We start from the raw sequence: 57,671 nt of genomic DNA, 5'->3' as shown, positions 1-57,671 counted from the left end.
CAAGCCGCAGCGGTGTGACTCAAGGCACGTTCACGATAAAATATTTTACATTATCGTTGATCCCGTCGATAGTGACAGGCATGGCAGCAGTCAGTTCTGAGGACTTCGAACCAATCCTGGCTCTGGTGCGCGACTTCGTGCGATCGAAGGTCGTACCGCGCGAGCAGGAGATCATGGAAGCCGACGCCATCCCCTCCGACCTGCGCAAGCAGGCCGAGGAGATGGGGCTGTTCGGGTACGCGATCCCGCAGGAGTGGGGCGGGCTCGGCCTGGACCTCACGCAGGACGTCGAGCTCGCGTTCGAGTTCGGCTACACCTCATTGGCTCTGCGGTCGATGTTCGGGACCAACAACGGGATCGCCGGCCAGGTCTTGGTCAATTTCGGAACCGACGAGCAGAAGGCCACCTGGCTCGAGCGAATCGCATCCGGCGAGGTGGTGGCCTCCTTCGCACTGACCGAACCGGGCGCCGGATCGAACCCCGCGGGATTGCGCACCAGCGCGGTCCGCGATGGTGACGACTGGGTGATCGAGGGGCAGAAGCGGTTCATCACCAATGCCCCGATCGCCGACCTGTTCGTGGTCTTCGCACGTACGCGGCCGGCCGACGACTCCGGAACAGGGATCGCGGTCTTCCTCGTGCCCGCGAACACTCCCGGTGTCGAAGTGGGAACCAAGGACCAGAAGATGGGTCAGGAAGGCGCTTGGACCGCGGACGTGCACTTCTCCGGTGTGCGGGTGCCCGGCTCAGCGCTGGTGGGCGGCTCGGAAGACGCCGGGTACCGCGCTGCCATGACCTCCCTCGCCCGCGGCCGCGTGCACATCGCCGCCCTTGCCGTCGGCAGCGCCCAACGCGCCCTGGACGAATCCGTCGCCTACGCTGCCTCGGCCACCCAAGGTGGAAACGCGATCGGCGAGTTCCAGCTCGTGCAGGCAATGCTCGCCGACCAGCAGACCGGTGTCCTGGCCGGCCGCTCCCTGGTGCGCGAGACCGCGCGCAACTACGTCAGCGGTGCCGACACCCGCATCGGACCGTCGGCCGCCAAGCTCTACTGCACCGAAATGCTCGCCAAGGTCGCCGACCTGGCGGTCCAGGTCCACGGTGGCACCGGGTACATGCGCGAGGTCCCGGTCGAGCGCATCTACCGCGACGCGCGGCTGCTCCGGCTCTACGAAGGCACCAGCGAGGTCCAGAGGCTCATCATCGGCGGCGGGCTCGTGCGCAACGCACAGCGACGCGCAGCAGGCTGAACACTCGACAGGCGAAAGTAGGAAACCGATGAGACTCAGTTCCGACGAGCAGCAGATGGTTGCCCTGGTTCGGGAATTCGTCGACGAGCGGGTGCGCCCGCGGGTCCGTGAGTTCGAAGAAGACGACATCTATCCCGCGGAGTTCATCGAGGAGATGAAACAGCTCGGGTTCTTCGGTCTGCTAGCACCCGCTGACAGCGGCGGAGTCGACGTCAGCACCGCTTGCTTCTCGCAGATCACCGAAGAGCTCGCGCGCGGTTGGATGAGCCTGGCCGGTGCGATCGGCGGGCACTCGGTGATCACGTACCTGATCAAGACCTTCGGCACGCCGGAGCAACGCGAGCGCTACCTGCCCAAGATGGCCGACGGAACGATCCGGGCGACCATGGCCCTCACCGAGCCCGGTGGCGGAAGTGACCTGCAGGCGATGCGCACGCACGCCGTACCGGACGGGGACGGCTGGTCGATCACCGGTTCGAAGACGTGGATTTCCAACGCCGCGCACTCCGGCCTGATCGGCCTCCTCTGCATCACCGACAGCACGGCCAAGCCCGCGCACAAGGGCATGAGCGTGCTGCTCGTCGAACCCGGCGATGGGCTCGTCATCTCCAAGAAGTTGTCCAAGCTCGGCTACCGCGGCGTCGAGGCATGCGAGCTCGTCTTCGACGAGATGCACGTGCCAGGCGACGCAGTGCTCGGCGGCACGGCCCACCAAGGCTGGTCCCAGATGATGCGCGGCCTGGAGGTCGGGCGCATCCAGGTCGCCTCCCGCGCCCTGGGTGTCGGGCAGGCCGCTCTCGACGCCGCCGTCCGCTACTCCCAGGAACGCGAGTCGTTCGGCAAGCCGATCTGGAAGCACCAGTCGGTCGGCAACCAGCTGGCCGACATGGCCACCAAGATGCGCGCCGCCAGGCTGCTCACCCTCGACGCGGCCGAACGCCTCGATGCAGGTGAGCGCTCCGACATGGAGGCCGGAATGGCCAAGCTGTACGCCTCGGAGGCCGCCATGGAAGTGGCGCTCGACGCGATTCGAGTCCACGGCGGGTACGGCTACTCCAAGGAGTACGACGTCGAACGCTACTTCCGCGACGCACCGCTGATGATCGTCGGTGAAGGGACCAACGAGATCCAGCGCAACGTGATCGCCGCACAGCTGATCAACCGGAACAAGATCTGACGGACGACCACAGCAAAGGAACTGACATGGCACAGCCACTGCTCGAGGGCCGCACCGCGGTGATCACCGGAGGCGCGCAGGGCATCGGACTCGCCATCGCACAGCGCTTCACCGCCGAGGGCGCCCGCGTCGTGCTCGCCGACCTCAACGGCGACGCCGCCGAACTCGCTGCTCAGCAGCTGGGCGGACCCGACGTCGCCAGGGGCATCCGCTGCGACGTCACCGCCGAGTCAGACGTGGACGCGCTTCTCGCGGCCGCTGAAGAGAGCTTCGGCCCGACGGACGTCATGGTCAACAACGCCGGCATCACTCGCGACGCCACGATGCGCACGATGACCGAGGAGCAGTTCGACCAGGTCGTCAACGTCCACCTGAAGGGCACCTGGAACGGTACCCGCAAGGCCTCGGCCCTGATGCGCGAGTGCAAGCGCGGCACCATCGTCAACCTCTCCTCGCTGTCCGGCAAGGTCGGAATGGTCGGCCAGACCAACTACTCCGCAGCCAAAGCAGGGATTGTCGGCCTCACCAAGGCTGCGGCCAAGGAGATGGCCCACCACGGCGTCCGGGTCAACGCGATCCAGCCCGGTCTCATCCGCACGGCGATGACCGAGGCGATGCCTCAGAAGGCCTGGGACCAGAAGATGGACGAGATCCCGATGAAGCGAGCCGGCGAGGTCGCCGAGGTCGCCTCCGTCGCGCTCTTCCTCGCCTCCGACCTCTCCTCCTACATGACCGGCACGGTGCTGGAAGTCACCGGCGGCCGCTTCATGTGAGCGCGTGGTGCCCGGACGCAGCAGAAACCGAATCGCGAGGTTCCCGCTCCGGGCACCACGGCGCCCTCAACTTGAAAGGGCAACAGAATGACCCGCACCTTCACCTCGCTGAACGAGGTCAAAGCCGCGCTCGGTGTCGAGCTCGGACCCACAGCACCACTGGTGGTCACCCAGGAACGGATCACAGCCTTCGCCGACGCGACCGGTGACCACCAGTGGATCCACGTCGATCCCGAACGAGCCGCCGCTGGCCCGTTCGGCACGACCATCGCCCACGGCTACTTGACCCTCTCGCTGCTCCCCCACTTCGGCCAGCAGCTCTTCCACCTCGATTTCGGTACCGCCAGGATCAACTACGGGCTCAACAAGGCCCGGTTCCCTTCTCCGGTCCCCTCGGGATCGACGGTGCGTGCCAAGGCCACGTTCATCGACCTTCAGGAGGGGCCCGCCGGCGCCACCCTGACGACCCGGTATGTCATCGAGCTCGACGGGGCGAGCAAACCGGCTTGCGTGGCCGAGTCCTTGGTCCTCCTGTCCTGAACCCGACTCACCCTCCTGCTGAGTCCGGTCGTTGAACGGCCTGCTTGAGCCTGAACGACCGTTCCTCATCGAAAAGCGGAGATGGGGCGTGAGCACTGTGTGCCTCACGCCCCATCTCCGCTTTTCGATGAGCCCTTGGTTACAACCCGAGCGATTCTGCCAGCTCGATGATGCCCTCAGCCGTCTTCACGTGCGCGATGTCGATGTGCTGCCCCTCGAAGTCGACCGCCGAGCTGCCCTGCTTCTCCGCATCCCGGTAAGCCGCGATCATGCGGCGGTAGAAGTCGACGGTCTCGGGTGAAGGTGTGAAGACCTCGTTGGCGATGGCGACGTGCGACGGGTGGATGCAGACCATGCCCCGGTAGCCCAGGCGACGACCATCCTCGATGAAGCGCCGGCACCCGTCGAGGTCCTTGATGTCCTGCCAGACGCCCGTGACCGGGTGGTGAATGCCCGCGGCTCGGGCCGCGAGGATGATCCGGCTGCGCAGGTACAGGGTCTCCAGGCCTTCCGCAGTGAACTCGAAGCCCAGCTCGCGCCCGACGTCGGCGTTCGGACCGGTCGCGCCCAGCAGGCTCGACACCCGCGGGCTCGCCGCTGCGATCTCCTCGCAGTGCGCCATCGAGACCGCGGTCTCGAAGCTGACGATCAAGCCGATCGATCCCGGTGCCAACCCGTCGCGCTCCTCGATGTGGGAGACGACGGCATCGATCCGCACGATCTCCTCCGAGGTGAACACCTTGGGCAGGAACAAGCCGGCAAGTCCAGGAACCACGACGTTCTCGACATCCGCACCGAACAGTCCGCTGTCGAAGCTGTTCGGCCGCACCCAAACGTCGCTGCCCACACCTGCCTCGTCCAGGCGCCCGATCGTCTCCTGAACGGTCTTGCGCGCCTCTTCCTTGTGCGTGGGCGGCACGGAGTCCTCGAGGTCGAGGATCACCGCGTCCGCCCCGGCGGACACGGCCTTCTCAGCCCAGGTCGGTTTGTGTCCCGGGACGAAGAGCATTGATCGATACGGCTTCAACGGTGGTCCTCCTTGCGTGGAGTACGGCGGGTGTCTCCGCCCGTCGCACGGTGCCGTCTTCTGCCTCGGCCAAAGACGCCAGGTTCTCTATATTATATATTCGATTGTATTCTTGCTGCCCTATGAGCCGACGAGGACTACGTCAGCGTCTTGAGACAGCGGGCGCGCCCGTCCAGGATTCGATCAGCTCCTGCACATCGACGACCTGCGCGCTGGGAGGGGCCGGTTCCCTCGCTGGAGTCCGGCTGAAGCGCGGCGCCGGCGAGGGGTGCAGCACGCCGTCGATGCTCTGGAAGACCTGCCGCTCCGCGTTGTGCGGATCTGCGGCTGCTTCCTCGAACGTCAACACCGGGGTGACGCATGCGTCGGTGCCGCCGTAGATGGCGGCCCACTCGGCCTGCGTCTTGGACGCCACCGCTCCCGCGATCAGCTTCCTCAACCGAGGCCAGGAATCCCGGTCTTGCTGGTCCGGCCAGTTGCGGGTGTCGACGCCCAGCCGCGAGATGAACGCCTGGTAGAAGTCTGATTCCAGAGCGCCTACCGCGATGTAGCGGCCGTCCGCGCAGAGGTACGTGTCGTAGTACGGCGCTCCCGAGTCCAGCCAGTTCGTACCGGGCTCGTCGCTGAACAGACCGGCAGCTCGCAGGCCCTGGAGCTTGGCCGTCAGGAGCGCGACGCCGTCGACCATCGCGGCGTCCACGACCTGTCCTCGTCCGGATCCGCGCGCCTCCAACACAGCGCACACGATGCCGAAGGCCGCGACCGTTCCACCACCGGCGTAGTCGCCCAACAAGTTGATCGGAGGGCGCGGCGCCTCACCGGCCCGAGCCATGGCGTGCAGCGCCCCGGACTGCGCGACGTAGTTGATGTCGTGACCGGCCTGCCTCGACAGCGGCCCGCTCTGTCCGTAGCCCGTGAGCCGAGCGTAGACGGCAGTCGGGTTGCGCTCCAGCACGACGTCGGGCCCGAGGCCCAACCGTTCCGCAACGCCGGGGCGATACCCCTCCACGAACACGTCCGCCGACTCCACGAGCGTGAGGACTGCTTCCACGCCGTCGGGGTCTTTGAGGTCGACCGCGACGGCATCCACTCCCCTATCGGCCAGGTCGTGTTCGGGGCGCAGCCCCTCGGTGTTGGCCAGCGCACGCTGCCTCCGGTTGGCCGGGCGAACCACTCGGACGACCTCCGCCCCCATGTCGGCCAGGAGCATGCCGGCGAAGGGCACCGGGCCCATACCCGCGAGCACCACGACCCGAACACCTTCCAAAGGCCCGCTCATGCCACGCCCTCCCCAATCCGCCGACGTAGGGCACTGCCCATCAGGATTTTGCTCGTTCACTGCACGACGCGGACACGCACGCGCTCCGTCACCGTCACACATCTCGTTCGATCAGCGCGACCTTGACGTGGTCGGGCCGCTTGAGGGTCCCGTCCGGGACCATCTCGACATTCGTCTTCACGTTGAGCGCCGAGCGGATGCGCTGTTCGAGCTTCGAACGGAGCTCATCCCGCTGGTGCTCATCCATGCCCCGCGCGTGCTCGACGACGACGGGAAGCGGGCGCTGAGTCGAATGCCCTTCGAAGTCCGGCCGAATCCGCATTTCGCCGGTCGTGTCCGGGGCGAGTTCGACGACAAGTTGCTTGATCGCCGACGGGAACACGTTGATACCGCGGACGATCAGCATGTCGTCGGTGCGTCCGATGCAACGAACCTTGAAACCCGTTCTCCCACAAGAGCAATCAGTCCCGGTGACGACGACGTGATCTCTGGTCCGGAATCGAAGAACCGGTGACGCCTGGCGGCGCAGTGCCGTGTAGACGAGCTCACCTTGCACACCCTCGACGGGGTCGAGTCGATCACCCGTGTCCGGGTCGATCAGTTCCGCGACCATGAGGTCGGGAGACAGGAAGTGCATCCCGTCGTTGGCCTCGCACTCACCCCAATAGGTGCACGCGATGTCCGTTCCGCCGAGCATCTCCCGCGACGTCGCGCCCCACAAGTTCTCGAGGTTCTCGCGCACGGCGGGAAGACCACCTCCGGGCTCGCCACCGACGCTGATGGCCCGGACACCGAGATCACGAGCGGAAAGGCCGACGATCTTCGGCGCCTGTTCAGCGAGATGGGCCAAGAAGTGCGGCGTTCCGATCATCGCGTTCGGGCGTTGATCGGCCTGCACCCGCAGCAATCGCTCCGCGCCCGCTTCGGCGCCGATGGGGATGTCGACGATGCCCATGTACTGCATGATCTGGATCACCGGTAGCCCACCGACGAAGCCCTTGCTCATGCCGAACGCGTGCAGCAGTCGATCTCCCGGGCGGAACCCGTTCGCGTACAGCGCGCGGGCGCCCAACTCGCACCAGGTCTCGATATCGCTGCTGGTCAGCCCCACGTACGACGGGCTGCCCGTGGTACCGGACGACGCCTGCACCTGCACGATGTCGGCCGCGTCAGCGGCCACATGCGCGCCGAGAGGCGGCGAGGAGGCCAGGCTGTCGCGCAGTTCCTGCTTTTCGGTGAACGGCAACTCGGCCAGATCATCGACCGTCCTGATCTTGGCCGCGTCGACCTTGTGCTCGGCGAATTTGTCCTGGTAGAAGGCGCTGTTCGCCGCCAGGTACGCCAGCTGTTCACGCAGGCGTTCGTCCTGAATCGCGCGGGCCTGCGCAGGGGAAAAGGTCTCGACCTCGCTCCAGTACTGGGCCGAGAAAGGAGCGGCTGCCATTGACGCCTCCAGCGTATCTTTCGTGCTCCGACAAATGAGTTCCTGCGGCGGTGCTCACGCCGTTTCGAAGGTCGCGGCCAGCCCCTGCCCACCTCCGACGCACATCGTGGCGAGTCCAGTACCACCACCGCGCCGGGTGAGCTCGTGCAGCAGCGTGGTGACCATCCGCATGCCGGTGGCACCAATGGGATGGCCGAGCGAGATTCCGGATCCGTTGACGTTGAGCCGATCGTGGTCGTGCCACCCCCAGCCCTCCAGAACTGCCAGCACCTGCACGGCGAACGCCTCGTTGAGCTCCACGAGATCCAGACCGTCCAGGAACCCACGTGTGTCGGTGCCGGCCCGGGCGGCGAGCTTTCCGACGGCGGGCACGGGACCGATGCCCATTCGGGCCGGGTCGCAGCCAGCCGCGGCCCAGCCGCCGAGGTAGCCGAGCGGCTCCAATCCGAGTTCGCTCAACCGGTCCTCGGCGACGATCAGGCAGGCTGCTGCGGCATCGTTCTGCTGAGCGGCGTTCCCCGCCGTGACGGTCCCGTCGGGCACGATGGTCCGCAAGCGGGCCAGCGTGTCCGGAGTCGAGTCGGGGCGGACTCCTTCGTCGGTGCCGACGATCGGGTCGCCCTTGCGCTGCGGGACCTCGATGGGGACCACCTCGGCGTCGAACCGGCCATCCCGCCACGCCGCGCCAGCCCGTTGCTGGCTGCGCGCTGCGTAGGCGTCCGCCTGCGCCCGGCTGATGCCGCAATCGGTGGCGAGGTTCTCGGCCGTCTCGATCATCCCCGAGATCCGTCCGAAGCGGGCTTCCGGCTGCGATCGCTCACGCCCCCGGTCGAGCCGGTCGTAGAGCGAAACGGTGCCGGCGCGAGCGCCCCACCTCGTCGCTGTCGAGTAGTACTCGATCCGGCTCATCGATTCGACGCCGCCCACCAGGACCACGTCGGCGGCACCGGTCTGAACCATCATGGCGCCTGTGACCAGGGCTTGGAGCCCACCACCGCACCGGCGGTCCAGCTGCATTCCCGGAACCTGGATCGGCAACCCGGCGTGCAACGCCACCCAGCGCCCTACGCAGGGAACCTCGGAATTGGCGTAGGACTGGGCGAAGACGACGTCGTCGATGCGCTCAGCATCCACACCAGACCTCGCCACCACCTCCCGGACGACCGCGGCCGCCAGGTCCTCCACCGGCACATCGCGAAGGGCTCCGCCAAAAGCGCCGACGGGCGTGCGCATGGGGCTGACGATCGCGGCGCGTCGCAAAGAATTCGAAGCGGACACGGTTCACTCTCCTAGACTGGGGCTGCTCGGCAGCTCTTCCTCTTGCTATGCCGCGACTTCGCGCCCACCGAGGCGGGTGCAAGACGTCTTCATCGATCAGCCCGTCCTGCTTCGGCGACCTCCGCGCGGATCGCCTCGGTGTCCGCGCCCAGCGCGGGAACACGGCCGTCGGGGACCTTCCACTCCGTGCCGAGCGCGGGCGGGAGGAGGGCCGGCACCGGACCAACGGGAGTGCCCACCTGCCTCCAACGACCGCGCTCGGCCAGTTGCGGGTGGTTCGCGAGATCGCGAACGCTGTTCAGCCGGGCGTTTCCGATTCCTGCTTCATCGGCGAGCAGCTGGATCTCAGCCAGATCGCGCTGAGCGCACCATTGTTCGAGGATCTCGTCGAGCTCCTCACGCAGCGCCACCCGATCCGCGTTGTGGGCATAACGGGAGTCGTCCGCCAGCTCAGGGCGTTGCAGGAGGTCCCGCGCCAACCGTTGCCATTCGCGGTCGCTGGTCGTACCGAGCACAGCCGTTTGGCCGTCCTTGGTGGCATAAGCACCATAAGGCGCGATCATCGGCGACCCCATGCCCACTGGCTCGGGCTCCGGCCCACCGTGCAGCACACCGTTGAGCGCGAAGCCCATCATCTCGGCCACGACATCGAGCATCGCGATCGGAATCACGGTGCCGCGCCCACTGTGCTGACGCTCGTACAGCGCGGCCAGAACCGCGGATTTGGCGTAGAGCGCCGTCCCGATGTCGGCGATGGGCACGCCTGGTTTGGCGGGAGCACCGGGCAAGCCGGTGATCGAGCAAGAACCGCCTTCGGCCTGGATGAGCAGGTCGTAGGCCCGCTTGTGGTCGAGCGAACCACCGGTCCCGTAGCCGGAGATGTCCACGACGATCAGCCGCGGATGGCGCGCCACCAGATCAGCCGGATCCAGGCCCAGCCGCCGCAGGGCACCGGGAGCCAGGTTGCTGACCAGCACATCGGCCTTCGCCAGCAATCGCCCGAAGACCTCCATGTCGGAGGAGTCGGTCAAGTTCAGCGCCGCTGATTCCTTGCCGTGGTTGAGCCAGACGAAGTGCGCCGCCATACCGCGCACCACGTCGTCGTAATGCCGCGTCGAGTCACCTCCGGCGGGGTTCTCGATCTTGACCACCCGGGCCCCCAGGTCTGCGAGGTGGCGAGTGCACAGCGGGGCCGAGATCGCCTGTTCGATCGACAGGACCGTGACCCCCTCCAGGGGAGCGCTCACGCAGCGGCTCCTTCCACATCAACGACAATGAAAATATATTATGCTTTCTATTTGGTTAGGTCAATGGCAAGAAATCAAACGGCCAACCCGCTTGCGCCTGGGACCAAGCACGCGGACTGCGGCGAACTCTCTGATTCCCGTGCCTGCTTGCCGTGGGACGGCCGAGATCAGGCCCTCAGCAGTGCCGCGAACTCGGACGCCGGCGTGTCCAGGTCCTCCGTTGTAATAGCGCTCAGAAGCGCCTCACTGCGTTCGGCACCGATCACCGAAACGGTCAGCTCGTGGAACTTCGCGTCCAGATCCTCCTGCGACATCGGGTTCTCGGCGGTCCCGGTGGGGTTGTCGACGAACACGCTCTCGCTGGTGCCGTCCTGGTAGCGCACCGCGATGTCGCCTACCCAACGGCCCCGGTAGGACGTGTCCAACTCCGGCTTGACCTCGATCCGGACCTTGCTCGCCAAGATCGCCACGTCGCTGCCCTCACCGATGTCGAGCCGACCGGCCATGTAGTCGTGGTGGCTTTGGAAGCCGTTGCCCTTGCCCAGCATCGACAGGGAGAACTGGTAAGGGAGGCTGTACTGGAGGTGTTCGATGATCTTCGGCGCTCTCGCGTTCGCGTTCTTGTTGCCGATCACCACGTCACCGCCGGTCTGAATTCCCAACAGCACCGATTCGACCTCGGCCGGGCGCCCGGCCAACCGACGTGCCCCGTCGATGTACGCGTGGTTGATTCCGCAGCAGCAGTAGGGCTTGACCCACACACGGGTGATCTCGAAGGTCTTGTCCAGGCCGAACGTGGCGGCGGCTTCATCGGGGACGGGCCGGCCAACGAACGCGTGGAAGAAACCCTTCGCGCCGGACAGGAAGGTGGTCGGGCCGGTGATACCGGCGGCGGCCATCTCTGCCGCACGGATCCCGTTGCGAGTGCCGATCCCCGAGTGAACGCGCTTGATCGAACCTCCAGACGAGGTGTACTCGGTGGTTCCCGACGCGTGGCTGAGGCCGATGGCGAGCGCGTGCACCGTGGTCTCGAAGTCGAAGCCGCGCATCTTGGCGACCACGGCGGCAGCGCCGAAGTTCGACAGCAGCCCGTGCGGGTGGAAGCCGCGTTCGAGCAATTCGGGTGCGGCCAGGTTCCCGATCCGGGTGTAGACCTCGTACCCCGCGACGATGCCTGTCACAACCTCCCGCATCGAGGACCCGAGTTCCTCACCGATGGCGAGCGCGGCCGACACCACACAACTCCCGGGATGTGATGAGCTCGCGCGGTGGGCGTCGTCGTACTCGAAACCGTGTCCGAACGTCGAGTTGACGAACGCGGCGTCCGCAGCGCTCATCGCATCACCGCTGGTAGTCACGTGCGAGCTACCTGGAGCATGGGCCGAGCGGGTCAGGTCGAGAACTGCTCGGCTCCACGGCAGTACCGCACTGCCGATCTGGACGGCCAGCTGGTCCTGCATCAAGCGCCGAGCCCCGGCGAGCGCGTCGGCGGGGATCGAGTCGAAGGTAAGCTCGGTGACGAGCTTCGCCGCAGCCTCTTCGACCGGGGGGATGGTTTCCATGGTGGTCGCCTTTCGCGTGCAGGGTCCGGACAGCGGCATGTTCACCGCGGCAAGCCGTACGACTTGAGTTCGACGTAGGCGTCGAAGCCCTCGAGGCCTGCTTCGCGTCCGATCCCGCTGTTCTTGAAACCGCCGATCGGTGCGGTGAAGCCGACCGGATTGCCGTTGACCTCAACAGTGCCGGTGCGGATTTGCCGCGCCACCGACAAGGCGCGGTCGGTGTCGTCTGAGAACACCGAACCGTTGAGTCCGTACTCAGAGTTGTTGGCGATCTCGACGGCCTCTTCCTCACCCTCGAACGTGTGCACCGTGAGCACCGGGCCGAAGATCTCCTCTTTAGCGATCTTCGCGTTCGGATCCACGTCGGCGAACACCGTCGGAGCGACGTACCAGCCGCGGTCGAGGTGACCGGGACGATCCCCGCCAACGAGCAGCGACGCTCCCGACTTCGTGCCATCGGCGATGTAGCCCTCCACCCGGGCGCGCTGGTTCGCGCTCACCAAGGGGCCGATTTCGGTCTCCGGGTCGAACGGGTCGCCCACCGGCATCGACTTGATCAGCTCAACCAAGCGATCGTGCAGTTCGTCCCGCCGCGACCGCGCCACCACGATCCGTGTCTTGTTGCTGCACACCTGACCGCTGTTGCGCAAGGAAGCCGCTCGAATGGCGGGAATGACAGCGTCGAGATCGGCGTCTTCGAGCACCACTGCCGCCGACTTGCCACCAAGCTCGAGCGTCACCCTGCGCAGATCCTGGCCGCACAGAGAGGCGATCCGCCGCCCAGCCGCAGTCGAACCGGTGAACGAGACCTTGTCCACGCCGCTGTGGCGCACGAGGTGCTCGCTGGCCTCGCGCTGAGCGGGGACGATGTTCACGACCCCTTCCGGGAGCCCGGCCTTCTCGAGCAGGTGACCGAGCAGGTACGAGTCGAGCGGTGTCTCGGGCGAGGGTTTGATGACCATCGTGCATCCTGCGAGCAATGCAGGAGCGAGTTTGATCATCGTGATGAGCAGCGGTGCATTCCACGGCACGATTGCAGCGACGACACCGACCGGTTCGCGTATGACCAGCGCACTACCGGTCGCGGACTTGCGGGTATCGGCCCACGGGTAGCTGGGTGCGAGTTCCAGGAAGGCGTCCAGCAGCAGACGCGGGGCGATGGACTGCATCTTCGTCGAGAGAGTGATCGGACAACCCATTTCGGCGCTGACCAGCTTGGCCACGTCGTCCTCGTGGGCGGCGAGCTCAGCGCTGAGCTCGCGCAACACCGCGATCCGCTGCTCGAGCGGCATGCGAGGCCAAGGCCCCTTGTCGAACGCGTGGCGCGCCGAGCTCACCGCGGCGTCGATATCGGCTTCAACGCCTTCCGGGACACGTGCCACCGGCTGCTCGGTGGCGGGTGAAATCACCTCGAAGATCCGATCGGACGCCGGCGGCACCCACCGACCTCCGACGAACAACTTGTCGTACTGACCTTGCCAGAGATCCGTCTGTCGGTTCATCGGGTCGTTCCTCTGTCTTTCACCCCGGCTCACGGAAGATCCGAACCGGTGGTCGCAGTCGCGGTGCAGGAGAGGCGAGTCACCAATGTAAACTACATAATATTTTTTCTTGACGGAAGTGCTGCCGTCCGCAGGAGTAAACTCCCAGCGCAGACCCGCATCAAGGGCACAACTTGGGCCGCTGGATACCGCCACGGCTTCACCCCGTGCCCAACGGACGCCACCCTCACGGTCGACGCCCAGGGCCCCGCGCAACCGGGCCGAGTCCGCGGCGCCCGGAGGTTGACCGACCGAGCGCGCTCATATTATATAAAATATGACAGTAACCTGGCAGTGAAGGCGGGCACCATGCAGCACAAGCCGCTCGACGGCATCCGAATCCTCGAGATCGGGGGCTACATCGCCCTCCCCTTCGGGACATCGTTCCTCTGCGCGCTGGGCGCCGAAGTCGTGAAGGTGGAGCGCCCCGTCACCGGCGAGGACTTCCGCCGTCACCAGAACGATCGGAGCCCGTACTTCCGCCAGTACAACACCGGAAAGCGCAGCATCTCGGTAGACCTCAAGACGCGTGAAGGAATCGCGGTCGTCAAGGCATTGGTTCCCTTCTTCGACGTCGTGCTCGAAAATCTCCGGCCGGGCAAGGTCGCGGCGATGGGACTCGGACCCGAGGACTGTCGCGCGTTGCGCCCGGACATCGTCTACGGCTCGGTCACCGGTTTCGGCACCACCGGTCCTTTGGCAGACCGCCCTGCCTACGACACCATCGGGCACGCTTTCGGTGGTCTGTACTCGCTGTTCAGCGACAGCGGGCGCCCGCAGCTCGCAGGCGGCTTGAGCGCGGATCTCGTCACCGGCCTCAGCACGGCGACCGGCGTGCTTGCCGCACTCGTCGGCCGCCTCAAGACCGGACAACCGCAGCGCATGGAGACCTCGATCATGGAGGCCGTTAGCGTGCTCACCACTGACGGGATCACCCAGGCCTTCGAGCTGGGCGAGGATCCGACCCGCACCAGTCGCCACCCGCAAGCCCAGAACTTCTGCGTGCCGACGTCCTCCGGTGAGTACCTGGCCGTCCACCTGTCGTCCTCTCAGAAGTTCTGGACATCGCTGTGCCGGGCGATGGATCGGATGGATCTCGCCGAGGACCCGCGGTTCGCCGAGTACAGGCCTCGCGAGGCGAACTACTTCGAGCTGACGCCGATCGTCGAAGCGGAGTTCGCCACGAAGTCGAAAGAGCACTGGGAGAAGGTGCTCACCGAGAACGACGTCCCGTTCGCTCCGGTCCTCTCGATGAACGGGTATCTCGATCACGAACAAGTCCAGCACCTCGAGCTCGTCGAACGTCAGGACGACGGCCTGGCCTTGCTCCGACCCCCGTGGAAGTTCGACGGTCAGCGCCCCGACCGCGCCGGCCGAGCTCCCAAGGTCGGAGCCGACACCCGCGAAGTGGCCTCCGAAGTCTTGACCGCTCATGAGATCGATGAGCTACTCGCCTCCGGAGTGCTGTACGCCGACGAATCGTGACCGCCCGAACGGAGGTCGTCAGGGAAATCCGCGCCTCAGGAAATGTCCTGGTTCCGCTGCTCGGACAGCCAGGCCGCGATCTGGCCGCGGGAGGTGAACCCGAGCTTGACCAGGATGTGCTCCACGTGAGCCTCTGCAGTGCGACGCGAGATCACCAGGGAGTTCGCGATCTCCTTGTTGCTCATCCCCTGCGCGACGAGCCCGGCGATCTCCTGCTCCCGGCGACTCAGCGGTTTCACGCTCTCCGCCTTCGGCGTCGGCTCGGCACGACGCTTCTGTCCTAGCGCGTATCCGAGGGCCTCGTCGACTCGGACGGCCGCGCCCTGCTCGAACGACATCGCGTAGGCACGCTCACCCAACGCTCCCCTGACCTGCCGTTCGCACTGGTCGTGGTACTCCTCGAACAACGGCAGCAGGGGACCACCTTCCTCGCCGCGGATGGTGTGGGCCAGCCCGAGCAAGCAGGCGGCTCGCTCGGGCTGGCCCTCACTACTGGTGATCCACGCCAACGCCTCGGCGCACAGCCCGGCGGTGTGGTAATCGTTGAAATCTTGCAAATTCTCGAGCGCTTCCCGCACCAAAGTGGCGGCCGTTGACGCATCTCCCTGGCGCCATGCCTCCATGCCGAGCCCCCACAACGCATAGGACTGGCGCCACTTCTCACCCCGCTCGCGGCACAGATGACGCAGCTCGTGGTAGTACGCGGTCGCCTTCTCAGAGTCTCCCAACAGCGTGCTGCACACGCCCACAAGCGCGAGCCCAGCGAAAAGCCAGGAAAACTCCTCGGACTCGCGAAGCACATCCAGCACCTGCTCCGCCGTAGCCAGCCCACCCACGTAATCGTGCCCCAGCGATGCCGCGAAACCACGAACCACCTGGATGAACAGGTCGCTGTTCTCGTCGCCGAGCTCCTGCTGAACGCACTCGGCTTCCTGAAGCAACGCCGTTGCCTTGGACACCTCAGTTTGCAACAACGCGAAGTGAGCCGCGTTGATCAGCAAGCACAACCGGTTAAGAGTCGACGCGGTTTCGCGTTCCATCAAGCGATCGCACCAGTGCCGGCCCTCGCTGATCAGCCCGCTCACACGCCAGTAATCCCGCAGGCCATCGGTGATGCGCACACCCGCAGCGACCTCGCCCGGTTCTCGCACGCAGAAATCGAGAGCGGCACGGACGTTTGCATGTTCCAGACGCATCTGCGAGAACAACTCGCCCTGGCCCGGGCCGAACCACCGGTGTCGCATCTGTTCGGCCAACGCGAGGCACCAGTCACGATGCCGACGCCGCACGGACGTTTCCTGGCCAGAATCACGGAGGATTTCGTGTCCGTACTCCCGGATCGACTCGAGCATCCGGAAGCGGACGCGGCCCTCGTGCTCGCCCCGGATCAAGATCGACTTGTCCACGAGGCCGGCGACCACGCTGAAGATCCCGGCATCGGAGGAGACCTGATCCGAGCAAACCGCTTCGACTCCGTCGAGGTCGAAGTGGTCGGCGAACACAGACGCTCGGGCCCACACGGCCCGCTCTTGCTCCGAGCACAAGTCGAAGCTCCAGTCGATCAGGGCTCGAAGCGTCCGGTGCCGAGGCGCTGCCGCCCGGTTCCCTCCGGTCAGAAAGCCGAATCGATCGTCGAGTCGCTGCAGGATCTGCTCCGGCGACAGCACCCGGAGGCTAAACGCGGCCAACTCGATCGCCAACGGGACCCCGTCCAGCCGGCGGCAGATGGCACCCACGACCGGACCAGTGCGTTCGTCGAGCACGAACTCCGACACGGCTGCCCTCGCCCGATCCACGAACAACGCGCCGGCCTCATACGCGGACAGTCCGTCAGGCGACACTGCCGCGCCATCAGGAGGGCAGGTCAGAGCGGGGACGTTCAAGATGTGCTCACCGGCGACGGCAAGCGGTTGCCGTGTGGTGGTGAGAATCCGGAGGTCTGGACAACGTTGCAGCAGCGTGGCAGCTGTGGCGGCGGCAGCGTCGACCACGTGTTCGCAGTTGTCGAACACCAGCAGCAGGCGCCGCTGTCCCACCTGCTCGGCCAGCGTCTCCGGCGACCATCGAGCTCTCTGGTCGCGAATGCCCAGAGCCGTCACCACCGCCTGCGACACCAGGCGCTCGTCTTCCAACCCCGCCAGCTCGACCAAAACCACACCACCGGGAAACGCTCGACGCACCTCCCACGCGGCCCGTGAGGCCAATCGCGTCTTGCCCACTCCACCCGGACCCACGAGGCTCACCAGCCGGGAAGCGGCCAGCGCACGCCGCACCTCGGCCAGCTCCCTACGGCGGCCGACAAAGCTCGTCAGATCCGCCGGCCACCCGCCTTGCAACTGCTCAACGGACGGCGCATTCATCAGAACTCAAGACTAGTCCGCTCAGCGGCATGTTGGGTTCGCTTGGGTCGCGCACCGGATCCTCAGGCACCTCTACCAGCGAGGAGGCTCAAGAACCCGTCCTCGGCCACCGACACCGCGTCGAGGTGGGTCCGGTAGACGGTCCGAGCGTGGTCGGACCCAGGTCGGGCACGCTTGTCTTCGAAGTGCCCATTGCCGATCATGATCGTAGTGCCAGTCGCAACCTCCGCCTGGTACGAGCCAGCCTGATTAGGTAGGTGCCTACGCAATCGCACGGCTTCTTCCAAGCCCGGGTCGAAAGACACTGGACAGGTCCTCAGAACGGACCACCGAGGCAGATGATGCTCGTCCAGCCCCACCCCGAACGAACCAGGCTTCGCGGACACCGTCGACGGTTCCCGCATGCTTCCCATCCGGCGCCCGCAGAGGTCGTGCAGTTTGGCGAACGCTACGCGGACCTCCGCGATCGTCGCCTGGCACACCTGCTGATCGCGGAAGACGTCGCTGAGGACCGCGAGGAGCTCTCGCCGTTCGAACGCATCACCTGCCACACGCACCGCAGAGGCGACGTTTCCGTGATCTGCAGGCGTTGCCACAACAGTCCTGACACACCGGCGACACGGCAGATCCTGCGCACCTGCCGAAAGAGCCTGGCCGCGGCGTTCGAAAGCCGCCGGGCACACGATGCACCGAGGGATGAGTCAGCCCGACACCTGCGATGACCCACCTGCATGCCCTGGCACCGGCGGACGACGTCAAGGCCCGCGAACTGGTCGGCTCACACCCGGGACGAGCTCATCGGGTGTGCCACCGAAGTGGCGGATGAGCCGCCAAGGTACCGCTCGTTCTCGGCTTTCCGCGGATGCGTGCTCACTGGTCGTGCACGACGACGCCGCGGATGATCTTCCCCTCCTTGAGATCGGCGTATCCCTGGTTGATCTCGTCCAACCGGTAGCGCTGGGTCGCGAGTTCGTCGAGCTTGAGATGGCCACTGTCGTACAAGCGCAGGAGTTTGATGATGTCGTGGTGCGGATTCAGGGACCCAAACATCGAGCCCCTGATCGTCTTCTCCCACTTCGTCATCATCGCCCCTGACACGTGGATGGTGCGGTCCTCGGGGGCGCCGAGGCCGGTGACCACCACAGTCCCGCCCTTGCCGACGATGTCGAAGGCATCACCGATCACCTTCTCGTCAACCACTCCGACGGTCACCAGCGCCTGGTCAGCGCCTTGCCCCCAAGTCAGCTCGTGGACGCGCTCGGCAGCCTCTTCCGCGGTCGCGAAGGCATGGGTGGCACCCAACTTGAGCGCCATGTCTCGTTTGAACTCCAGTGGGTCCACTGCCACGACGAACTTCGCGCCGGCGAATGCCGCTCCCTGGATCGAGTTGATCCCGATCCCACCGACGCCGTAGACGACGGCTGTGTCCCCGAAGTGAACGCCGCCGGCCTCCGTGGCCGTTCCCCAGCCCGTTGGCACCCCACAACCCACCAGGACAGCAACTTCGAGCGGAATCCACGGATCGATCTTGATCATGGATCGCTCCATGACGGTGGCCCTTTCCGAAAAGGTCCCCAGCATGCACAGGCTGCCGTACTCCCGCCCGCGCGCATCGTGGAACCGGAACTTGCCGTCCGGGAAGGTGCCGTTCATCGTGTCGGCGGCCATGTCGCACAGGCTGGATCGACCAGTCGCGCAGTACCGGCAGGCCCCGCAAGTGGGCACAAAGCTGCCCACCACGTGGTCCCCCGGCTGCAACCGCGTGACGCCTGGACCGACGAGCTCGACGATGCCTGCGCCCTCGTGCCCGAGGACGATCGGCGTGCGACCGCCCAGTACGCCATCGATGAAGTGGTAATCCGAGTGGCAGAGCCCGGATGCGACGAATCTGACGTGCACTTCACCGAAACCTGGCTCGTCGACGTGCAGCTCGCGCAGGTCCAGTTCGGTGCTGCCCTCGTCAACGACTGCTGCAACCGTTCTCATCTTCCGCCACCTCTCCCTGAATATCCGCTATAGCGCGTCATGCCGATTCAGGGTCTGCCGTGCGCGACCGCAGCGACGCCGCGCTGGTGATCTCCGCGCCGGCGCCTCGGAATTCGGACCAATCCTGCGGATCATGGCTGATCCAGACGGTGGTGCCCGGCTGGCTGGCCAACAAGCCGATCTTCTGCAAAGAGCTGTTTTTGTTCAGCCGGTCGACATCAAAGGGCATCCCGGTGGTCGCTTCGACGTTCGCACGCTTGTGCGCCGCGTCACCGGTCAGCACCAGCGTGCTCTCATCGGGCATACGCACCTTCAACCCCAGGGTCCCCGGGGTGTGGCCGTGCAGCGACAACAGCACCACGCTGCCGTCACCGAACAGATCGTGGTCGTAACCGGCCGGAACCTCGTTCCACGCGATCCGCCCTGCAGCCTCGATGTCGGCTTCGCGGAAGAACGCGGCGTCCAAGTTGGATGGTGTTCTCGCGTACCGGAGCTCTCCCGCTCCGATGAACCCCTGCGCGTGCGGGAACAGATCGAGGCCGCCCGTGTGGTCGAAGTGCATGTGGGAGAGCACGATTCGCCGAACGTCGCTGGCCCGGTACCCGATCGACTCGATCTGCCGGTCGAGCCGGTACGACTCGGGGAATTCGATCTGGAACGCTGTGGCGAGTTCGCCGTAGGCAGCAGCCGGGTCACCGGCGGCCGAGCTGGCGAGGCTGGTGTCGAAGAGCAGCAGCCCTTCGTCGTGCTCGACGAGGAACGCAGGCGAGGGAATCGTCTCCTGCGCGCCGCCCGTCCCCAGCATCAAGAGACCGCAATCGATGGTCAGCTGCGGTGCGTCGAGCGCCCACACCCGGCGCACGGTGCTGGTTGTTGCCATGGGAAGACTCCTCTTTTCGCGAAGGCGGCGGCTACGAGGAAGAAGGGGTGCACGGCCCGCTCACGACGCCGACCGAGACCCTCGACGCGGGTCACCAGCCCCATCAGCAAACCGGACAGTGGCCCTTTGGCCTCGGCTCTCACGTCTAGCGGACCACTGTATCCCAAGAAGACTATATATTATCTATCGTGCAATCAAGGTTCACCTGCCGGCTGGGATCCACGCCGTCCGAGCTGAATCCATCCCTAGCTAGATTTTCTAGTCGTGACTAGAATTTGTGCTAACATCAGGCCCGTCAGCAGGACAGAACGCTCTACGGGACCCGCAACCGGACGGATCGCGCACCGCTCTGTGGGCCCCGAGATCCCCGTGCGGCAGTGGCATCAGAAGGAACGATTCGAGCATGACGGCACCCATCGTCGCGAACCTGATCACCGAGACGCTCGGCATCACGCCGGCTCATTCGCGCCTCAGCCAGGACTGCGACGACCTGGGCCGTCAACACCGGCTAGTTCAACAGAGGCACGACGACACCAGGCGCGGATGCCCCGGCGGAACGTCCGCAGGCTGGCCGGCCCCCACGGGACGGGATCCGACGACGCAGCTACCCCGGCTGTTCTCCGAACAGCCTGATCAACGTCCACGACACCTGGTCGGCGAACTCTTCGACGTCGAGGTCCCGTTCCGGGTTGAACCACTCGCCGATGAGCGCCAGCCCACCCAAGGCCAAGTTCAAGGTCGTGTGCAGGTTCTCGACCTGCGCAGTCGGCGATGCGGAGAGCTCGTCGACGACGTCGCGAAAGATCAGGGTCTGCTCGCGGCGCAGCTCGTCCCGGCGCTGTTCGAGAGCGTCGATCGACACCTGGACTTTGAGGAACAGCGGGACGAATTCCGGGTACTCGCGAAGCGTGATCACCGCTTCCTCGCGAAACATCTGCCGGAGTCGGTGCATCGGCGCTCCGTCGGACTCCGCGATAGCCCGCAAGCGCGGGAACACCTCGGCAGCCGAGTTCTCCATGCACCGCAGGAAGAGCTCTTCCTTAGAGGAAAAGTAGTAGTAGAGGCTGGCGCCGCGTATGTCGAGGACGGCGCCGATGTCCTCGAAGTTGGTCGCTTCGTAGCCCCGTTCGGCGAACAACCGCGCTGCCGTGTGCTCGATGAGCCGGATGCGTTCAGCGCGCTTGCGCATAGCACGCGTCTCCCCTTGCTGCCCGGTACCGGAGGTTCGCGACCCTGCACCCGCGTGCGGCGCACTCATCTTGATCCTCCTCGTCCGGAATCGCGTGCTGAGGGCTCATCGCAGGCCCGACGCTCCGCAGCAATCCTAACGAACCGGCGCACGTCAAGTGCCCACGGCGTCAACAACGGGGGGCGCGATCGACGTCGCGCCACGCCCGGCGCCCCTGGCCCCCTGTACGAGCTCGACGCGCCGGACTTCCAGAGGGCCCAGCCCGAACAGGTACGGGGCACCACTCAGCTGAACCCGTCCGAACAACGATCGCCGACGCGAGTGCGTCGACGGGAGGTAACAACCGATGGACGTAGCAGACGTGCGGATCCCGCACACGGACGAGGTCTTCATCGGCGGCGGATGGCGACCGGCGACCGGCGAACCTCATCCGGTCGTCTCACCCTCGACAGGCAGGCCGGTGGGCGTGGTCAGGTACCCCTCCCCCGCCGATGCCACCAGCGCGGTCGATGCGGCCGATGCGGCCCGTGAGACCTGGGCCCGCACACCGCTGGCCGACCGCATTGCGGCGTGCCAACGGTGGCTGGACCTCATCGACGAACGCGCTGACGCGATGCACGTCGTGTGGGGCGTGGAAGCCGGCATGCCGATCAGACACGGACGGACGTTGCACCGCTTCGGCACCCTCGCAGCCTGGCGTTCCGCACTGGCCGGCGCCGAATCGGTGCTGGCGGAGCACAAGCGGAGCTCGGAGCTCGGCGACGTCCTGTTGCGGCGTGAACCCGTCGGAGTCGTGCTCGGGATCCTCCCCTACAACGGCCCTGTGGTGACGATCGCGTCCAAAGTGGTCCCGGCCCTTCTGGCCGGCTGCCCCGTGGTGATCAAGGCCGCGCCGGAAACCCACCTGGTCATGGCCATCGTGGCCGAGTGCGCTCGGGAGGCGGGCTTTCCCGCCGGGGCGGTCAACGCCGTCTGCGGCACCGCGGACATCGGCAGGACGCTGACTCGCGACCCGCGGGTGGACCTGGTCTCGCTAACCGGTGGGCACGCGGCCGCGCAGGACGTGCTCGCCGCGACGCATGATCGGTACGCGCGAACACAACTCGAACTCGGCGGCAAGTCCCCAGCGCTGATCCTCGACGACGCGAAGATCGACGAGGTGTTGCGTGCACTGGTCCCAGGCGCGACCAGCGGCGCGGGACAAGTCTGCGCCTTGCTGTCCCGAGTCCTGGTCTCCGAACGCAGGCACGACGAGGTGGTCGAGCGCCTCCAGGCCGCCTGGGCCCGCCTGACCGTCGGTGATCCGCTCGACCGCGCCACCCACGTCGGCCCGCTGATCAACCAAGCCGCGCTGGATCGCGTGGAGTCCTTCGTCGCGCAGGCGAAGGCGGATGGCGCGTGCCTCGTCGCCGGCGGCGGCCGACCCGACGGGCTCGACGCCGGTTGGTACCACCAGCCGACTTTGTTCACCGATGTCGGCGAGCACTTCGACCTGGCCAGCCGTGAGGTGTTCGGCCCCGTGACCGCGGTGCAGAAGTACCACGACCTCGACGACGCCGTTCGGCTCGCCAACGCCACGGAGTACGGCCTGTCCGGCGCCGTGTACACCGCCGACGTCGACGCGGGCATCGAGGTCGCCAGCCGGATCCGATCCGGTTCGGTGGCGGTCAACTCCTTCGGTCCGGACATGAGCTCCCCGTTCGGCGGGGTGCGGGCCTCCGGCTGGGGGCGTGAATCGGGTCCCGAAGGCATCCTCGGATTCACCGAGGTGAAGCAAATCCTGGTCGGCCGCTCGTGAGCGGTGGTCGGCAGCGCGCCAACAAAACTTCCGATTCAAGAGCGCGTGGAACGTCCATCCTTCGAAGCCGAACTCACCGGAGAGAAAGGCGAGGCCATGGGGCCACTGACCGGATTGAAGATCATCGAGCTGGCGGGGCTCGGACCCGGCCCCTGGTGCGGGATGCTGTTCAGCGACCTGGGAGCTGAGGTGCTGCGCATCGACAGGCCGAGCGACGTGGGAACGGTCCGCACCGACCTCGGCGCCAGCAACGAACGCCAGCCCGCATTCGTCAACGATCGCGGTCGCCGTTCGGTCGCCATCGACCTGAAGCACCCTGACGGTGCGGCAGCGGTTCTGCGGCTGGCCGAACAGGCAGATGCCCTGATCGAGGGCAATCGGCCGGGCGTGGCCGAACGGCTCGGGGTCGGGCCGGCGGAGTGCTTCACGCGCAACCCGCGGCTCGTCTACGGCCGGGCCACCGGTTGGGGCCAGGACGGGCCGCTGAGCGACCGGGCCGGACATGATCTGAACTACCTCGCGACTTCCGGCCTGCTCGCCGCCATGGGACCGCCAGAAGGCGCTCCCGCGATCCCGCTCAACCTGCTCGGCGATTTCGCCGGCGGGGGTCTCATGCTGGCGATGGGCGTCCTCTCAGCGCTGTGGGAGGCACGCAGCAGCGGGCACGGCCAGGTGGTCGACGCTGCAATGCTCGACGGCATCGCCCTGCTCGGCGGGATCTTCTACGGTCAACGTCAAGCCGGAATGCTCGGCCTGAAGCGTGGCACCAACGCCCTCGACGGCGGGGCACCTTTCTACGCGGTGTACGAGACGTCGGACGCAGGGTGGATGGCCGTCGGTGCGATCGAGGCGAAGTTCTTCTCCGAACTGCTCGACGTGCTCGGGCTGGATCCAGGCCTCGCCGCCTCCCAATGGGACCGGGGAGCATGGCCGGAACTGCGCGCACGAATCGAAGGCGCGTTCAAGACCCGTACTCGGGCGGAGTGGGAGGCCCGCTTCGCGGACCGGGAAGCGTGCACGACGCCCGTCCTCGACCTCGACGAGGCCTTGCAACACGACCACGCCCGGGCGCGCGGCAGCTTCGTGCCGCTCGACGGGGTGCTGCAGCCCGCTCCCGCACCGCGCTTCAGCCGAACGCCTGGCGCGGTGCAAGGGCCTGCGGTACCGGCCGGTGCGGATACGGCCCGGGCACTCCAGGACTGGGGCTTCGCCGCACGCGAGGTGGATGCCCTCCGCTCCTCCGGCGCAGTCGTCCAGGGTTCGGTGCACACCTCACCCCACCACTCGAACAGCTGAACCGCACCTGTCAAAACGCCCCAGCGGCATCTCAACGGGAGTCATCAATGGGGATGAGCCTGAACTTCATCACGGATTCGACCGCCGGCCAGATGCCCGCCGTCGATCCTCACCAACCAGCCGTCGTCCTAGGCGGCGAACCCGCCCTGAACTGGGCAGAACTGCGTGCCACCGAGCTGAGGTATGCCCGGGCCCTGCAGAAGGCGGGTGCGCGGAAGGGAGACCGAATCGGGATCCTGCTGCGCAACTGCACCGATTACATCGCGTTGTACCTGGCCATCGGTCGGGTCGGTGGCATCGCGGTTCGCCTGAACTGGAGGCTGAGCGGTCCTGAGCTGCGATTCGCACTCGCGGATTCGCAGACATCGCTGCTGATCCTGGACAGCGATTTCTGCCCTGTCATCGCCTCGCTCCGCGATGAGATCCAGGTATCCACCTACGTAGTCCGAGGGGCGGCTCCTGACTGGGCCATCCCCGTATCGCTCTTCGCCGACGAGGAATCCGATGCATCCGGATTTCCCACGATCTTCCCCGAGGACCCGGTGTCGCTGATGTACTCGTCGGGGACGACGGGCCGACCCAAGGGTGCGTTGTTCACGCACAGCAATGCGCTGTGGACCGCCTCGATCCAGATCCAGCGGTGGCGAATCGACGACCGAACCGTCGCGCAGACCAGCGGCCCCCTGTTCCACGCGGGTGGCTTCGAGGTGCTCCTGCTTCCCGCTCTCGCAGCGCACGGGACCGCTGTCACCTTCCCCTCCGGCGGGTTCAGCCTCGACAGCTTCCTCTCGGTAGGCCGCGAGCACGGCACCACTGACATGCTGCTGTACCCGTTCATGCTGTTCGACCTCCTCCGCTGGGACGACCTGGACGACCTGGTGCCGAGGACTCTCGAGCGCATCGTCACCGGTGGCGACATCGTGATGCCCTGGGTCTACGACGAGCTGGAACGCCGCATTCCCGGCGTGAAGCTGGTGCAGTCATACAGCCTCACCGAAGGCGGGGCGGTGAGCACCAGCCTGGAGTTCGACGTCGCCCGCGGCCGGGAGACGAGCATCGGCCGACCGCAGGCCATGACCGAGGTCAAGGTGATCCGCCCCGACGGATCGCGTACCGACGTCGACGAGGTCGGTGAGATCTGCGTGCGCAGCGGCGGTGTGAGCATCGGGTACTGGAACCGCCCCGATGCCACCGAAACCACCTTCGTCAACGGCTGGTGTCGCTCCGGGGACCTCGGCCGCGTCGACGCCGACGGGTTCCTCACCATCGCCGGTCGAGCCAAGGACATGTACCGCAGCGGCGGCGAGAACGTCTACCCAGCCGAAGTCGAGATGGTGCTGACCAGTCACGAGGACATCGACGATGCCGCGGTCATCGGTATTCCCGACGAACGGTACGTCGAAGTCGGGGCGGCCATCATCGTTGCCGCCGAAGGCAGGGCGATCGACCTGAAAGCGCTTCGTGCCTGGCTCGTCGAACGGCTCGCCAAGTTCAAGGTGCCAAAGCACTTCCACCTGGTGGACGAACTCCCGCGCAATGCCAGCGGCAAGATCCGCAAGAACGTCCTGCGCGACGACTTCGGGTCACCGCGGACCCAAAACGACTGATCCCGCTACCTGCGGCACGACCTCCGCACACGTCACGGGCCTCGAAGCCAAGTGACCGATCTAGAAATGGAGACTCCAAAATGACCCGAGCCGCACTGTTCGAGAAAAGCGGCGCACCGCTGCGGATCGCCGATGTCGAGCTTGCCGAGCCCGGTCCGGGCGAGGTCGTCGTGGACGTGCGCGCCACCGGCGTCTGCCACTCCGACGTCGGCGTGTTCTCCGGGAAGCTGCCCGCGCCGCTGCCGCTCATCCTGGGGCACGAGGGCGCAGGTGTCGTGGTGGGCACGGGTCCCGGCGTCACCGACCTCGCAGTCGGCGACCACGTGGTGCTGGCCTGGCTGGCCAGCTGCGACACCTGCTTCTACTGCCAGCGCGCGGAACAGCACCTGTGCGGTCAACCGCGCACCATGCTCGGCGCACACACGATGCCCGACGGCAGCACGCGCATGAGCCTCGACGGCGAGCCGGTTCGCCAGTTCTGCGGACTCGGCACCTTCTCCCAGCGCACCGTCGTCCCGTCGGGTGCGGCCATCAAGATTCCCAGCGAGGTCCCGATGTCCTCTGCTGCGCTGCTCGGATGCGGTGTGCTGACCGGATTCGGCGCTGCGGTCAAGACGGGCAACGTGCGGGTAGGAGACTCGGTGGCCGTCATCGGATGCGGTGGAGTCGGTTTGAACGCGGTGCAGGGCGCCCGGATCGCCGGGGCCACCACCATCATCGCGATCGATTTGCACCCCGAACGCCTGGCACTGGCCACCGAACTCGGCGCGACCCACACCCTGACCGCGAGTGCGGACGTGGTCAAGCAGGTGCAGAAGCTCACCGGTCGGAGGGGCGCGGACGTCGTCGTCGAGGTGGCTGGTCGGCAAGAAACAGTCAATCAAGCCGTTGCCATGACCCGACGCGGCGGCACCGCGGTGCTCGTCGGGGCCGCCCCTGGCGTAGGCATCGATGAGGTCTTCAACAACGTCGTCATGTCCGGCAAAACGGTCAAGGGCTGCCTCTACGGATCTGCCCACGTCAAGTCCGACGTCCCGCGACTCGTTGACCTCTACCAGCGAGGCGCACTCCTGCTCGACCAGCTGGTCACCGCGACCTTCGGCTTCGACGACATCGGCGAAGCCGTCGACTACTGCGCCGCCGAGAACGGGGCCCGAGCGGTCGTCGTCACCTGACCTCGGCAGAGAACCAGCCCGAGCGCTGGACAACTCCCGTCCGGTTGGTCGGCGCGCCGCCGACCGACCAACCGGACCTGCCACAGCGTCATCGGTCGACCTGGCCGGCTGCGCGGAACCTCTGGAATCAATCCAGTCCAAGGATCAACTCATCACCCTGGTCCGCAACGAGACACAGGAAAGTGTCCTGCCCCGCGATGAGGCTCCCGCTGTCGACCTCCTCTGGCCGTGCGTCGCACGCGGCTATTGATCACGCAGTCCCCGGCGCCACCGTCCAAAGCCCTTTAACGTCGAGCAGCCACCGGCTACCAACCGAACAGCCGCACGAGATCCCACTCACGACTCCGCCATCGCGGCCAACCGCTGCTCGCAACACGCCGACAATTCCTGCCCGTCGACACCCCGCACACCCGCGACGCACACTCACCCCACGCACGGCACTGGCTGCTATAGTTTTGGTGTGATTTCACCAAACGCGGGAAATCGCACGCACTTGCGGGATCGAGTCCCCCTCGGACACAGAATTACCCCACGGGTTTGACCTTGGGGATCCCGGACATCAGCTGAGGCGAGACTACGGTCTCGCCTCAGTCACGTCTAGGACGGTTTTCGCTGCTCTCCTGCCCGGTGCTCGCTCGACACGCCGACAATGCCAATGTCCCCGCGGTACCCGGGCGGTGCATCGGCCAGCGCACCGGACAGGCCCGCTGTGTTCCGCTGGGTGGCAGCACTGCAGGCACCGCTTCGGCTGGCGCTGTTCGAGTATCCAGTCCGGGCCGGGGCCGACGATCACCAACCCATTCGCGCGTAGATAGTCGGCCACATCCTGGTCGCCGCCACCTGTGAGCTCGGGAGGCAAGAACCCGAGCCCCTCGAGAAAGTGTCCCTCCCGGACGTAGACACTGCTCAGACCTGGCGCCTCGACGACCACACTGATCACGATCCCCACCGGAATCCGCCCGGGAGCCTGGCCTCGACCAGGACGAGGTGACCTCGCACCCCCACCGAGCCTTCGGCCTCGAAACGCTCCGCCAGCGAACGTCAGGACTCATTCACCACGGCCCAGGCCCGCCCAGTGGAGCTTCACCTGCCGCGCTTCGCAAGCCCGGCGACGCAAGATCGTAAGAATCCTCGATCATCTCCCGCACGAGGCGTTCCGGAACGGAACCGTCGAGCACGACCGTGTTCCAATGCCGCTTGTTCAGGTGGTAGCCGGGCGTGATGGCCGGGAACGTCGACCGCAGCTGCACCGCCAACTCCGGGTCGCACTTCAGACTCACCCGCAGCGGCACACCGGCCAACCGGCTGATCGCGAAGATCTTCCCACGAACCTTGAACACGCTGTTGGCCTCGTCGAACGGAAACTCCTCGCCGACACCGGCGAAGGCCAAACACGCGCTCCTGAGCTCATCCGGGGTCATACCACCAGCGTAAACAACCACCCCGACAACAACCGCCCAACAACCTCGCGGACACAGGTTTTCGGTTCCCCAACCTGCGGCTCGCCACATCGTTGAATGAGACCCATGGACTTCACCGGCGTCAACTACGGAGTCCGCAAGCTCATGGTCACCCGCTGAGACAGGGAGCTCCGGTCGGCAGCGCTGCCGACCGGAGCTCCCCCCGCCGCACAAGACGACATGACCGTCACACCCGCGAGCTCCTCCCATCTGCTTCAGTCACCCCTGAAGCCCTCCACGATGTTGACGGCTGTAGAAACCGACACCTCGGGGACACCCAACACAGGCCACTCCAACACCCGTGGAATCCGTGCAGGGAGCCGAATTCGGGACACGCCGGGAAGCCCCCGACGCGCCCACCCATCACTCCATGTTTTCGGAGCTCACATTGCACCCAGACCTCTCCCCGGCGCGGTGTCCTTGATGGACTAACGCCGGGACGGCTGGGACAGCAAAAGGCGACAGCCCACGGGACCTCACCCTCGACGGTGGTCACGACAGTCGGCGGCCTCCTAGCTTGGTTCGCCGGGTTCCCAGAAGTAGGACCCTCCGAGTTCAGCGACGGTTTTCTGGAGTTCGTCGAGATGGTGTTTGTAGACGTCCCTGGGCGTGGTGTCGTGCTGCAGGCAGATCTTGGCGGCGGCTGCGGTGGCGATGGCGTGTTGTGCGCCGTTGCCCATGAACTTGGTGACTGAGCCGGCGATGTGGGTGACGCTGATGTGTTTGCCGGCCATCATGAGGTTGTCGATGTCGGCGGAGTAGAGGCTTCGGAACGGGACCTCGAACGGGGCATCGTCGCGGGTGTCCCATTTCCAGTCACGTAGCCGGAAGTCGTATTTTTCGTGTCCGGGGTAGTGGAGGCAGAAGGCGCCGGAGTTCCATGCAACGGTGTCGGTGAACTTCCGGTGTTCACGGATGTCGTTCTCGGTTAGGACGTAATCGCCTTTGTACCTGCGGAATTCTCCTTGGCCGGGGACGTGTGCGACCCAGTCGAGCGTGAGGTTCGCGTAGGTGTCGGGTTCGAGGGTTTTCACGTTCGAGAACGTTCCGTAGATGGCCCGTAGCAGGTGGTCGCGGATGTGTTCGGCATCGGTGTAGGGGTCGTGGTCTTGGCCGTATTCCCAGAAGTGGGTCGCGGGAAAGAGCATGCGTCGGCGGATGCTGGGATCCGGTGTCCGGGCGTGGCCGGCGACGGGGCCGGGGACGTTGTCGACGCCGGGGCGTTCGAGTTGTCCACCGAGGTCGGCGTAATCCTTGGCCACATCGACGGCCCAGGGAACATCCGGGAAGTCGACGGGCCGGTCTGCTTCTCGGGTGCGGAAGAACACGGTGTTGCCGTGATGCGATTCGATGCGTTGTTCGGGGGCGAGTGGCTCGTTGAATTCGGCGCGGCTTTCGTAGCCGAACATCGTTTCGGCGCCCGCGTACAGGCCGAGGATGGCGGTGCCGGTGCAGTCGATGAACATCGCGCCGTGGAATCGGGTCTCGCGTCCGGAGCGGGCATCGCGGGCGTCGATGGAGGTGATCCGGCCGTCGGCTCGGGTTGCGTCGAAGATGTGGTGTTCGAGGAATACCGACACGCTCGGCTCGGCCAGGAGCAGGTCGAGGGCGGCGAGGTCACCGTCATCGGCTCGCTCGGCGAGGGATTTGACCAGCGGGCCGGTCTCGCCGCGTGGGGTGAGTCCGATCTCGTTGCTGGCGTTGCCGCCCAGGACCGGCCGGTTCTGGATCAAGGCGACGCTCAGGCCCAGTCGGCCTGCCGCGAGCGCTGCCGCGGACCCGGTCACGCCTCCGCCGGCGATCACGACGTCGAACGTGCCGCCGTCGAACGGGTCGTCCGGCAGACCGCGTAGCCGACGTCGCCACTCTCGGGATTCGGGACCGACACCATTGGGTGGCTCCTTGTCGCTGGTGGTCAGGTAGAGGGCATCACAGCGGCCGTCGAACCCGGTCAGGTCGGTGAGCGCGATCCTGGCCAAACCGGGGCGCAACTCGATGAGGCCGGCGTCTTCCCAACTCCAGTCTTGTCCGTTCGCGCCGAACTCGACCGGTAGCCGCTCGCCGTTGATCGAGACGGTGAAACGACCTGGATGATGCGCGGGCACCCAATCCTTCGCGCGAACCCAGACGCGGTAGGCCCCGCCCACCTCGACCTCGATGTTGGTGGTGGCATCGGCGACCGGTACCCCTAGACCGTGCGCGAGCAGATAGGGCGAGCCCATCTCCATGTCGAACTGCGAGTCGAGGGTCCAACCACCGAAGTCATCGAACTCCTCGGCCTCGACCAGAATATGGCCCTCCGACGACGAGTGCTGCTTCGGCATGGGGATCTCCTTGACGTGTCGGCGTTATGACGGCGGGTCGACGAAGACGTCGTACTCGAGTTATTCGGTTGTGCCGCCGTATGACGAGAAATCGGTGACCCGGCGTGCTCAAGACCGCGACCTCGCGGTCCGTATTGCCAGTGCACTCCCCGCGGGCTGCGGAGGGTCGTGACGGCGGCATCGGTCACGATCTAGGGTCTGTTTGATCTGGCGATACCGGTGTCCCCGCCGAGGATGTTTCTCACTGCGTCGGTTGAGCGCGCGGTTCGTCCCGCCAAGCTCACCCGGTCCTTGCCGAAGATGGTGCGCCGCGAACCACTTCAGGGTCTCGTTGGCTCCCACACGAGAATCTCGCCGATCTTGCTGTCCCGGTAGATCGCCTCGCACGAGCCCCGCCGCGACGACGGCCGGAGCGCAGTCACCTACCTCGGCGCACCAAACCTCGCTGGCACCGACAAGGTCAAACTCGCTGGCCCCGCCCTGCCATTGCCAGCGGCCTCCTCGATCTTCCATGCGCAGGCGGGTGGGGCGTGATCCTCGTGCTGGTTGCCGGGCGACTCCTGCGCTGGCGAAGACGCGCGAGGGTCGCGACGAGCACGACCATCAGCGAGAACGCGGAGGTGATCGCGTAGCCGACCGCGTAGAGGTATTCCTCCGGCACGCTCGTGCCGGGGATGGTGGCAGCGGTGAGCAGTCCGCTGACCAGGGCAGCGCCGAAAGCGATGCCGATGGCCATCGTGGTCCCTACCATGCCCGCTGCCATCCCGGCCTTGTGTTCCGGTACGACCATCTGCGGTGCCGCGAAGCTGCCGCTGTAGCCCACGCGGCTGCCGGCGCCGACGAGAGCGGCACCGACGAGGTAGTGCCACCACTGCTGGTGGGCGAATCCGAGCCAGGCGAGCCCGACCGAGCAGACGGCGGCGCCGACGATGAGGACGGCGCTCTTGCGGCCCTTCGCGACCGCCCTTTCGGCGGCCTTGCCTCCGACGAACATCATCAGCGCGAAGGGCAGCAGGAGCAGCCCCGTGCCCAGAGCGTCCACGCCCAACCCGTATCCGGCCGACGTCGGCGTCTGGGTGTAGTAGGACACCAGCAGGAGGAATCCGGCGTCCACGCAGCCGAACATCGCAGCTGCGAAGCACGCCGGTTTGACGAAGGGCTTCTGCAGCACCTTGACGTCGAACACCGCCGACGTCGACCGACGCTCCACCCGAACCCACGCCACACCACCGACGACACCGGCGAGCAGCAGCACGATCGCCACTCCGCCCCACAGCAGGCCCTGGGTCAGCGCGAGCAGGATGAGGGTGAGCCACGCGAGCATCCACGCCGTTCCAGGAATACCGATCTTTCCCGTCGAGACCGGCTTGGACGATGGGATGACGACGACCAGGGCCACCGTGGTGGCCACCGCGGTGGCCGTCAGGATGAAGAAGAAGCTCTGCAGCGACAGGAACTTCACCGTCAGCCCACCGCCGATCATGCCGGCGACGGTGCCGGATCCGGTGGCCATGATGAGCACGCTGACCGCCGTGGAGACCGCATCACCCGGCAGGTGCCGACGCAGGAAGCCGAGCGGCAGCAGCTGCGCCGAGCTGCCGAACCCGAGCAGGGCTGCGCCGATCAGCAGCGTCGCGTACGAATTGCCGATGGCGGGCGTGAGCGCGCCGACCGTGAGCACGGCACCGGACAACAACGACGTGGTGCGGTCGTTGAGCACGTCGGCCAGACGCGGCAGCAGGACGAAACCCGCGCCACCGCCCAGCGTCGCCGCGGTGAAGATCCACGCCGACGCCGAGACGTCGAGCTCGAACTGCGCCTGCATCAGCGGCAGCAGCGGCGGGAACATGAAGGAGACCGCGTTGGTCACGGTGGCCAGGACCGCCGCTACGCTGATGAGCGCACCGCGCGAAGGGCCGAGCCTCGTGGGTGCAACGGGTCTTACCGATGTGGTCAGTCTGGTCATCTTCAATCCCAATGATCGTTTGGCCGTGTGGGTCCTCTCGACGAGCGCGGCCGCCGGTCGCCCTGGGCCGCCCCACGTGCTGGAGGTGGTCAGAGCTTCTGAACGACTTCATCAGCGGCGCGCTCTCCGGCGCTGACGGCAGCGTCCATGTAGCCCTCGTAGAGGATTCCGGTCTCGGTGCCTGCCCAGTGAATCCGGCCCACGGGCTCGCGTGCGGCATTCCGGTACTGGGTGAGAGTCCCAGGCGCCCGCGTGCTCACACCCCCCTCGATCCAGGGTTCGTGGAGCCAGTCCTTCTCGACGCATCGTGTCGGTTGCGCCGCTTTCGGACCGAACAGGGTGGTCAGGCCATTGAGGAACGCGGAACGGCGCGAGCCGGGGTCATCGAGGATCGCGTCGCTCCACTGGAGACCGGGGCCGTACCCGGCGGTTCCGATGAACGTCAGGAGGATGCCGACGCTGCCATCGGGCGGTGAGTTGTCGATGACGTAGGGCGCTCCGGGCAAGTCGGTCATCGCCTGTCCGCTGAACCCCTGCCCGCGCCAGAACGGCTCGTCGTAGATCGCGGCCAGCTTGTTCTCCGTGCCGTTGTGCCACTTTCGCTGCAGCATCGCGCGGCGGCCCGGCAGTCCCGGAGCGAACCGGATCCGTTCCGCATCCGCGGGCGCCATGGCGACGATCACTCGCTCGCACCGCACCTGGGTGCGCGCTGAGGTCACCACGACGCCCTGGCTCTCCTGGCTGATCTCGGTCACCGGTGATCCGACGACGACCCGATCTCCGAGTTGGTCCGCCATCCTCTGCGAGATCAGCTGCGAGCCGCCGACGATGCGCGACTCCTGGGAACCCCCGGTGGTGTTGAACATGTGCTCGACACCACCGGAAGTGCCGATCGCCTGGAGTGCCCGGAGGAAGGAGGTGTTGTGCGGGTCCTCGGCGAAGATGATGCTGAAGCCCAACGTGAACAGCCACTTCGCCTCGGCGCTGGCGGAATTCGAGTCGAGCCACGCCCCGAAGGTCGTGCTGTCCCACTCGATGGCGTTCTGGGCGTCCCACGGCGCCTCGGCCGGCACCGTCGAGGCCATCTGCTCGAGCCGCGTCTGCAACTGCACCCAATCCGCAAGCGCATCCGGGCCGATCGGGGGCATCGTCCCCTCGTAGGTCTGCCGGTTCCCGTTGCGCAGGCAGATCGACTTGCCCTGGACGTAGGTCTTGAACGTCGTGAGGCCGAGCTCATCGATCAGTGCGAGGACGCGGTCCTGGCCCGGGCCGACCCACTGCCCGCCGCCCTCGGTGATCACGCCGTTGCCGGCGTCGAGGTTCTCCGTCCGGCCTCCGACCCGGTCGTTCGCCTCCAGCACCAGCACCGACCCGGCACCGGCCTGAACCAGGCGGCGCGCGGCGGTGAGGCCCGAAATCCCCGCCCCGACAACGACCACGTCCGCGCTAGTGCTGGTGGGCGCCGCCTGCACCGCCGTTTCTCGTCCCCACGCCAGACCGGCAGCGGCCAGACCGCCGCCTGCCGTCAGCACTCCGCGGCGCGACAGGCCTGCTCGGCCACGTTTCCCGTTCTCACTCACGTTCCTCCTCGCTCGTGCGACAGGGCATCCCCGGTAGCGGCGTGCCAGCGGACGGGAAGCTCTCGGTGGGCATCAAGCCCGCGGCGTCGAACGCCGACGGGCGCGTCGCCGGCTGCCGTTGACCACGTCGTTGAAGCGGTCGACGGCCCAGATCGTGCGCAGCCCCACCGGGCCCATCATCATCGGGCGGGGGAACTTCGGCGTCTTTTTCCACAAGACCTCGAGATCTTCGTGGCGTTGGCCGTCGACGATCAGATCGGCCATGAGCGACCCGAGGTAGGGCGCCTGGGCGAGCCCGTGGCCGTTGCACGCGATCGAGTAGAAGATGTCATCACCGAGTTGGCCGGCGAGCGGCAACCAGGTCGAGGTGATCGCGATCCACCCTCCCCACGCGCGATCGATGGCCAGGTCGGAGAGGGTCGGGAAGCGCATCGCGAAGGCTTCGGCGAGTTCCTCGACCAGTGCTGGATCCGGTGTCTTCGGTGGAAGCGGGTAGGTCGTGCCTCGCTCGAGCCGCCGGACGCCGAAGACGATGGTGTTGCGCGAGGTCAGCCGGTAGTTCTCCATGATGGCGTGCTGAGTCACCAGTCCCGACCGACTGGTCCAGCCCAGTGCGGCCAGGCGCTCGGGATCGATCGGCTCGGTTTCGACCTCGCACACCCAGATGGGGACGGCGAGGTGCCGTGGGGTGATCTCCCACTCGCCGGCGAAGGCGTTGGTCGCGAGCACCACCTTGTCCGCACGAACAGCACCGCGCGGGGTGGAGATGATGACCTGGCCTCCCTCGCGGGTCACGTCGGTGACATTCGTCCGCTCGAAGACCTGGGCGTCTGAGGACAGCAGGGCTCGACGCAGGCCCAGGGCGAACTTGCCGGGGTTCATGATCCCGCCGACCACCTCGCGCATGCCGCCGAGGAATCCTCTCGGGATGCCGAGTTCGTCGCTGGTGCCGAGTTCGACGTCGGTGCCGGCTTTGCGCAGGATCTTGGCCACGCGCCGCACGCGTCCCATCTGTCCAGGTGAGACGGCGGCGAAGCAGTTGCCGACAGGTTCGTAGTCGCAGTCGATGTCGAACCGCTTCAGCACGTCTTCCACGTGGTGCGCGGCGTGGTCGGCGAACCGCGCGATGGCGGGCATCTTCTTGCCGAACAACAGGTTCAGCAGCTGCAGGTCGCCGCCTGGGGCGCCGGCCAGCTGCCCGGCGTTGCGGGAGCTGGATCCGTGCCCGCAGAACTCGGCTTCCAGCAGCACGACGTCCTGGGCGCGCTCGGCCAGCCGCAGCGCCGTGGACATGCCGTTGATGCCGCCGCCGATGACCGCGACCGAGCAGGTCCGGTCCCCAGCCAAGGCGGGTTGGACATCGCCAGGCGGATCGACCCATCCGCTGAAGGGTTCGTACTTCACGTTGCTCGTCCTCATTGACGTGCTCCTCACAGATGCGTTGTCCGCGCCTCGGCGCTCAGAGTCGTGCCGTGCTCTGGGCGTGCGCCGCCGGTTCGACACCCGTCGCGACGTTGTGGTCGTGCGCGGCGCGGTAGGCGAAGTAGTACACGCACATCTGGGTTCCCCAGACGGCCAGCGCGGCGCTGTAGAAGATCGTCCGGTGCGCGTCGTCGCCCGGGATCGGGAAGAAGTCGTAGGTGATCGCGATGGCGGATGCCGCTGCCGTCGCCAGGCCCGCACCGACGGCCAGCCCCTTGGCGCCGATGCGCCAGAGCCGCCACGAGAAGTAGACGAGGAAGAGCGTGGTGAGCACGTTGACCACGACGTAGAACGTGGCCGGGCCGACGTGGAGCGCGGGGGCGCGGAACTGCTGGAGATACAGCCCGGCGGCGATGGCCAACCCGAACGCGGCGGCATCGACCACCACGCTGGGCTTGTAGCGGTGGGTGACCCGCATGAGGCCCATGACGAGGATGAGCGTGATGCCGACCGATCGCGAGAAGGCGTCGAAGAAGTAGGCGATGCTGTACAGCACGCTGCCGTCGTGACCACCGGTCAGCGCCCAGATCAGGAAGTTCGTGCCCGAGGTGGCCACGATCATCCATTCCAAGCCGAGCAGGTAGTTGCGGTAGTTCCGGATGAACTTCCACCCGAAGAAGAAGCCGGCGAAGATCATCCACAGATCGGCCAGCAGGAAGAGCAGGTCCTTCATGGTTCTTGTCCTCTGGGTCGAGCCTTCGCTCCTGCTCCGAAGGCCAGTGGTGCTGGTCTCGGTGGCCGACGTGCGGCCATAGGCGCGGCAGGCGACTGATTCAGGAGGCGCCCCGCCGGGTGTGGCGGGCGGCGTGTGTGCTCGCCATCAGCGCGTTTGCGTGTCGCAGACCAGGAACTTGTGATCCCGGCCATATGCTACCCGCGACTTAGTCATTTGAGCCAGTCATTTGACCGACTTTTTCAAATCGCAACCACGCCGTCCAATTCCGCCGCGACTGGTAGGCTTCTCCTTGACTGGGTCAAATGTCCAACTAACTGGGGACGCCCCGAGATCGGGAGGCTCTCGTGCCACGAATCTCCGCCGCCGAGCGGCGCAGTGACTTCGTCCGCGCAGCGGTCGACGTCATCGCGGCCCGCGGCGTCGACGGCGCGACGACGCGGCGCATCGCCGAGCAGGCACAGGCGCCGCTGGCGACGCTGCACTACTGCTACGACTCCAAAGAGGATCTGCTGACGGACGTGTTCGAGTTCGTCGCAGGCAGGTTCCGCGACGTCATCGTGAGCAGCGAACCGCGTGCCGATCTCGTCCTGACAGCTCAGGCACTCCTCCGCGACGTCATGGAGTTCTACCTCGAATCGCCCAACCTCGGGTCGACGGCCCTGGAGGTCACCAACTGGGCACGGCGGCAGAACCGAGACCACGCCATCACGGTGTACGACAAGGCCATGGAAACCCTGCGCGACACGCTCCGGAGCGCGGCCGCGGACCGGTCAATCGAACCGGAGACCATCGACCACCTCGCTTACGTCATCGCGAGCTTGGCCGACGGCTTCGGCCTGAACTGGTTGACCTACGGCGACCGTTCCACCGCAGCGGAACAGATGGAGATCTCCGCGTCGGTCCTCGAGAGCTGGCTGGCGACTCGGCTCGAACCTGCTCCTGCGGCCCGCTGATCGGACCATGAGCTCGTACGTGCCACCCACACGGGCCTGACCCGCATCCGTGCAGCGATCCAGAACGGCTCGTGCCGCCCTGGATCGCTGCTATGCCGCGTCCTCAGAGCGGGAGACCAGGCGAGTCAACGCCGACGACCCTGTCGCCGCAAAAGACGCGGACCGACTCAGCAGGCCCGTGGCCGCCGATGCCGGCCGGGCCCCAGAAGCTCTGAGCCGAGCCCTCACCGAGGTCGGCGAGTTTGGCGCCGTTGACGCGCACCTCGCCCGACAGAACGCGCGAGCCGATCTCCATCGCGTGGCCGGTATCGGTGCCGAACACGTAGGCGGCCAGTCCGGAAGGCGTCGCGTTGGCGGTGCGCAGCGCCTCCTCGTCGGAGTCGACGGGATGCAGGGACACCACCGGGCCGAAGAGTTCGGCGGTGGCCCGTGCGGGGTTGACGTCGGTGGCGATCGTGGGCGAGAGGAAGAACCCGTCGAGGTCCGGCAGCGGGGCCGACTGGTGGATGGTCGCGCCGAGATCGCGCAGCCCCTCGATCCTGCTCTGCAGGGTGTGGAAGTGCGCCGCGTTCGAGAGGGGACCGATCTCGACGTCCTCGTCGAGAGAATGGCCGACCACGAGCTTGGCGATGCGCTCCGTCAACGTCTCGAGCAGCGGACCGACCAGACGGCGGTGGGCGAGGACCTTGCCGGGTCCTTCGCACCACTGACCGTTCAGCTTGGTCATGCCGTCGAGCACGCCGTCGGCGGCGACCTCGACGTCCGCGTCCTCGAGCACGAGCGCCGGGTTGTTGCCGCCGAGCTCTAGCTGCAGCACCTTGAAGTCCTCCGCGGCTGCCCGGGCGATCGCCCGGCCCGCACCCGGTCCCCCGGTGAACGAAACGATCTTGATGCGCCGATCGGTGGTCAGCGCGGCACCGATGTCACCCGCACCGTGCACGAGCTGCAAGGCGCCGGCGGGCAGGCCCGCCTCCACGAAGCACTCGACGATGATCTGCGCACTGCTCGGCGCGTGCTCCGACGGCTTCAGGACCACCGGGCAGCCCGCCGCGACCGCGCTGACGACCTTCGCCGCGGGGATGAAGCTCGGGCCGTTCCACGGGGTCAGGATCGCGGCCGGACCCCACGGAACCTTGTGGAGGCGGACGTCTCGGCCCCCCGCCTCCAACGCCGTCACGTGGGGGATGCGCAGCAGATCGCTCGCCGCGGATCGAATTCTGGCCGGCAGGAACGACGCGGCTTTCCGGGTGACGCTGATGGGAGCGCCACTGGTGAGGGAATCGGTTCGAGCGATGTCCTCGACGCGGGTCTCGAGCAGTGCGGCGACGCGCTCGAGGACGTCCGCTCGCTCGCGGCGCGCCTGGTCGTCCCAGCGCCCGATGTCGTACGTCCGCTCCGCGTGGTGCAGCGCGCGCTCCAGCTCACCTGCGGCGGTCGTAACCGCGCGGTGAACGGGTTCCCGCGTGTTGGGGTCGACGTTCCACGCGTCGTGGACCGTCTCGCATTCGCTCCAGTCGTCGGCGATGTAGTTCACCGGCTGGGGAATCCTGTTGTCCTTGCTCGTCATTGGGGGATCGCCTTCGTGCGGTGTTCAGGACTGCAGGTCGACGACGACGCGTGTCACGTCACCGGATTTCATCGCTTCGAAGCCCTCGTTGATCTCGCGCAGCGGGATCACCTGCGTGACCATCTCGTCGAGGAGCAGCTGGCCCTGCTGGTACAGCCGGGCGAACTGCGCGATGTCCTGGCGAGCCTGGCCCGAGCCCATGTAGGAACCGATGAGTCGCTTCTCCTCGAAGAAGAAGTCCAGCGCGGGCACGCTCAGTTCCGTGCCTGCCGGGGCGATGCCCACCAGACACGCGGTGCCCGTCGGCCGCACGACGGCCAGAGCGGTCGAGGCGGTGCGCGCCGAGCCAACCGCTTCGAACGCGTAGTCGACCCCGTCGCCCAGCTGCTCGCGCACCTGGGCGACGACATCGTCGGCTCCGCCGTTGACGACGTGCGTCGCGCCGTAGCTGCGTGCCGCCTTCAGGCGGGCTTCGTCGAGGTCGATGGCGACGATCGCCGACGCGCCAGCGAGCCGGGCCCCTTGGATGATCGCCGAGCCGACCCCACCGCACCCGATGACGGCGGCGGTGCTGCCGGGGCGCATCCGGACGCCGCGGAAGACGGCGCCGACGCCGGTGGTGATGCAGCACGAGAGCAAGCAGCCGACGTGCAGCGGCACGTCGTCGGCGACCTTCACCAGCGCGTTCTCCCGCATCAGGATGTGCTGCGAGAAGCCCCCGATGGCACCGAGCCGCTCGATCGGCCGACCGTCGGCGAACTGGAAGGCCGGTCGTGGTCGCTGTCGGATCTCCGCTACCCGCTGACATTGCGTCGACCGACCCGCCTCGCAGTTGGTGCACCGGCCGCAGGACGGCGTCAGCGCCCCGACGACCCGGTCTCCTGGCTGCAGACCCGACACCGACGACCCCACCGACTCGACGACGCCGGCGACCTCGTGGCCGAGAACCGCCGGCAGGTCGATCGGCACCGTTCCGCTCATGTAGTGCAAATCGCTGTGGCAGAGACCCACGTGCGTGACTGCCACGCGCACTTCCAGCGGTTCCGGCTCGTCGACCTGGATCACGGCCAGGTCCAGCGGCTCGTTGACCGCGTTCAGGACCGCGGCCTTCGTCTCGATCATCTCGCGCTCTCCTCTGCGATTGGCCTCGCTGTGCGATGAACGGCTCGGCTCAGGGCTTTCCGGGTCACGGGCGACCCGCCTTGGCCGTCCAGAAACCCGCGACGCCCGCGCTGACCATCCCGCTGTCCCACGCCTGCTGCCCGGCCACGTCCTCGCGGGCGAAGGCCTTCTCGACCTCCTCGAGCTGCGGTCGCAGCAGCACCAGGTGGGGAACTGTCGTGCTGTTCTCCGGGGTCCAGGCGTGGACCGTGTCGATGGCGTGGTCGAGCAGTTCGTCCTGCGGCGCGATCTCGTCCACCAGACCGATCCGCAGTGCCTCGTCGGCACCGATCCGCGGCGAGCCGAGGATCATCCTCATCGCGTGGTTGCCCACCAGGCGCGGGAGCAGCACGCTCGATGCGTTCGAGATGGTCAGGCCGCGACGGTTCTCCGGCTGGTAGTACTCCGCAGCAGGGCTCGCGATCCGCGCATCGCAGCACAGCGTGATCTCCGATGCACCGCCCACGGCGAGGCCGTTGACCGCCGCGATGACCGGAACGTTCGTCTGCAGGATCGCCCGCGTGATGTCGTGGAAGGTCTCCAAGGCCGTCCGGAGCTCGTCGTACGAGGTGGGAGTGGCCGAGAGGTCCTCCCCCGCCGAGAACGCCCGTCCCTCGCCGGTGAGCACGATTCCGCGGGCGGTGTCACCTGTTCCGTGCTCGCGGATGACCTCCGCCAGCCGCACCCGCGCCTCGACGTCCAGGGCGTTGAGCTTCTCCGGGCGGCGCAGCGTCACCACGGCCACCTCCCGCACGACCTCGACGTCGACGACGTTCGAAGTCGCGGTCGCTGAGGCGCTCTCGCGGTGAGGGCGCAGGTCGTGGGTGATCCCGGGCTCCTCCGCCGCGCGCCCCTTGAGCGCCGGCTTGTTGATCCGCTCCGAGGGCGTGCGAGGGAAGCCCGGCACGAACTCGACGTAGCGCGGGACCTTGAAGTGCGCCAACTGGTGGCGGACTCGTTCGGTGATCCGCTCGGCCGTCGCGCGTTCGGGCTCGATCCCCTCGGCGAGTTGGACGAAGGCCTTGACCTCCTCGCCGAGCACCTCGTCGGGTTCGGCGACGACGGCGGAGTCGACGACCGCGTCGTCGCGCTCGAGCGCGGCCTCGACCTCGGCGCTCGCGACGTTCTCCCCGCCGCGGCGCACCATGTCCTTGACCCGCCCGACCAGCTGGACACCGCCCTCAGGCCGGCGCACCACGACGTCGCCGGTGCGGAGCCAGCCGTCCCGCAGCACCTCCGCGGTCGCCTCCGGCCTGTTCCAGTAACCGTTCATCATCGGCTTGCCGGAGATGACCATCTCGCCCGGTTCGCCGTCGCGAGCATCGTTGCCGTCCCGATCGACCACGCGGATCGTCTTGCTCGGCACGGGAGTCCCGAGACTGCCGCTTCCCACCGCGCTGGTGTCGTCGACCGGGCTGAACAGGTCCACCCCGGACTCGGTCATGCCGAAGACCTCCCGCCACGGGGCTCCCCAGCGCTGTTCCAGCTGGGCGTGCAGACCCGCCGGAATGCCCGAGCACAGCACCAGCCGGAGGTCGTTGTCCAGGTCGTCGGGGTGTGGTTCCTGCTTGAACAGCAGGGTCGGCATCGAGCCGAGCACGTAGCAGAACGTCGCCCGATGGCGGCGGACGTCGGCGATGAAGCCGGAGGCGGAGAACCGCGGCAGCACCACCAGAGGTGCCCCGACCGTCAAGGCGAGCGCGGTGTTCCACTGCGGATCCATGTACGAGAACGGTTGAGCCGTCAGCAGGACGTCCTCGGGCCCGAGTTCGGTGATCGCGGCGCAGACCCAGCCCAGGCGTACCCAGTAGTCGTGGGTGAGCACGCACGCCTTCGGGAACCCGGTCGTGCCCGAGGTGTACTGCAGGTTGGCCAGCGTGTCGGCGTCGACGACCACCTCCGGCGCGGTCGCCGGGAACGGACCGGTCCCGTCCTCAGCGAGATCGACGATGCGCACCTCCCCCAGACCGCGTTCGGTGGCCGCGTCGTCCACGAGCGGTGCGCGTTCCCTGTCGGTGACCACGATTCGCGCGCCCGAGTCTTCCAGGACGAACGCGAGGTCTGCGCTCTTGTAGGAGGAGTTGATCGGCACGGCCACGGCACCGGCCTTGAGCACGGCCAGCCACGCGACCGGCCAGTGCACGATGTTGGGCAGCATGATCGCGACGCGGTCGCCCACCCGGACGCCGTCGACCTCGATCAGCCGGTGCGCCAACTTGGACGTCCACCTGTCGATCTCGGCGAAGGTCCACGACGTGTCGCCGAAGCGCAGGAACTCCCTGTCGGGGAAGCGCGTCGCGCATTCCGACAGCAACGCGTTCAGCGTCGGAGTGGACGGGTCCTCCCCCATGCGCTCCACCGGCACGACCGGTTGCTCACCCGACAGCGACGCGACGCCGGCCCTTTCGCCCCACTCGTTCACGATGACTGCTGCCTTTCTCTCGCGTTCGTCGATGTTGCTGTCGTGGTGATCCGGCCGGCGGACTCCTCGACGATCCACCTCAGCGTCGGATCCGCCCGCACCATCCATTCCGGGTGCCACTGCACCCCGAGGACCGGTGATCCGGGCAGTTCCACGGCCTCGACCACGCCATCGCCGGTCCGGCCGGTCACCACCAGCCCCGCACCGCAGCGGTCGACGGCCTGGTGGTGCCACGAGTTGGTCACCACCTGCTCCCCGAGCAGTTCCGCCGCGATCGAGCCGGGTTCGAAGGTCACGACGTGATCGGCCGCGCCGTCGGTCGGTGCCGACTCCGCCGAGAGGTGCTGGACCGAGCTCGGCGGGAGGTCGGCGACGAGGGTCCCGCCGAGCGCCACGTTGAGGACCTGCATGCCCCGGCACACGCCCAGCACCGGGATCCCCCGTGCCAGGGCTGCGCGCACTAGGGCGATCTCGTACTCGTCGCGCTCGGCGTCGTGGACCGTCGGGTCTGCGCGAGGGTCGACCTCGCGGACCACCGAGGTGTCCCCGCCCCAGCACGCCGGGTGCAGGTCCTGCCCGCCGGTGATGACCACGCCGCACAGCCAGTGGCAGATCGCCTCCGCGTCGGTGTCGTACGACAGGTGTACGGGCAGCCCACCGGCTCGGTCGATGCGGTCGGCGAAGTCCGACATGTAGCTGTCCGCGCAGCGATCGCCGTAGCGGCGATCTCCTCCGAGCAGCTCCAACCGGTACCGCCGGCCGGTGATGCCGATGAGCGGCCGCGTCTGGAGTGAGGTGTCGGTGGTCATCGCGATCACGGCAGTTCGAAGTACCGGGCCGACTCCCACTCCGAGAGCTCGGCGAACGGATCACCGCCCGCGGTGTGGAACTGCATCCACTCCCACCTGCGAGTCCCGACCCAGTAGTCCACGAACTCCGCGCCCAGCAGGTCCCGGAGGATTGGATCCTGCTCGAGCTTGTCGGCCGCCTTGGTCATGGTGTCCGGCAAGCGCTCGACGCCCAGCCCCGGCGGCAGGCACCACGCCATCGCGTCCACCGGCTCCGGTGGTTCGATCTCGCGCTCCACGCCCGCGATCACACCCGCCAGCACACCGGCGAGCGCGAGGTAGAGGTTCGCGTCCGCACCGGGCAGCCGGTACTCCAGGCGGGACTGCGTCGGGTGCCCGCACACCGCCCGCACCGCGGTGGTCTTGTTGCTGATGCCCCACGTGACCGTCACCGGAGGTCCGCTGAGGTCGACCAACCGCCGGTACGACGTGATCTGCGGCAGCACGATCGACGCGGTGCCCTCGATCGTCGCTAGCAGTCCGCCGATGGCGTGGCGCATCGTCGCCGACGGCCCCTCCTCGGCGTAGAACGCGTTGATCCCGTCGCGCTGCAGCGACACGTTCAGGTGCGACGCCTGGCCGTAGCCGGCGGTGGGCTTGGCCATGAACGTCACGGTGCGCCCCTGCTCGAACGCGACCTCCCGCATGACCTGCCGGGTCCGCGCCCACGCATCCCCGACCGCGATCGGATCCCCCGGCGCGAGGTTCAGCTCGATCTGACCGGCGGCGTCCTCGTCGCTCCAGGCCTCCCACGCGATGCCCACCTCGTCGAGACGGCGCGCGACCGCGCTCATGTACTCGACCCAGTCGTTCGACTTCGCGAGGTGGTACGCGGTACCCGCGCTTCCGCCGAGAGGCGTGAGGTCGCGATAACCGCGCGACCGCGCCTCCTGAACCGACTCCTCGAAGACCGTCGCCTCGATCTCAACGGCGACGGTGGCGGTGAAACCGGAAACCGAGAGCCGATCAACCATCTTCCGCACGAGATTGCGCGGGCACAGCGGAACCGGCGTCCCGTCCTTGAGCCAGTAGTCCCCGATCACCGCGTCCAGACCCGGCGCCCACTCCACCAGCGTCGACATGTCCGGGTGGAAGTACACGTCGTCCAGGTGCCCGCGCCATTCCGGGTAGGCGAACCCGAAGGCCGGGGCGTTGCCCAGATCCAGTCCGAACAGCAGATCGGCGAACGCGAAACCGGAGTCCACACCGGAGGTGAACTTCTCCCGGGCGACGTTCTTGCCCAGGAAACTGCCTTCCGGGTTCGTCGCCTCCAGCCGCACCGTCCGCGACCGGGTCTCCAGGGCGTGCGAGCCCCGTGCAGGAGTGGTGAGTTCAGTCATCGTAACGAACCTTCCAAGAAGCGCCGACCATCACGGACAGCTGGGACAACGTGCCCTGGATCCCCAGCAGACCCGAGGACAACACGGCGACGAGGTCGTCCGCACCGGAGAAGACCCCCGCGAGCGTGTCGGGATCCCCCGCGATCAAGTACTGCGTATTTCCGTTCCCCACAACGGCTTGCTCCACGCCGTCGGGCCCTTCGGTCACCGCGATCAAGACATCGGGAATGCCCGGCATGGACCGAGCCGTCTCCCAGAAGCGCTGCGCCGCGGCGCGCCAGTCCGGCAGCGGCGGGGACAGGGCGGTGAGGATCCCGGCGGCGAGATCGGCATCGCCCGCGGGTTCCCCGATCGGCGCGAAGCGCGCGTTGAGGTCGACGGTGAGCGTCACGTCCGGCGCAGTGAACACGCCGCTGGAGACGTCAATCCCGTTGTCGCCGAAGGCGATCGTCGCCGACTGCGGCGTGTCGTGCGAACAGATCGCCACCGCTCCCGTCGATCTGCGCAGGGTCTCGAAGGCGTGCCCGACCCTGTTCGAATCCCGCAGGGTGCGCCCGATCAACCGAACGATCGGGCTCGCATCGTCCTCGGTCCTGACCTCGACCTGTCCTGCCGCCGCTGGGGGCGCCGTGGGGACCGTCGCGGTTTCGGTCATCTTGTGGTCCTTTCGAATTCGCGAGATCACACGCGAAGCGCGGAGAGTCGCCCGTTCCACCACTCGGCGGTCTTAGTCAGGCGACTTGGACGTTTGACTATGTTGCGGCACAGGTCACACACTGTCAACACCCCAACCCACCTCAACCTGGGGAGTCATCGCGTGACCAAGTCCCGCCCCTCGTACTGGGGCCACCTCGACGCCGACGCCCAACTCGTCGCCCAGGCCATCGCGGAAGTGCTAAGGAGCCCGCTCCGCGAACTCGGAGCCGAATCGGCGCGAGAGCTGTTGTCCACAGCGCCTTCCGAGAACCCCAAGACCCACCTGGACCGCGTCGACGAGCTGACCGTGCGCGGCCGGTCGGGACACCTCCGGGCTCGCCTGTACCACCCGCCCCGTCCCGCCACAGCAGACCCACGACCGGCGCTGATCTACCTCCACGGCGGCGGATTCGTCCTCGGCACCCTCGACGGCGCCGATGAGGTCTGCCGCGCCATCGCCGCACGGTCCGGGTGGGCGGTGCTGTCCCCGGAGTACCGACTCGCCCCGGAGCACCCCCACCCGGCCGCCCTCGAGGACTCCTTCGACGCGCTGACCTGGCTCCGCCGATCGGCACCCGAGCTCGGCATCGACCCGGACGTGATCGCGGTGGGCGGAGACTCGGCAGGCGGCAACCTCGCCGCCGCGCTCTGCCTCCAGATACGGGACCTCGCACTTCCCCGGCCGGCCTCGCAGGTCCTCATCTACCCCGCCGTCGACGATTCGTTCTCCAGACCGTCCTGGACGGAGTTCGCCGACGCACCCCTGCTCACCGCTGCCGACGCCCGCTGGCTCTGGCAGCAGTACGTCGGCGCCGGCCGCGTGAACGTCGGACATCTCGCAGCCCCGATGAGGGCCCGGTCGTTGCGGGACCTGCCACCCGCGCTGGTCCTGACCGCCGAGGTCGACCCGCTGCGCGACGACGGCGAGGCCTACGCCGAGCGCCTGCGCCACGACGGCGTTGCGGTAACCGCGATCCGCTACCCCGGGGTGTTCCACGGCTTCTTCACCGAGGTCGGTGTCTTCGCCAAGACCGATGCGGCAATCGACGACGTCGTTCACCACCTTCGCGGTCTCGCCGCGACGGCCTGCCCCACGTGAGGCGCGGTCCTGCCATTGACGAACGAACAGCCCGCGCTTAACTTCTTAGTCAAATGACTCAGACATTTGACAATCTACCTGTGGCTTGTCCATGACCCGCTCCAGACGACGAGAAGGCAGAGACCATGACTGACACCAGTTCGTCGACCGCCCCTGTTGTGGACGTGCTGTGCGTCGGCGCCGGGTTCTCCGGGCTGTACGCCGCGCACAAGACCACCGAGAAGGGCTGGAGCTTCGCCGGGTTCGAGACCGCTCCCAGCGTCGGCGGGACCTGGTACTGGAACACCTACCCCGGGGCCCGCTGCGACGTCGAGAGCGTCTACTACTCCTACTCCTTCAGCGAAGAGCTCCAGCAGGAGTGGACCTGGAGCGAGCGCTTCGCCCCGCAGGCCGAGATCCTGGCCTACATCAACCACGTGGCGGATCGCTTCGACCTCCGGCGGCACTTCCAGTTCAACACCAGGGTGGTCTCCGCGACCTGGTTGGCCGACGAGCGCCTCTGGGAAGTCGCCCTCGACTCCGGTGAAACCCGCCGAGGCCGCTACCTGCTCGCCGGCTCGGGCGGCCTGTCCACGCCGAAGGACGTCGACGTGCCCGGGCAGGAGAACTTCGCCGGGCTTACGGTGTCCACCAGCCGCTGGAACATCTCCTTGGACGACCTCGCCGGCAAGCGCGTCGCCGTCATCGGCACCGGATCCTCCGGCGTGCAGTGCATCCCGCTCATCGCCGAAGTCGCCGAACACCTCACCGTTTTTCAGCGCACGCCGAACTACGTCTTCCCGGCCCGCAACGCTCCGCTCGACGCCGAGACCGTCGAGAAGATCAAGAGCAACTACCCCGCGATCCGTGAGGAGTGCCGCCACTCCCCCGGCGGCATCCCGGACCGGCCGGTCACCGATCGCGCCTTCGACGTCTCAGCCGAAGAACGGCACGAGCGCTACGAGAAGGCCTACGAGCGCAGCGGATTTCTCGGTGTCGGCGCGGAGTTCTCCGACCTGCTCCTCGATCCCGAGGCCAACGAGACCGCCGCGGAGTTCATGCGCGGGAAGATCCGCGAGATCGTCGACGCCCCCGAGAAAGCACGCGTACTGGAGCCCAGGTACCACCCGCTGGGCGCCAAACGAAGCTGCTTCGGCACCGACTACTACGAAACCTTCAACCGCCCCAACGTCTCCGTGGTCTCGCTGCGCGACGAACCCATCGAGACCATGACCGCCGACAGCATCGTCACCAGCAACGACTTCTACCAGGTCGACGCCCTGGTGCTGGCGATCGGGTTCGACGCCTTCACCGGCCCGCTGTTCGCGCTCAACATCACCACGCCGCAGGCGGGCAAGCTGCAGGACGCGTGGAGCGACGGAACCCGCACCCTGCTGGGGATCATGACGGCCGGGTTCCCTAACTTCTTCATGATCGGCGGCCCGCAAAGCCCCGCGCTCGTCAGCAACGTCATCGTCACCATCGAGCAGGCGGTGGACTGGATCACCGGGCTCATCGACCACGCCAAAGCCCGAGGCGCCGAGGTCATCGAACCCACTAGCGAAGCCCAGGAGGACTGGGTGACCATCACCGAGGAAACCGTCGGCCAGACCCTCTACGCCAGCACCGACTCCTGGTACCGCGGCTCGAACATCGCCGGCAAGCCCACCACCTTCATGGGCTACGTCGGCGGCGTCGGCAAGTACCGCCGCATGTGCGCCGAACTCGCCGAGCGCGGCTACCCCGGTATCACCCTCGATGGCCACACCCCCGACTCGCGCATCGGTCGCATCGACCAGGAGATCGACTGAGCACCACCCACGGCTCACCAGCCCGTCAGCGCTCCACGAGCACTGGCGGGCTGGTGTTTCCACTTCCAGCACCGAGCGACTAGGAAATCCGGTGATGCTGCGCGGGATCACCGCGCTCGGCGGTGCCGGTAGCGGCTCATGCCAGGCGGTCGGTGAACACGTGCGGCCGGCAGTCCTACGTCGTCCGCCGGACTCCGCGTCGATGCGGAGTCCGGCGGACGACGAGCCCGCTGACGCGGGCGGAAGCGCGCGATATCAGCGCTTCAAGCTCGCGAGGACCGCTTTCGCCGCGTTCTCCCCCGAGGTCGCCGCATCGGCGAGCGAAGGCATGTCGAGCTGGTAATCGCCGGCCAGGTGAACCGGCCCGAGGGGTTTGCGCAGAGTCGGCAAGGAGTCACGTCGGCCAGGCGCCCAGAACGGCACAACGCGACGGTGCCGGCGCACGATCCCCTCCCCCAGCTTGCCCTCCAGCTGGGGGTAGATCGAGAGCAGGTCCCTGCTGAACCGAGCGACGATCTCGTCGTCGGAGAGCTCGAACATGGAATCGGCCGCAGCACCACCGGCGAAGCAGGCCAGCGCACCGCCCGGTTTCCGCGGGCCGTCCCCGCGCAGGGCGGCGGCGTGGTTGAACATCGCCTGGAACGACAGCTGGGGCGTGGACACGGCGAAGTAGTCGTCCCAAGGCTGAGGTCCTGCCTCATCGGTGAAGAAGCCCGCGATCACGTACCGGCCGTAGCGGATGTCGTCGAAACCGTTCCGGTACGCCTGGGGAAGTCCCGGGAGGATTCGGACCGCGACATCGCTGGGAACCGCGACGATGGCGCGCTTCGCGTGTACACGGCCCGGCCCGTGGGACCCGGTGTAGTTCACCACGACCCCGTCACCGCTGCCCTCCACGGACTCGACGGGGGACTTGAGGCGCAGGCGGTCACCGAGATCGGCGGCGAGGATGTCGGTCAACGTCTGATTGCCTCCGACGGGCAGAGCGAAGTTCGGCACCTTGGCCGGGTCCGCCAGCGCGAGCCCGATCGAGGTCACCAGCTGGGTCGCGGCCGTCTCCCCGGGTTCGCATCCCATCCACTGGCCCGACCACGACCGGACCATGTCCTGCGCCAACCGGGAGCGGACGCCCCGCAGCAGGTCCGCCGCGAGTCGCTCGTCGAGCCTGGCGCGCACCCTCTTGGCGATGCCGCTGTTCGACTCCAGGAACGGGACCGCCGCGAAGATGCGGGCAGCGACCATCGCCATGCCCAGCCGATCGAGGAAGCTCATCCGCGTGCGGAACATGAGCGCGAGCGGGTTGGCCGTGTCGACCGACTTCCCGTTGAGGACCAGCGCCACGCTCTTGTCCGCCAGCGATCCCATCTCGATGCCGTGGTGGTGGAGCGCGTCGATCAGCGGCCCGGTCCCCTCGGTGAACTGGGTGCCGAGGTTGATCCAGTAATCACCCTGCTGGACCGTCTCGACCCGCCCACCGGACCTGCCCGACGCCTCCAGCACGACCACGTCGGCCTCATCGCGAAGGGTCGTAGCAGCCATCAATCCGGCCATGCCCGCGCCGATGACGACGACATCACGGGTCTCCTCGTGCACGTCTTGCTCTGTGGTCATTTCCGCTCACTCCCGCATCCGTCGCTGAAATCAAAGTCGATTTGGTTTCGAGTTTAATGCCTGTGCACCGCCCCGCCACAAGACGCGAACCCGCCGGAGATCAACCCGATCGGCCAAGGCAGGCGAGACCGAAGGGAGGTGAACAAGCCACGAGAACGGACGCCAGGGTGCCGTGGTGTCGAAATGACAGCTCGACGCAACCGGGGGTGCGCCTCAGGCCCGGTTGCTAGGGCCGGGCTGCAATCAACGTTCGCGCCGCGCGTAGGTCTGGAGGTACGCGGACACGAGCCGCTCGGCCTCGGCCAGCACCGCGTCGTCACCCTTCGGGTCCTGCTTGAAGGCCATGTCGAAGAGGGCTCCGCCCGCCTCGAAGGCCACGCGCATCGCCAGCTGCGGCGTGCTCTCTTCGAGGAGCCCCCTCTCGATCGCGAGGTTCCGCAACAATTCAGCGGTCGCGTCGTCGAAGCGCGCCACCAGAACCGCCACCGCCTCGCTGCGCCCCGAGAACCAGAGCTCGGTGCAGCTGGGATGGGCGCGGAAGTACTCGACGAGCGGATCGAACACGGCAGCCGCGGCATCGGCGAGCGACTCCAGTCCGCCGATCCCGTCAACCGCCCTCATGCGCCCTTCTAGGACCTCGATGTGCCGGCTGATGAGCGCGGCATCGACCTGGTGACGATCTGCGAAGTAGTGGTAGATCGACGCGACGGGGATGCCGGTGCGCTCGCTGATCGCCTTCAGGGTGGCGGCGTCGTAACCGGCTTCGGTGAGGAGCTCCTCGGCGGCGTCCAGGATCGCCTGAACGCGGGCCACGCCGCGGCGCTGGAGAACCGCATCGGGCCGGGCCGGGGCCTGGCGGACAGCGGGCTCGACCTTGGCAGACTCCTCCACCTTCGCGGCCTTCTTGGTCGGTGAACGGCGCTGCTGGTCGGACTTCTTCTCAGCCACGCCTGCCGCCCCTTCCCCCGAGGATGTCGATACCGATTCGACATTCTACCGATTCGATCGTCGCCCGGCCCTACTCCCGCCCGCCTCCACCTCTTGACACCGACCCGCACCCGACGCAAACTCAACCTCGATTCGACTTTCATTATCATGGGCCGCTCACGCGCAGCGGGCCGCAGGGAGGCTCAGAACTCGTGATCTCGACCCGTTTCACCGAGCTGTTCGGCGTGGACCACCCGATCGTCTGCGGCGGCATGACCGGCGTCGGCACCGCAGAGCTCATCTCCGGGGTGGCCGAGGCCGGAGCGCTCGGTTTCCTCACGGCGCTCACGCAACCCACTCCGGAGGCGCTCGCCCGCGAGATCGCGCGGTGCCGGGAGATGACCGACCGACCGTTCGGCGTCAACCTCACGATCCTTCCCACCGTCGCACCGGTGCCCTACGACGAATACCGAGCCGCGATCATCGAGAGCGGGATCAGCGTGGTTGAAACAGCCGGCAGCAACCCGGCAGAGCACGTGGCCGCCTTCAAAGCCGCGGGAGTCAAGGTGATCCACAAGGCCGTGTCGGTGAGACATGCGGTCAAGGCCCAGGAGCTGGGCGTCGACGCGGTCAGCATCGACGGCTTCGAATGCGCCGGCCACCCGGGCAACGACGACATCCCCGGCCTGATTCTCATCCCCGCGGCCGTCCGGCAGGTGGAGATCCCGATCATCGCCAGCGGAGGATTCGCAACCGGCGATGGGCTGGCAGCCGCCCTCGCTCTCGGAGCGTGCGCCATCAACATGGGCACCCGGTTCGTCGCCAGCGCAGAGGCCCCGGTGCACCGCAACGTCAAGGATCAGATCGTCGCCAACGACGAACGAGCGACCCAGCTGATCTTCCGCGAGTTCAACAACACCGCGCGGGTCGCGCGCAACGCGATCTCCGAGGAGATCGCCACCCGATCACAACGCCCCGGCGCGGTGTTCGACGACGTCGCCGAACTGGCCTCCGGTGCTCGGGGCCGAACCCAGGTGCTGGAGCGAGGACGCATGGAAGACGGCTTGTGGTGGGCAGGCCAAGCGCAAGGGCTCATCGAATCCGTCGAGACCTGCCACGACATCGTCACCGGAATCGTCACCGACGCCGAGAAGACCATCGAACAACTCGCCAGCCTGCGCGGATGAACACGCCACAGCCGACCAACTGGAGCGCGCGACCAATGACTTACAGCACCCTCGATCACCACATCGACGAGGGCATCCTCACCATCACGCTCAACCGGCCGGACAGCCTCAACGCCTTCACACCCACGATGGCCGACGAGCTCGAGCGAACGTTCAACGCGGCCAACGACAACGACGAGGTGCGCGCGATCGTCGTCACAGGGGCGGGACGAGCGTTCTGCGCCGGGATGGACCTCGGAGCCGAAGGCAACGTTTTCGGACTCGACGAATCACGTTCACCCACCCTCGCCGACATGAGCGACCTGGACAGCCCGGAGATCAGGCGCGTCCGGGACACCGGCGGAAGGGTCACACTGGCGATCCACTCGTGCCTCAAACCGGTGATCGCCGCGATCAACGGCCCCGCTGTCGGAATCGGGGCGTCCATGACGTTGGCCATGGACGCACGACTGATGTCAACGACCGCGCGGTACGGCTTGGTGTTCGGCCGCCTGGGAATCACACCGGAGGCAGCATCGACCTGGTTCTTGCCCCGCGTGGTCGGCATGGCCAGGGCATTGGACCTCGTCTACTCCGCAGACATCCTCGATGCCGAGGCCACGTTGGCCGCCGGGATCGCCAGCGCCATCCACCCACCGGATCGACTGATCCAGCAAGCCCACGAGCTGGCTGACCGCTGGACCTTGAACCGATCTCCGGTGGCGACAGCTCTGACACGGCAGATGATCTACCGCAACGCGTGCGTGGACAACCCCGAGTCGGCGCATCGCGTGGAGTCGCTGGCGATGTTCTACACGAGCACCGGCGATGGCGCGGAAGGCGTGGCAGCCTTCCGCGAGAAGCGGCCCGCCACCTTCGAACAGAAGGCATCCCGCATGCCACCGTTCTACGACGACTGGATCGCAGCATCGACACGCTGAGACGCACTCATCCCCCGAAAGCCGCCGGCATCGGGGGATGAGGTTCTCGATGCCCTGAACGGAAAGCGACGTGGACACCCCCGGCTGGCCCCGATGCATGGCCGACGAGCACCACGCGAGTCTGCCCAGCCTCCAGTAGCCACCGCAGTTGACTGGTTTCAGGCCGCCGACGCAGCGGTGTAGATCGCCTCAAACTCGAGCGGGGTCCAAGCTCCGAGCCGTGGACCCCGATGCCCGCTCCCTGAACCACATCACCAAACCCGCCCGACTGGCGATCTAGGCACCTCACGTCCAGCCGGTGGTCGTCGGGTTTCCTTCTAGACCGTCCAACGAGCTGTGCAGCTGGACAAGCCAAGCGGAACTCGCGGGACACCCCTCTATGCCCCACCGGCTAACGCTCGTTGGAAGCGTCCAAACCGGTTCAGGGACACATGGGGACACCCCGCAACACCCGTCCCCGCCCCATGCCACTCCGCGTTCTCGCAGTTCACAGAGTGATCCGGCCTGTCCCAGCAGGGTGTCCCGAACCGTGTGCCGAAGGGACACACGGGACACCAAAAAAGCCCCTGCTTCAACCGGTTTCGGGAAGCAGAAGGCGGGTGAATAGTGTGCAAGTCCGTCCTCGGACACAGCATCAACCCCAGGTCAAGTCTTTGACCTGGGGTTTTTGGTGCGGATGTCTGGGGCCACTCGACCCCTCAACGTCCTGACCTGCGTCTTTATCCGTGGGAGTGCAAATCCCTCTCGGATACGCAGCTCTCGGGCTCGTCTCTGGCCTCGTCACGCCTCTCTAGCCATTGGCTCAATTGGGACGACCCCCGACGGCGTCTGCGAACGCTGCCGCATCAATCTCGACCTACCAGCCCCGTACCTGCCCACGAGTCTCTAAATCGTCCAGCGGTCGCTGATTCGGCCGTTCCGCGCTCCTCCCATCGGACGAACAAGGTGCATTTCGGAGCCGGTGCCGACTTAGATGTCCGGAAACCTGGTCGGCGGTCGAGAGATCAGTTCGATCAGTTGCTCTTCCGGCACGCAATCTGGGTGGCGTCAGTCGCGTCGTCGCCGGGCTATGACGCTCCCCGCTGCTCCGAGCAGGAGCGCCGCGTTCGCCCAGAAGACGCCGATCACGCCGACCGGGCCGAGAACGGCGCCGACCAGCAACGGCAGGCTCACCTGTGCCATCCGGTTGACGGTCAGGCGCAGCCCGAGAGCCGCGCCGTGTGAGGACGGCGGGCTCAGCGACGTCACCCACGCCATCGTCAGTGGTTGTGGCAGGCCCAGCGCGATACCCAGACCGACCATCACCGGAACCGCACCCCACGCCCCCACCAGCGGCAGGCCACCCAGTGCTACTGCTCCCGCGAGTACGGAGGTGGCGATCAGCGGTAGCCGCCCGAAGCGATTCACCAAGCGGGACAGACCTGTCCGGGTGATGAGCGAGACCGCCGCGCGCAGGGCGAGGAGCAATCCAACGGCCCGGGGATCCACGCCCTGCTCGACCGCCCAGACCGGGATGAACGCGTAGAGGAGGTCGAGCGTGACCAGAACCGCACCACTGACCACGAGCGACCGCCACATGCCCGGGAGACGCAGCAGCTTCCGAGTCCCCGGCCGCTCGCCCGGCGACGAGCCCCGCTGCGACCGCAGTGCGCGATCGGTTCGCAGCAACCGGGGAGTCAACGGCAACGCCAGCACCAGGAACAACAGACAGGCCACCAGACCGCCTTCGGTGCCGGAGGCCAAGCCGTTTTCCACCGCCAGCACCGCTGTCACCACGGGTGGTCCGATCATCTGCCCGATCGACGACGCGGCCGTGAGAGTCCCGAACGCGGCGTCGCTACCGGCGCCGACGTGAGCGATGAACGTCTGCTGCCCCACCATGAGAAGTTGCTGTCCCAGGCCCATGATGAGCGCACCGGCCAGCAGCATCGCCAGCCCGTCGTCGGACAGCGCCACGATCGCGCCGGTCCCGCTCAGCAGCAGCCCGACGGCTGTGACGCCGGCGCCACCGAGGCGGTCCGTCACCTTCCCCACCGGGATCGAGGCCACCAGCGCGGGGGCCGCGAATGCCGTCGCGAGCAGGCCCAGGAACTCCGGACCGCCGCCGGCCTCGAGTGCGCGATAGCCGACGACGACCCGGATGCCCAGCCAGAACGCCTGCCCGCACGTCGCCTGCACGACGAGTGCGACGCGCCAGGGGCTCACGAGTGGAATCCGCACCCGCCCAAGGGCGTCCGCAACGGCTCACAGATCACCGCCTCATGCACGGTCGGCCTCCTTGACGCAGCGGACGAGGGCGTCGAGGGCGACGACGCCGTCGGTGCGCACGCGCACTGGGTTGGCCTCTGCCTCGATCACGGACGGCCGTTCGACGGCGAGCCGGGACAAGGCGACGATGGTGTCGGTCAAGGCGTCGGTGTCTCCGGCAGGTGCACCGCGGTGCCCCTTGAGCACTGCCAAGCCGGTGACCTCCTCGATCATCTCCGCAGCTGTGGCGTGGTCCACGGGTGCCAACCGCACAGCGCTGTCGTCGTAGAGCTCGGCTTGGACGCCGCCGGTGGAGAGCACGACAAGCGGGCCCACGTCCTGGCTGCGTCGATAGCCGACCAGCACCTCCCCGACTCCCTTGTCCGCCATTGGCTGCACCAACACCCGGTCGACGGTGATTCCGGTCTTGTCCGCGACGTCGGAGACGACCGCGCGAACAGCGGCGCGCAAGCCATCGGCACTGGCGACGTCGAGAACGACTCCCCCGGCATCCGTCTTGTGCGCGAGCTGGTCCGAGAGGGCCTTGACCACGACCGGGTAGTCGAACGGCAAGGAAATCTCCTCGTCCATCGAGGTGACCTTGAGCGCTACTGAGGGCAGTGTCGGCACGCCGACGACGTCGAGGAGCTCGGCAGACGTCTGCTCGTCGAGGAGCTGCGTTGCGCCTTCGAACGAGCCGAGCAGTCCCTTCGGATCGATGAGCGCCGACCGACGACCGAACGCGGCGGCGACCGCGTCAGCGCAGGACTCGGGCGTGCGGAACGCCGGAACTCCGGACGACGCCAGCAGTTCCGCGGCTTCCGGCGCCTCGGGAAGCGCGAACCCGACGACGGGTACGGCGTGCCCACCGCGCTCGGCGAGGGCCTGCACGGCGAGCTCCGGGTTCAACCGCGCCGAGGAACCGATCACGAACAGCACGAGGTCGAACTCGCCGGAATCCTGCATCTCCCGCAGAGCCGCAGAGACCACGTCGTGCTTGGCGCCGGCGAGGCCGAGGTCGGCGATCAGGCTGTGCGGAACTGGTGCTCCGGCTTCGGTCATCCGGTCGACGAGTTCGTGGCTGGGTCCGCGCACGGACAGGTCCCGCAACGCGAGTTGATCGACCATGATCGCGGCACCGCCACCGGTGGTCGTGACGACGCCGACGCGCGGCCGGGAGGGGCCGTCCGCGGGGACCCGCTCCAGCAGGGCCGGCGCCTCGCAGAGTCCTTCGAACGTCGAGACCCGGGCGAAACCGCATGCGCGGAAGAACGCCTCGGCCTCGCTGTCCTCGCCGGCCAAGGCACCGGTGTGCGACACCGTGAGCGCCCGCGCCTCGTCGGAGCGGCCAAGCTTGTAGACCGCGACGGGTTTGCCCGCGCGGTGGGCCGCGGCCGCGAACTCGGCCAGGTCCGCTGAGTGCCGCAGGGACTCCAAGAACAGCGCGTAAGAGGTGATGTCCGGGTCGTCCAGCGTCGCCGAGCAGATCTCCCCGAGCGAGAGGTCCGCCTCACCACCGGTGGACACCAGGCCGGCGAAGCCGATCCCCCGTCCACGTGCCCGGGACACGAGCGCGCCGATGACGCTGCCGGACTGCGAGGCGACGAAGATCCCGCCCGCAGGCGTGTCCGGTTCGCCGAACGCGGCGTTGCCGGTGAGCATCACGCCGCTGCGCGGGTTGACCACGCCGAGGCTGGACGGACCGACCACCCGGGTCGCCCCCTGCGCTGCGGCAGCGCGCAACCGGTCCTCTCGGGCTTGGCCCTCCGCCCCCTCTTCGGCGAATCCGGACGACAGCACCGTCACGACCGGCACACCGAGCCGCGACGCCTCAGCCACGGTGTCGATGGCCGCCTCGGCACCCGTCATGACGTAGACGTGGTCGGGTACGCCGGGCAACGCGGACAGGCTCGGGTATGCCTTCTCGCCCTGCACCGTTTCCCGGCTGGGGTTGACGAACCAGGCGGTTCCCCCGAACCCGGCGGCAGCGAGGAATCGTTGAGGGCGGCCGGTGGTCTTCCTCGGGTCGTCGGAGGCCCCCACGATCGCGACCGATGCGGGGTGCAGCAGCGGTCCGGACAGCGCCGTCGCGGTCGAAGCGCGGTTGGCCTGCGCGGGGACGGGATTCTGAGGCATCGGCTCTCCTCGCTGGATGCGGAACGTTCCACCGGCCAGGCCGGCTTCTCTCCTGAACTCATTCAATACTCTATAGAGTGTTTCATGTAGTGTCTGCGGTGTGGACCACATCGACACCAGAAGCACCGAAGAAACCCGCCACGGGGACGAGACCTCGCTGCCCGGCGTGGTCAACCGAACCCCGCTCGCCGATCGGATCGAGCTCCGATGGGAGGGCGAGCGTCTCGTCGGCTCCCCCATCGCCGGGTTCGACCAACGGGTCTTCGGAGGTCACCTGCTCGCCCAAGTCGTGCTCGCCGCCGCCGCGTACGCACCTGCCGACCGGTTCGTCGAGTCCCTGCACATCTACTTCCTCCGACCCGGACGCCCGCACGAGCCGATCTCC

The 57,671-nt window shown here is 67.1% G+C and carries 42 protein-coding genes (1 of these 42 cut by a window edge); 15 read left to right on the top strand and 27 right to left on the bottom strand.

All coding sequences use genetic code 11. The features are described 5' to 3' along the window. Window positions 1-80: 80 nt before the first annotated feature. From QFW96_RS18450 to QFW96_RS18435, 4 genes are all read left to right on the top strand, one after another. Window positions 81-1,250 (top strand): acyl-CoA dehydrogenase family protein, encoded by a 1,170-nt coding sequence (locus QFW96_RS18450; protein ID WP_281456931.1) that lies wholly within the window; start codon window positions 81-83, stop codon window positions 1,248-1,250. A gap of 28 nt (window positions 1,251-1,278) precedes the next feature. Further along, complete coding sequence (locus tag QFW96_RS18445; RefSeq protein WP_281456930.1) at window positions 1,279-2,427, top strand: acyl-CoA dehydrogenase family protein; 1,149 nt, start codon at window positions 1,279-1,281, stop codon at window positions 2,425-2,427. A 26-nt stretch (window positions 2,428-2,453) separates the two neighbouring features. Next, window positions 2,454-3,200: a 3-oxoacyl-ACP reductase FabG gene (gene fabG, locus QFW96_RS18440; RefSeq protein WP_281456929.1), complete on the top strand. Its 747-nt coding sequence runs from the start codon at window positions 2,454-2,456 to the stop codon at window positions 3,198-3,200. Window positions 3,201-3,287: 87 nt separating this feature from the next. Continuing rightward, complete coding sequence (locus tag QFW96_RS18435; protein WP_281456928.1) at window positions 3,288-3,740, top strand: MaoC family dehydratase; 453 nt, start codon at window positions 3,288-3,290, stop codon at window positions 3,738-3,740. A gap of 139 nt (window positions 3,741-3,879) precedes the next feature. Here QFW96_RS18435 and QFW96_RS18430 read toward each other — a convergent pair whose 3' ends face one another. The 7 genes from QFW96_RS18430 to QFW96_RS18400 all read right to left on the bottom strand — a co-directional run bounded on the left by QFW96_RS18430 (window position 3,880) and on the right by QFW96_RS18400 (window position 13,079). Further along, the gene (locus QFW96_RS18430; protein WP_281456927.1) at window positions 3,880-4,749 is read right to left on the bottom strand and encodes an HpcH/HpaI aldolase/citrate lyase family protein; all 870 of its coding nucleotides are present in this window, start codon (window positions 4,747-4,749) and stop codon (window positions 3,880-3,882) included. A 160-nt stretch (window positions 4,750-4,909) separates the two neighbouring features. Then, window positions 4,910-6,046, bottom strand: a complete 1,137-nt coding sequence (locus QFW96_RS18425; protein WP_281456926.1) for a CaiB/BaiF CoA transferase family protein — start codon at window positions 6,044-6,046, stop codon at window positions 4,910-4,912. 94 nt (window positions 6,047-6,140) lie between these two features. After that, complete coding sequence (locus tag QFW96_RS18420) at window positions 6,141-7,490, bottom strand: phenylacetate--CoA ligase family protein (RefSeq protein WP_281456925.1); 1,350 nt, start codon at window positions 7,488-7,490, stop codon at window positions 6,141-6,143. Between the two features lie 54 nt (window positions 7,491-7,544). Then, the gene (locus QFW96_RS18415) at window positions 7,545-8,768 is read right to left on the bottom strand and encodes an acetyl-CoA C-acetyltransferase (protein ID WP_343231393.1); all 1,224 of its coding nucleotides are present in this window, start codon (window positions 8,766-8,768) and stop codon (window positions 7,545-7,547) included. An 89-nt stretch (window positions 8,769-8,857) separates the two neighbouring features. Beyond that, window positions 8,858-10,015, bottom strand: coding sequence for a CaiB/BaiF CoA transferase family protein (locus tag QFW96_RS18410; protein WP_281456924.1), 1,158 nt, complete (start codon window positions 10,013-10,015; stop codon window positions 8,858-8,860). Between the two features lie 167 nt (window positions 10,016-10,182). After that, window positions 10,183-11,616: an MmgE/PrpD family protein gene (locus QFW96_RS18405; RefSeq protein WP_281456938.1), complete on the bottom strand. Its 1,434-nt coding sequence runs from the start codon at window positions 11,614-11,616 to the stop codon at window positions 10,183-10,185. A 2-nt stretch (window positions 11,617-11,618) separates the two neighbouring features. Then, a complete protein-coding gene (locus QFW96_RS18400; RefSeq protein WP_281456923.1) occupies window positions 11,619-13,079 on the bottom strand; it encodes an aldehyde dehydrogenase in 1,461 nt (486 codons plus the stop codon). A 48-nt stretch (window positions 13,080-13,127) separates the two neighbouring features. Between QFW96_RS18400 and QFW96_RS18395 the strand changes: the two genes are divergently transcribed. Next, window positions 13,128-14,603: a CaiB/BaiF CoA transferase family protein gene (locus QFW96_RS18395; protein ID WP_281456922.1), complete on the top strand. Its 1,476-nt coding sequence runs from the start codon at window positions 13,128-13,130 to the stop codon at window positions 14,601-14,603. Window positions 14,604-14,638: 35 nt separating this feature from the next. Here the strand turns inward: QFW96_RS18395 and QFW96_RS18390 are convergent, their stop codons facing one another. From QFW96_RS18390 to QFW96_RS18375, 4 genes are all read right to left on the bottom strand, one after another. Next, window positions 14,639-16,963 carry an ATP-binding protein gene (locus QFW96_RS18390; protein WP_281456921.1) on the bottom strand — a complete coding sequence of 775 codons (2,325 nt, stop codon included), beginning with the start codon at window positions 16,961-16,963 and terminating at the stop codon, window positions 14,639-14,641. Window positions 16,964-17,833: 870 nt separating this feature from the next. Beyond that, window positions 17,834-18,949: an NDMA-dependent alcohol dehydrogenase gene (locus QFW96_RS18385; RefSeq protein ID WP_281456920.1), complete on the bottom strand. Its 1,116-nt coding sequence runs from the start codon at window positions 18,947-18,949 to the stop codon at window positions 17,834-17,836. 37 nt (window positions 18,950-18,986) lie between these two features. Continuing rightward, complete coding sequence (locus QFW96_RS18380) at window positions 18,987-19,829, bottom strand: N-acyl homoserine lactonase family protein (protein ID WP_281456919.1); 843 nt, start codon at window positions 19,827-19,829, stop codon at window positions 18,987-18,989. Window positions 19,830-20,433: 604 nt separating this feature from the next. Beyond that, a complete protein-coding gene (locus tag QFW96_RS18375; protein WP_281456918.1) occupies window positions 20,434-21,018 on the bottom strand; it encodes a TetR/AcrR family transcriptional regulator in 585 nt (194 codons plus the stop codon). Window positions 21,019-21,364: 346 nt separating this feature from the next. On the opposite strand from QFW96_RS18375, the gene QFW96_RS18370 reads away from it, so the two are divergent. The 4 genes from QFW96_RS18370 to QFW96_RS18355 all read left to right on the top strand — a co-directional run bounded on the left by QFW96_RS18370 (window position 21,365) and on the right by QFW96_RS18355 (window position 26,894). Next, window positions 21,365-22,816, top strand: coding sequence for an aldehyde dehydrogenase family protein (locus tag QFW96_RS18370; RefSeq protein ID WP_281456917.1), 1,452 nt, complete (start codon window positions 21,365-21,367; stop codon window positions 22,814-22,816). Window positions 22,817-22,861: 45 nt separating this feature from the next. After that, the gene (locus QFW96_RS18365; protein ID WP_281456916.1) at window positions 22,862-24,112 is read left to right on the top strand and encodes a CaiB/BaiF CoA transferase family protein; all 1,251 of its coding nucleotides are present in this window, start codon (window positions 22,862-22,864) and stop codon (window positions 24,110-24,112) included. Window positions 24,113-24,159: 47 nt separating this feature from the next. Further along, complete coding sequence (locus QFW96_RS18360) at window positions 24,160-25,719, top strand: class I adenylate-forming enzyme family protein (RefSeq protein ID WP_281456915.1); 1,560 nt, start codon at window positions 24,160-24,162, stop codon at window positions 25,717-25,719. An 80-nt stretch (window positions 25,720-25,799) separates the two neighbouring features. After that, window positions 25,800-26,894 carry a Zn-dependent alcohol dehydrogenase gene (locus tag QFW96_RS18355; RefSeq protein ID WP_281456914.1) on the top strand — a complete coding sequence of 365 codons (1,095 nt, stop codon included), beginning with the start codon at window positions 25,800-25,802 and terminating at the stop codon, window positions 26,892-26,894. Between the two features lie 1,052 nt (window positions 26,895-27,946). On the opposite strand, the gene QFW96_RS18350 is transcribed toward QFW96_RS18355, so the two are convergent. The 6 genes from QFW96_RS18350 to QFW96_RS18325 all read right to left on the bottom strand — a co-directional run bounded on the left by QFW96_RS18350 (window position 27,947) and on the right by QFW96_RS18325 (window position 36,379). Continuing rightward, on the bottom strand, window positions 27,947-28,315 hold the full coding sequence (locus tag QFW96_RS18350; RefSeq protein WP_281456913.1) for an MmcQ/YjbR family DNA-binding protein: 369 nt from the start codon (window positions 28,313-28,315) through the stop codon (window positions 27,947-27,949). A gap of 551 nt (window positions 28,316-28,866) precedes the next feature. Next, complete coding sequence (locus tag QFW96_RS18345) at window positions 28,867-30,678, bottom strand: FAD-dependent oxidoreductase (RefSeq protein ID WP_281456912.1); 1,812 nt, start codon at window positions 30,676-30,678, stop codon at window positions 28,867-28,869. Between the two features lie 460 nt (window positions 30,679-31,138). Further along, entirely contained in the window at window positions 31,139-32,644 is a 1,506-nt protein-coding gene (locus QFW96_RS18340; protein ID WP_281456911.1) for an MFS transporter, read from the bottom strand. Between the two features lie 89 nt (window positions 32,645-32,733). Then, window positions 32,734-34,083: a flavin monoamine oxidase family protein gene (locus QFW96_RS18335; protein WP_281456937.1), complete on the bottom strand. Its 1,350-nt coding sequence runs from the start codon at window positions 34,081-34,083 to the stop codon at window positions 32,734-32,736. A 213-nt stretch (window positions 34,084-34,296) separates the two neighbouring features. After that, window positions 34,297-35,643, bottom strand: a complete 1,347-nt coding sequence (locus QFW96_RS18330) for an NAD(P)/FAD-dependent oxidoreductase (protein WP_281456910.1) — start codon at window positions 35,641-35,643, stop codon at window positions 34,297-34,299. A gap of 40 nt (window positions 35,644-35,683) precedes the next feature. Next, window positions 35,684-36,379, bottom strand: coding sequence for a transporter (locus QFW96_RS18325; RefSeq protein WP_281456909.1), 696 nt, complete (start codon window positions 36,377-36,379; stop codon window positions 35,684-35,686). Between the two features lie 347 nt (window positions 36,380-36,726). Here QFW96_RS18325 and QFW96_RS18320 point away from each other — a divergent pair, with 347 nt between their 5' ends. Further along, on the top strand, window positions 36,727-37,335 hold the full coding sequence (locus QFW96_RS18320; RefSeq protein ID WP_281456908.1) for a TetR/AcrR family transcriptional regulator: 609 nt from the start codon (window positions 36,727-36,729) through the stop codon (window positions 37,333-37,335). 103 nt (window positions 37,336-37,438) lie between these two features. Here the strand turns inward: QFW96_RS18320 and QFW96_RS18315 are convergent, their stop codons facing one another. From QFW96_RS18315 to QFW96_RS18290, 6 genes are all read right to left on the bottom strand, one after another. Next, entirely contained in the window at window positions 37,439-38,902 is a 1,464-nt protein-coding gene (locus QFW96_RS18315; protein ID WP_281456907.1) for an aldehyde dehydrogenase family protein, read from the bottom strand. A 24-nt stretch (window positions 38,903-38,926) separates the two neighbouring features. Next, entirely contained in the window at window positions 38,927-40,024 is a 1,098-nt protein-coding gene (locus tag QFW96_RS18310) for a Zn-dependent alcohol dehydrogenase (protein ID WP_281456906.1), read from the bottom strand. Between the two features lie 64 nt (window positions 40,025-40,088). Further along, window positions 40,089-42,485, bottom strand: a complete 2,397-nt coding sequence (locus QFW96_RS18305) for an AMP-binding protein (protein WP_281456905.1) — start codon at window positions 42,483-42,485, stop codon at window positions 40,089-40,091. Beyond that, window positions 42,482-43,294 (bottom strand): gamma-glutamyl-gamma-aminobutyrate hydrolase family protein, encoded by an 813-nt coding sequence (locus QFW96_RS18300; RefSeq protein WP_281456904.1) that lies wholly within the window; start codon window positions 43,292-43,294, stop codon window positions 42,482-42,484. The genes QFW96_RS18305 and QFW96_RS18300 overlap by 4 nt, the downstream gene beginning before the upstream one ends. Window positions 43,295-43,299: 5 nt before the next feature. Continuing rightward, entirely contained in the window at window positions 43,300-44,673 is a 1,374-nt protein-coding gene (locus tag QFW96_RS18295; RefSeq protein WP_281456903.1) for a glutamine synthetase family protein, read from the bottom strand. Continuing rightward, window positions 44,666-45,328: a hypothetical protein gene (locus QFW96_RS18290; protein ID WP_281456902.1), complete on the bottom strand. Its 663-nt coding sequence runs from the start codon at window positions 45,326-45,328 to the stop codon at window positions 44,666-44,668. Before QFW96_RS18290 ends, QFW96_RS18295 begins: the two co-directional genes overlap by 8 nt. A gap of 162 nt (window positions 45,329-45,490) precedes the next feature. Here QFW96_RS18290 and QFW96_RS18285 point away from each other — a divergent pair, with 162 nt between their 5' ends. After that, complete coding sequence (locus tag QFW96_RS18285; RefSeq protein ID WP_281456901.1) at window positions 45,491-46,468, top strand: alpha/beta hydrolase; 978 nt, start codon at window positions 45,491-45,493, stop codon at window positions 46,466-46,468. 125 nt (window positions 46,469-46,593) lie between these two features. Beyond that, the gene (locus QFW96_RS18280) at window positions 46,594-48,258 is read left to right on the top strand and encodes a flavin-containing monooxygenase (RefSeq protein ID WP_281456900.1); all 1,665 of its coding nucleotides are present in this window, start codon (window positions 46,594-46,596) and stop codon (window positions 48,256-48,258) included. Window positions 48,259-48,513: 255 nt separating this feature from the next. Here the strand turns inward: QFW96_RS18280 and QFW96_RS18275 are convergent, their stop codons facing one another. Further along, window positions 48,514-49,869, bottom strand: coding sequence for a flavin monoamine oxidase family protein (locus tag QFW96_RS18275; protein ID WP_281456899.1), 1,356 nt, complete (start codon window positions 49,867-49,869; stop codon window positions 48,514-48,516). 243 nt (window positions 49,870-50,112) lie between these two features. After that, window positions 50,113-50,817, bottom strand: coding sequence for a TetR/AcrR family transcriptional regulator (locus QFW96_RS18270; RefSeq protein WP_281456898.1), 705 nt, complete (start codon window positions 50,815-50,817; stop codon window positions 50,113-50,115). A 191-nt stretch (window positions 50,818-51,008) separates the two neighbouring features. Here QFW96_RS18270 and QFW96_RS18265 point away from each other — a divergent pair, with 191 nt between their 5' ends. Beyond that, complete coding sequence (locus tag QFW96_RS18265; protein ID WP_281456897.1) at window positions 51,009-51,983, top strand: NAD(P)H-dependent flavin oxidoreductase; 975 nt, start codon at window positions 51,009-51,011, stop codon at window positions 51,981-51,983. Between the two features lie 35 nt (window positions 51,984-52,018). Then, complete coding sequence (locus tag QFW96_RS18260; protein WP_281456896.1) at window positions 52,019-52,903, top strand: crotonase/enoyl-CoA hydratase family protein; 885 nt, start codon at window positions 52,019-52,021, stop codon at window positions 52,901-52,903. Window positions 52,904-53,950: 1,047 nt separating this feature from the next. Here QFW96_RS18260 and QFW96_RS18255 read toward each other — a convergent pair. Together QFW96_RS18255 and QFW96_RS18250 are read right to left on the bottom strand one after the other, a co-directional pair. After that, a complete protein-coding gene (locus QFW96_RS18255) occupies window positions 53,951-55,108 on the bottom strand; it encodes an MFS transporter (protein WP_281456895.1) in 1,158 nt (385 codons plus the stop codon). Between the two features lie 54 nt (window positions 55,109-55,162). Then, entirely contained in the window at window positions 55,163-57,286 is a 2,124-nt protein-coding gene (locus QFW96_RS18250; protein ID WP_281456894.1) for an acetate--CoA ligase family protein, read from the bottom strand. A gap of 100 nt (window positions 57,287-57,386) precedes the next feature. Between QFW96_RS18250 and QFW96_RS18245 the strand changes: the two genes are divergently transcribed. Next, a protein-coding gene (locus QFW96_RS18245; protein WP_281456893.1) for an acyl-CoA thioesterase crosses the window boundary here: on the top strand, window positions 57,387-57,671 show its 5' portion. Its footprint extends 624 nt past the window's final position; 285 of the gene's 909 nt are visible here — the first part of the coding sequence; the start codon lies at window positions 57,387-57,389; its stop codon lies beyond the right edge, outside the window.

This window comes from Saccharopolyspora ipomoeae (assembly GCF_029952525.1).
Classification (GTDB): Bacteria; Actinomycetota; Actinomycetes; order Mycobacteriales; family Pseudonocardiaceae; genus Saccharopolyspora; species Saccharopolyspora ipomoeae.
The sequence above is the reverse complement of the archived record's forward strand: the minus strand, read 5'-3'. Positions and strand labels throughout refer to the sequence as shown.

Bases quoted from the DNA above. Each gene is read 5' to 3' on its own strand.
- QFW96_RS18450 (WP_281456931.1), top strand. From the start codon at position 81: ATGGCAGCAGTCAGTTCTGAGGACTTCGAACCAATCCTGGCTCTGGTG.
- QFW96_RS18445 (WP_281456930.1), top strand. From the start codon at position 1,279: ATGAGACTCAGTTCCGACGAGCAGCAGATGGTTGCCCTGGTTCGGGAA.
- fabG (WP_281456929.1), top strand. From the start codon at position 2,454: ATGGCACAGCCACTGCTCGAGGGCCGCACCGCGGTGATCACCGGAGGC.
- QFW96_RS18435 (WP_281456928.1), top strand. From the start codon at position 3,288: ATGACCCGCACCTTCACCTCGCTGAACGAGGTCAAAGCCGCGCTCGGT.
- QFW96_RS18430 (WP_281456927.1), bottom strand. From the start codon at position 4,749: ATGCTCTTCGTCCCGGGACACAAACCGACCTGGGCTGAGAAGGCCGTG.
- QFW96_RS18425 (WP_281456926.1), bottom strand. From the start codon at position 6,046: ATGAGCGGGCCTTTGGAAGGTGTTCGGGTCGTGGTGCTCGCGGGTATG.
- QFW96_RS18420 (WP_281456925.1), bottom strand. From the start codon at position 7,490: ATGGCAGCCGCTCCTTTCTCGGCCCAGTACTGGAGCGAGGTCGAGACC.
- QFW96_RS18405 (WP_281456938.1), bottom strand. From the start codon at position 11,616: ATGCCGCTGTCCGGACCCTGCACGCGAAAGGCGACCACCATGGAAACC.
- QFW96_RS18400 (WP_281456923.1), bottom strand. From the start codon at position 13,079: ATGAACCGACAGACGGATCTCTGGCAAGGTCAGTACGACAAGTTGTTC.
- QFW96_RS18390 (WP_281456921.1), bottom strand. From the start codon at position 16,963: ATGAATGCGCCGTCCGTTGAGCAGTTGCAAGGCGGGTGGCCGGCGGAT.
- QFW96_RS18385 (WP_281456920.1), bottom strand. From the start codon at position 18,949: ATGAGAACGGTTGCAGCAGTCGTTGACGAGGGCAGCACCGAACTGGAC.
- QFW96_RS18380 (WP_281456919.1), bottom strand. From the start codon at position 19,829: ATGGCAACAACCAGCACCGTGCGCCGGGTGTGGGCGCTCGACGCACCG.
- QFW96_RS18375 (WP_281456918.1), bottom strand. From the start codon at position 21,018: ATGCGCAAGCGCGCTGAACGCATCCGGCTCATCGAGCACACGGCAGCG.
- QFW96_RS18370 (WP_281456917.1), top strand. From the start codon at position 21,365: ATGGACGTAGCAGACGTGCGGATCCCGCACACGGACGAGGTCTTCATC.
- QFW96_RS18360 (WP_281456915.1), top strand. From the start codon at position 24,160: ATGGGGATGAGCCTGAACTTCATCACGGATTCGACCGCCGGCCAGATG.
- QFW96_RS18355 (WP_281456914.1), top strand. From the start codon at position 25,800: ATGACCCGAGCCGCACTGTTCGAGAAAAGCGGCGCACCGCTGCGGATC.
- QFW96_RS18350 (WP_281456913.1), bottom strand. From the start codon at position 28,315: ATGACCCCGGATGAGCTCAGGAGCGCGTGTTTGGCCTTCGCCGGTGTC.
- QFW96_RS18345 (WP_281456912.1), bottom strand. From the start codon at position 30,678: ATGCCGAAGCAGCACTCGTCGTCGGAGGGCCATATTCTGGTCGAGGCC.
- QFW96_RS18340 (WP_281456911.1), bottom strand. From the start codon at position 32,644: ATGACCAGACTGACCACATCGGTAAGACCCGTTGCACCCACGAGGCTC.
- QFW96_RS18330 (WP_281456910.1), bottom strand. From the start codon at position 35,643: ATGAGGACGAGCAACGTGAAGTACGAACCCTTCAGCGGATGGGTCGAT.
- QFW96_RS18325 (WP_281456909.1), bottom strand. From the start codon at position 36,379: ATGAAGGACCTGCTCTTCCTGCTGGCCGATCTGTGGATGATCTTCGCC.
- QFW96_RS18315 (WP_281456907.1), bottom strand. From the start codon at position 38,902: ATGACGAGCAAGGACAACAGGATTCCCCAGCCGGTGAACTACATCGCC.
- QFW96_RS18310 (WP_281456906.1), bottom strand. From the start codon at position 40,024: ATGATCGAGACGAAGGCCGCGGTCCTGAACGCGGTCAACGAGCCGCTG.
- QFW96_RS18300 (WP_281456904.1), bottom strand. From the start codon at position 43,294: ATGACCACCGACACCTCACTCCAGACGCGGCCGCTCATCGGCATCACC.
- QFW96_RS18295 (WP_281456903.1), bottom strand. From the start codon at position 44,673: ATGACTGAACTCACCACTCCTGCACGGGGCTCGCACGCCCTGGAGACC.
- QFW96_RS18290 (WP_281456902.1), bottom strand. From the start codon at position 45,328: ATGACCGAAACCGCGACGGTCCCCACGGCGCCCCCAGCGGCGGCAGGA.
- QFW96_RS18280 (WP_281456900.1), top strand. From the start codon at position 46,594: ATGACTGACACCAGTTCGTCGACCGCCCCTGTTGTGGACGTGCTGTGC.
- QFW96_RS18275 (WP_281456899.1), bottom strand. From the start codon at position 49,869: ATGACCACAGAGCAAGACGTGCACGAGGAGACCCGTGATGTCGTCGTC.
- QFW96_RS18260 (WP_281456896.1), top strand. From the start codon at position 52,019: ATGACTTACAGCACCCTCGATCACCACATCGACGAGGGCATCCTCACC.
- QFW96_RS18250 (WP_281456894.1), bottom strand. From the start codon at position 57,286: ATGCCTCAGAATCCCGTCCCCGCGCAGGCCAACCGCGCTTCGACCGCG.